Annotated in this window: 45 protein-coding genes, 1 tRNA gene and 1 other RNA gene; 21 read left to right on the top strand and 26 right to left on the bottom strand. The window is 46.7% G+C overall.

Annotated elements, in window-relative coordinates; genetic code table 11:
• Positions 1-1,784 (bottom strand): DUF4347 domain-containing protein (locus QUA27_RS23220; RefSeq protein WP_333070888.1); only part of this gene is annotated, 1,784 nt, incomplete at its 3' end.
• A gap of 718 nt (positions 1,785-2,502) precedes the next feature.
• Between QUA27_RS23220 and QUA27_RS27510 the strand changes: the two genes are divergently transcribed.
• On the top strand, positions 2,503-2,817 hold the full coding sequence (locus QUA27_RS27510; protein WP_445251536.1) for a helix-turn-helix domain-containing protein: 315 nt from the start codon (positions 2,503-2,505) through the stop codon (positions 2,815-2,817).
• A gap of 775 nt (positions 2,818-3,592) precedes the next feature.
• Here the strand turns inward: QUA27_RS27510 and QUA27_RS23215 are convergent.
• From QUA27_RS23215 to QUA27_RS23185, 7 genes are all read right to left on the bottom strand, one after another.
• Positions 3,593-3,666 (bottom strand) — tRNA-Val (locus tag QUA27_RS23215).
• Positions 3,667-3,753: 87 nt separating this feature from the next.
• Positions 3,754-5,814: a protein kinase domain-containing protein gene (locus QUA27_RS23210; protein WP_333070885.1), complete on the bottom strand. Its 2,061-nt coding sequence runs from the start codon at positions 5,812-5,814 to the stop codon at positions 3,754-3,756.
• 259 nt (positions 5,815-6,073) lie between these two features.
• Positions 6,074-6,520: an SRPBCC family protein gene (locus QUA27_RS23205; RefSeq protein ID WP_333070883.1), complete on the bottom strand. Its 447-nt coding sequence runs from the start codon at positions 6,518-6,520 to the stop codon at positions 6,074-6,076.
• 102 nt (positions 6,521-6,622) lie between these two features.
• Positions 6,623-8,059 (bottom strand): 9,9'-di-cis-zeta-carotene desaturase, encoded by a 1,437-nt coding sequence (zds, locus tag QUA27_RS23200; RefSeq protein WP_190662862.1) that lies wholly within the window; start codon positions 8,057-8,059, stop codon positions 6,623-6,625.
• A 60-nt stretch (positions 8,060-8,119) separates the two neighbouring features.
• Entirely contained in the window at positions 8,120-8,491 is a 372-nt protein-coding gene (locus QUA27_RS23195; RefSeq protein WP_333070881.1) for a type II toxin-antitoxin system PemK/MazF family toxin, read from the bottom strand.
• Positions 8,481-8,735 (bottom strand): hypothetical protein, encoded by a 255-nt coding sequence (locus QUA27_RS23190; RefSeq protein WP_333070880.1) that lies wholly within the window; start codon positions 8,733-8,735, stop codon positions 8,481-8,483. Before QUA27_RS23190 ends, QUA27_RS23195 begins: the two co-directional genes overlap by 11 nt.
• Positions 8,736-8,836: 101 nt before the next feature.
• Positions 8,837-10,486, bottom strand: coding sequence for a DUF6930 domain-containing protein (locus tag QUA27_RS23185; RefSeq protein ID WP_333070878.1), 1,650 nt, complete (start codon positions 10,484-10,486; stop codon positions 8,837-8,839).
• 245 nt (positions 10,487-10,731) lie between these two features.
• On the opposite strand from QUA27_RS23185, the gene QUA27_RS23180 reads away from it, so the two are divergent.
• The 3 genes from QUA27_RS23180 to QUA27_RS23170 all read left to right on the top strand — a co-directional run bounded on the left by QUA27_RS23180 (position 10,732) and on the right by QUA27_RS23170 (position 11,983).
• Positions 10,732-11,085, top strand: coding sequence for a HesB/IscA family protein (locus tag QUA27_RS23180; RefSeq protein WP_006632680.1), 354 nt, complete (start codon positions 10,732-10,734; stop codon positions 11,083-11,085).
• Between the two features lie 87 nt (positions 11,086-11,172).
• On the top strand, positions 11,173-11,589 hold the full coding sequence (locus QUA27_RS23175; RefSeq protein ID WP_333070877.1) for a tetratricopeptide repeat protein: 417 nt from the start codon (positions 11,173-11,175) through the stop codon (positions 11,587-11,589).
• A 196-nt stretch (positions 11,590-11,785) separates the two neighbouring features.
• Positions 11,786-11,983 carry a hypothetical protein gene (locus tag QUA27_RS23170; RefSeq protein WP_006632682.1) on the top strand — a complete coding sequence of 66 codons (198 nt, stop codon included), beginning with the start codon at positions 11,786-11,788 and terminating at the stop codon, positions 11,981-11,983.
• A gap of 172 nt (positions 11,984-12,155) precedes the next feature.
• Here QUA27_RS23170 and QUA27_RS23165 read toward each other — a convergent pair whose 3' ends face one another.
• On the bottom strand, positions 12,156-13,787 hold the full coding sequence (locus QUA27_RS23165; RefSeq protein ID WP_333070874.1) for a DUF3352 domain-containing protein: 1,632 nt from the start codon (positions 13,785-13,787) through the stop codon (positions 12,156-12,158).
• Positions 13,788-13,935: 148 nt separating this feature from the next.
• Between QUA27_RS23165 and thyD the strand changes: the two genes are divergently transcribed.
• Positions 13,936-14,862 (top strand): thylakoid membrane protein ThyD, encoded by a 927-nt coding sequence (thyD, locus tag QUA27_RS23160; protein WP_333070873.1) that lies wholly within the window; start codon positions 13,936-13,938, stop codon positions 14,860-14,862.
• A gap of 194 nt (positions 14,863-15,056) precedes the next feature.
• Here the strand turns inward: thyD and QUA27_RS23155 are convergent, their stop codons facing one another.
• Together QUA27_RS23155 and QUA27_RS23150 are read right to left on the bottom strand one after the other, a co-directional pair.
• Positions 15,057-15,998 carry a glutathione S-transferase family protein gene (locus QUA27_RS23155; RefSeq protein ID WP_333070889.1) on the bottom strand — a complete coding sequence of 314 codons (942 nt, stop codon included), beginning with the start codon at positions 15,996-15,998 and terminating at the stop codon, positions 15,057-15,059.
• Between the two features lie 219 nt (positions 15,999-16,217).
• A complete protein-coding gene (locus tag QUA27_RS23150; RefSeq protein ID WP_333070872.1) occupies positions 16,218-17,120 on the bottom strand; it encodes a hypothetical protein in 903 nt (300 codons plus the stop codon).
• 333 nt (positions 17,121-17,453) lie between these two features.
• Here QUA27_RS23150 and QUA27_RS23145 point away from each other — a divergent pair, with 333 nt between their 5' ends.
• Both QUA27_RS23145 and QUA27_RS23140 read left to right on the top strand, forming a co-directional pair.
• Positions 17,454-18,389 carry a class I SAM-dependent methyltransferase gene (locus QUA27_RS23145; RefSeq protein ID WP_333070869.1) on the top strand — a complete coding sequence of 312 codons (936 nt, stop codon included), beginning with the start codon at positions 17,454-17,456 and terminating at the stop codon, positions 18,387-18,389.
• Positions 18,390-18,692: 303 nt separating this feature from the next.
• Positions 18,693-19,016 carry a hypothetical protein gene (locus QUA27_RS23140; RefSeq protein ID WP_333070868.1) on the top strand — a complete coding sequence of 108 codons (324 nt, stop codon included), beginning with the start codon at positions 18,693-18,695 and terminating at the stop codon, positions 19,014-19,016.
• Positions 19,017-19,049: 33 nt separating this feature from the next.
• Here QUA27_RS23140 and QUA27_RS23135 read toward each other — a convergent pair whose 3' ends face one another.
• Entirely contained in the window at positions 19,050-20,402 is a 1,353-nt protein-coding gene (locus QUA27_RS23135; RefSeq protein ID WP_333070866.1) for a cytochrome P450, read from the bottom strand.
• 36 nt (positions 20,403-20,438) lie between these two features.
• On the opposite strand from QUA27_RS23135, the gene QUA27_RS23130 reads away from it, so the two are divergent.
• From QUA27_RS23130 to QUA27_RS27505, 3 genes are all read left to right on the top strand, one after another.
• Entirely contained in the window at positions 20,439-20,561 is a 123-nt protein-coding gene (locus QUA27_RS23130; RefSeq protein WP_333070864.1) for a hypothetical protein, read from the top strand.
• 140 nt (positions 20,562-20,701) lie between these two features.
• Positions 20,702-20,926, top strand: coding sequence for a DUF433 domain-containing protein (locus QUA27_RS23125; protein WP_333070863.1), 225 nt, complete (start codon positions 20,702-20,704; stop codon positions 20,924-20,926).
• 106 nt (positions 20,927-21,032) lie between these two features.
• A complete protein-coding gene (locus tag QUA27_RS27505) occupies positions 21,033-21,236 on the top strand; it encodes a hypothetical protein (RefSeq protein ID WP_445251535.1) in 204 nt (67 codons plus the stop codon).
• A gap of 54 nt (positions 21,237-21,290) precedes the next feature.
• Here QUA27_RS27505 and QUA27_RS23115 read toward each other — a convergent pair whose 3' ends face one another.
• The 6 genes from QUA27_RS23115 to QUA27_RS23090 all read right to left on the bottom strand — a co-directional run bounded on the left by QUA27_RS23115 (position 21,291) and on the right by QUA27_RS23090 (position 28,160).
• Positions 21,291-22,232, bottom strand: a complete 942-nt coding sequence (locus tag QUA27_RS23115) for a methylated-DNA--[protein]-cysteine S-methyltransferase (RefSeq protein WP_333070861.1) — start codon at positions 22,230-22,232, stop codon at positions 21,291-21,293.
• 297 nt (positions 22,233-22,529) lie between these two features.
• On the bottom strand, positions 22,530-23,036 hold the full coding sequence (locus QUA27_RS23110; protein WP_006632696.1) for a MogA/MoaB family molybdenum cofactor biosynthesis protein: 507 nt from the start codon (positions 23,034-23,036) through the stop codon (positions 22,530-22,532).
• A gap of 83 nt (positions 23,037-23,119) precedes the next feature.
• Positions 23,120-23,455, bottom strand: coding sequence for a photosystem II reaction center protein Psb28 (gene psb28, locus QUA27_RS23105; RefSeq protein WP_333070859.1), 336 nt, complete (start codon positions 23,453-23,455; stop codon positions 23,120-23,122).
• A gap of 199 nt (positions 23,456-23,654) precedes the next feature.
• Positions 23,655-25,115 (bottom strand): DUF1565 domain-containing protein, encoded by a 1,461-nt coding sequence (locus QUA27_RS23100; protein WP_333070855.1) that lies wholly within the window; start codon positions 25,113-25,115, stop codon positions 23,655-23,657.
• 326 nt (positions 25,116-25,441) lie between these two features.
• A complete protein-coding gene (locus QUA27_RS23095) occupies positions 25,442-27,169 on the bottom strand; it encodes a hypothetical protein (protein ID WP_333070853.1) in 1,728 nt (575 codons plus the stop codon).
• A gap of 124 nt (positions 27,170-27,293) precedes the next feature.
• Complete coding sequence (locus tag QUA27_RS23090; protein ID WP_333070851.1) at positions 27,294-28,160, bottom strand: SMP-30/gluconolactonase/LRE family protein; 867 nt, start codon at positions 28,158-28,160, stop codon at positions 27,294-27,296.
• 386 nt (positions 28,161-28,546) lie between these two features.
• On the opposite strand from QUA27_RS23090, the gene QUA27_RS23085 reads away from it, so the two are divergent.
• The 7 genes from QUA27_RS23085 to QUA27_RS23055 all read left to right on the top strand — a co-directional run bounded on the left by QUA27_RS23085 (position 28,547) and on the right by QUA27_RS23055 (position 36,720).
• Positions 28,547-31,657 (top strand): ATP-binding protein, encoded by a 3,111-nt coding sequence (locus QUA27_RS23085; protein ID WP_333070850.1) that lies wholly within the window; start codon positions 28,547-28,549, stop codon positions 31,655-31,657.
• A 201-nt stretch (positions 31,658-31,858) separates the two neighbouring features.
• On the top strand, positions 31,859-33,070 hold the full coding sequence (locus tag QUA27_RS23080) for a flavin monoamine oxidase family protein (RefSeq protein ID WP_333070849.1): 1,212 nt from the start codon (positions 31,859-31,861) through the stop codon (positions 33,068-33,070).
• A gap of 259 nt (positions 33,071-33,329) precedes the next feature.
• Positions 33,330-33,734, top strand: a complete 405-nt coding sequence (locus QUA27_RS23075; RefSeq protein ID WP_333070847.1) for a nickel-binding protein — start codon at positions 33,330-33,332, stop codon at positions 33,732-33,734.
• Between the two features lie 10 nt (positions 33,735-33,744).
• Complete coding sequence (locus QUA27_RS23070) at positions 33,745-33,849, top strand: nickel-binding protein (protein WP_333070846.1); 105 nt, start codon at positions 33,745-33,747, stop codon at positions 33,847-33,849.
• A 151-nt stretch (positions 33,850-34,000) separates the two neighbouring features.
• Positions 34,001-34,744 (top strand): hypothetical protein, encoded by a 744-nt coding sequence (locus tag QUA27_RS23065; protein WP_333070844.1) that lies wholly within the window; start codon positions 34,001-34,003, stop codon positions 34,742-34,744.
• A gap of 98 nt (positions 34,745-34,842) precedes the next feature.
• Positions 34,843-35,565, top strand: a complete 723-nt coding sequence (locus QUA27_RS23060; RefSeq protein WP_333070843.1) for a peptidylprolyl isomerase — start codon at positions 34,843-34,845, stop codon at positions 35,563-35,565.
• Between the two features lie 81 nt (positions 35,566-35,646).
• On the top strand, positions 35,647-36,720 hold the full coding sequence (locus QUA27_RS23055; protein ID WP_333070841.1) for a class I SAM-dependent methyltransferase: 1,074 nt from the start codon (positions 35,647-35,649) through the stop codon (positions 36,718-36,720).
• Between the two features lie 339 nt (positions 36,721-37,059).
• Here the strand turns inward: QUA27_RS23055 and QUA27_RS23050 are convergent, their stop codons facing one another.
• Positions 37,060-38,772: a zinc metalloprotease HtpX gene (locus tag QUA27_RS23050; RefSeq protein WP_333070840.1), complete on the bottom strand. Its 1,713-nt coding sequence runs from the start codon at positions 38,770-38,772 to the stop codon at positions 37,060-37,062.
• Between the two features lie 226 nt (positions 38,773-38,998).
• Here QUA27_RS23050 and QUA27_RS23045 point away from each other — a divergent pair, with 226 nt between their 5' ends.
• From QUA27_RS23045 to folB, 4 genes are all read left to right on the top strand, one after another.
• A complete protein-coding gene (locus QUA27_RS23045) occupies positions 38,999-40,282 on the top strand; it encodes a glutamate-5-semialdehyde dehydrogenase (protein WP_333070839.1) in 1,284 nt (427 codons plus the stop codon).
• A 130-nt stretch (positions 40,283-40,412) separates the two neighbouring features.
• Complete coding sequence (locus QUA27_RS23040) at positions 40,413-41,522, top strand: formylglycine-generating enzyme family protein (protein WP_333070837.1); 1,110 nt, start codon at positions 40,413-40,415, stop codon at positions 41,520-41,522.
• Positions 41,523-41,946: 424 nt separating this feature from the next.
• Complete coding sequence (locus QUA27_RS23035) at positions 41,947-43,314, top strand: protein kinase domain-containing protein (RefSeq protein WP_333070834.1); 1,368 nt, start codon at positions 41,947-41,949, stop codon at positions 43,312-43,314.
• 153 nt (positions 43,315-43,467) lie between these two features.
• Positions 43,468-43,824 (top strand): dihydroneopterin aldolase, encoded by a 357-nt coding sequence (folB, locus tag QUA27_RS23030; protein ID WP_333070833.1) that lies wholly within the window; start codon positions 43,468-43,470, stop codon positions 43,822-43,824.
• A gap of 91 nt (positions 43,825-43,915) precedes the next feature.
• On the opposite strand, the gene nuoK is transcribed toward folB, so the two are convergent.
• The 7 genes from nuoK to QUA27_RS22995 all read right to left on the bottom strand — a co-directional run bounded on the left by nuoK (position 43,916) and on the right by QUA27_RS22995 (position 50,729).
• Positions 43,916-44,221 carry an NADH-quinone oxidoreductase subunit NuoK gene (nuoK, locus tag QUA27_RS23025; protein WP_228042566.1) on the bottom strand — a complete coding sequence of 102 codons (306 nt, stop codon included), beginning with the start codon at positions 44,219-44,221 and terminating at the stop codon, positions 43,916-43,918.
• Positions 44,222-44,300: 79 nt separating this feature from the next.
• Positions 44,301-44,924 carry an NADH-quinone oxidoreductase subunit J gene (locus QUA27_RS23020; RefSeq protein ID WP_333070831.1) on the bottom strand — a complete coding sequence of 208 codons (624 nt, stop codon included), beginning with the start codon at positions 44,922-44,924 and terminating at the stop codon, positions 44,301-44,303.
• 116 nt (positions 44,925-45,040) lie between these two features.
• Positions 45,041-45,616 (bottom strand): NAD(P)H-quinone oxidoreductase subunit I, encoded by a 576-nt coding sequence (gene ndhI / locus QUA27_RS23015; RefSeq protein ID WP_333042046.1) that lies wholly within the window; start codon positions 45,614-45,616, stop codon positions 45,041-45,043.
• 103 nt (positions 45,617-45,719) lie between these two features.
• Positions 45,720-46,838 (bottom strand): NADH-quinone oxidoreductase subunit NuoH, encoded by a 1,119-nt coding sequence (gene nuoH / locus QUA27_RS23010; RefSeq protein WP_333070830.1) that lies wholly within the window; start codon positions 46,836-46,838, stop codon positions 45,720-45,722.
• Positions 46,839-47,187: 349 nt separating this feature from the next.
• Positions 47,188-47,578, bottom strand: a transfer-messenger RNA (tmRNA) gene (ssrA, locus tag QUA27_RS23005).
• 187 nt (positions 47,579-47,765) lie between these two features.
• The gene (locus tag QUA27_RS23000; protein ID WP_333070828.1) at positions 47,766-49,544 is read right to left on the bottom strand and encodes a serine/threonine protein kinase; all 1,779 of its coding nucleotides are present in this window, start codon (positions 49,542-49,544) and stop codon (positions 47,766-47,768) included.
• Positions 49,545-49,781: 237 nt separating this feature from the next.
• Positions 49,782-50,729: a hypothetical protein gene (locus QUA27_RS22995; protein ID WP_333070826.1), complete on the bottom strand. Its 948-nt coding sequence runs from the start codon at positions 50,727-50,729 to the stop codon at positions 49,782-49,784.
• Positions 50,730-50,785 lie beyond the last annotated feature (56 nt).

The following is a 50,785-nucleotide window of genomic DNA, read 5'->3' as shown; positions in this document are numbered from 1 at the left end:
GCTGTATTGTTGGAAAAAATCGTGTTTTTGAGAGTGACATTATTGGCAGCGGCGAAGATACCTCCACCAACCCAGCCTGCTGAATTATCGGCGATCGTCGTGTTGAGAATGGTTGTGGGTGCACCAAGAGTCATTGCACCGCCGAGTTTGTTGTAATCGCCAGCAGCAAACGCCGTGGAGTTGCCAGAAAACGTACTGTTAGTAATCGTAGCAGGGGCATTGCGTGTCCACAGCCCGCCACCTTGATTGCCGGCTTTGTTGCCCGCAAAGGTGGTGTTGGCAATGGTCAATCCCTGGTTGGTGCTGTCGCTCAAAATCGTTACCCCACCACCGTTTCCAGGATTTCCACCGTTGGGTAGCCCCAGAATTTCGTTATTTTGGAAGGTGCTCTTTTCCAAAATAACCTTGTCTTGGCTGCCGGTGAACAGATAAGCTGCGCCTCCTTCACCTCGACCTTTATTGTCTTGAAATACGCTATTGGTAATCTTAATTGTGCCGGAAGCTTCGCTGGGATTGCTGGCTCTGTCTGTGTAAACTGCGCCGCCAAAACCCCTTAAAAACGGATTATCTTGACCTGTTGCGTAAACGGCTGCGGTGGTATCGTTGCCGATGAATCGGGAGTTGTCAATTGTCAGCTTACCTTGAAGGCTGTTAATTGCCCCGCCGTTAATTCCTTTGTTGTTGGTGAAGTCGCTGTTGGTGACTGTAAAAGTTTTGAAACTCAAAAAGCCGATCGCACCTGCACCGCGTTCATCGTTAGCGGAGGTGGCTACGTTGCCGTTGAATTTACTGTTGGTAACAGTCAGGGTATTGTTGAAATTTCCAAAAATTGCGCCACCGCCTTTATCGGCGACGTTGTTGTTGAACTGAACGTTTTCTACTGTGAGGTTTACTTCGTCGGTTGTGCCGATCGCGCCGCCTCGAGCAACCGTTTTGCCGTTAGTAACAATCAGGTTTTTGACAACAAAATTAGTAGCAGTCGCAACGTTGGCATTGACAAAAAAGGCGCGGGATGCGTTGTTACCACTGATAGTTAAACCCGCTGCTGCTGCGCCGTCAATGGTGATGTTTTTGCCAGCGGGAATATTCAGTTGACCGCTAGTGAGAGTAATAGTTTGGTTGGCTAAACCTGGAGCGAAGGTAATGATATCGCCGGCAACAGCGGTGGCGATCGCAGCTCTTAATGAACCGGGCCCGCTATCGCTATTGTTGGCTACTACGATCGTAGCTAAATCACCTTGGTAACTTGCCATAGCCTCTGGCTGCAAGGCTAAGGGAGAATCAATTTTGCCCTTAGCAAATTCTAAATTCCAGTCGCCGCCACGGCCGGTTGTGTTGGTGGATGCCGCAACGTCAGCCCCGGTTAATTGACTGAAGCGATCGACGAAATTAGCACCTGTACCGCCTGCTACATCGCAGCCGTACAGAATGATGTCTGCTTGTGGGGCTAGTGAAGTTTGCCACTTTTCCAACTGGCTTTTGTATTGCTCTATGTTATCTGAACCCAGAGCAGTATTGCCTAATTGTATGCTGCCAGAACTGCCGTGAGAAATAAGGTGAACCGAGTCTATCGCCCCGTTAGTAGAGGCGTACTTTTCAATTTCCGAGGTGATTTGTTCGATGCCGTTTTTGGTGCGGTCGAGTATTACTACCTGCTGTCCCGGCAGCACTCCCGCTGTAATTGACTCGTAATCTTCCACGCCGGAGTCTATGAAGACTAAGGAGCGCGGTGGTCGTTTTTCAAAAGAAGATTGTGAGTTAACTTGAGCGAATGTAGAACTCATTTTGGAGACTCCATTAAGGGCATTATTTAGTAGATACACCCCGGAGTTATCTCATCAAGCTTATTTGATAACTCTGCAATTTCGGCAATTAACTTTTGTATGGATCGAGGTGATCTGAACTGAGGATAACAGAGCCTAATTGCAGTTAGCCCGATCTGCCGTCAGAAGTTGTGCGAACGAACTTTGTCAACCTCTATAAGAATAAAGACCGATTTTTGAAGTGCCGAGGTAATTTTCTCGATACAGTCAGATCCCCCAGCCAAAATTCGGGAAACAAAATATCCACCGTCATTGATGCTGGAGTCCTTGAATACAAAGCTTTTGGATGGGGAATTTGCGTATTCCGAAGATCGAGCCGTTTCCCTTAAAAAATGCAACATATTGCGCCCTCCAAAAGCGAGTTTAGGGGTAGATACAACCTTGGATTCAGAGCTTCTGAAACTGCCAGCGACCTTGTTTATTTGGCTCATTTTTATTTAACCTATCTATCAGTTTCCCCTATTTCTGCAGCGCTGCCATCCGCGATCTCACGGAATTTATATTATGCGTGTTTTCCATTACTTCCGACAAACGCGCAGTTACCGATAGATTCGATATCCTACTGGTGATAAGTAGATAGGCACGAAAAAACCAAAGTAGGTGAAAATAAATGAAGACAGAGAAGAAATCTACCTAGGTCATTAACATATGGAAGCTCGCTTAAGGGTATCCCTGACTCATGAATAAGAGAGAACCCTCTTCAATCTCAAAACAGCAAATGTACCACATAAAGTCAAAGACGCCCGCCGAAGTCATTGGGTTAAATGCACACGGTTGGTACGTCGAAAAAATAGCGGCTCATATAAATTGGACTTCACAGACAGTCAGAGAAGTTTTGCACAAATGGGAAAAATCTGGTCTAGAAGGTCTTCCGTTACATAGTTGTAAAGTTTCCCGCCCACTTACTTACAACGGCGAACTAATCTTGCAAACGAGGCAGCGGTGGACACGCCTTGCAACAGTTAGAGCTGCTGGATACGCACCCACTGTTTAACAGTTAGAGCTGCTGGATACGCACCCACTGTTTACTGGTCGGTGTCCCCAATGTGAGCTTCCGTTCCCCCAATATGAAACGCCGCCTGCTCATTGGGATTGTTCGGCTTGCGGATGGATGGATGATGCGGTGTGAGGCGACGGTTCTGTTTTGATAATGGCGATCGTTACGCTTTCTAGAGCATTTATGCAGCTAACTTCCTGGTTAAGATTGAATAAGCTAAATAAAGAATTATGGTTTTTTAAGTAAGCTAGGTAGTATTTAGGTAATTTGATTACTAAATGGGTTTTCCAGTCAAGTTGTTTACGATAAAAAGCAATTGAGTTTTTATGAAAAATCACTACCGCAAAATTGCAGTTTCCTCTGTTTGCACCGCTCTAGGTTTTGTTCTGGGAGCCAGCCCAGAAGCTAAAGCAGCTTCGTTTACATTGGCCCCTACTATCACTTTTAAAGTCATAGATTCTAGTACCTACTTCGGTACTAGCTTTGATGGGCGTTGCTGATTTACGGTATGAAAGACTAAATATGCAAATCATAGAAACCAGTATCTACAAAGCTTCTGGATTTTCAACTTATTTTTTTCATACCCTGATTAAGCAACGCCCCGTAGCCGTTCCTTAAAGTTTTCTACATTTACAGAGCCTTTGGGCATATCGCAGATTTATCGCATTGAAGGTCTGGGCTTGCCAGTTCTTGTCACCCCCTTTATTAAAAACCATAATCAGAGTTTTCTAGCATTTACAACAAAACCCGTTGTATGAACGGGTTTTTAATATGGACACAACTGGACTCGAACCAGTGACCCCTACGATGTCAACGTAGTGCTCTAACCAACTGAGCTATGCGTCCTCACGAATTCCTAATGTAGCAGAACATTCGATCGCCTGTCAAGCAGAAATATGAGATTTTTTTAAGCGGGCAGTCTTGACATCGCCCCTAATGCCCACTCCCCTGCCAAATCTTCACAGTTCGATCGCCCGCACCGCTAGCCAAACTCCCCCCATCAGGACTAAACGCCACCGACAAAACCTCCCCCCCGTGGTCCGTCAGAATTTCCAGCAAACCCCCCGTACCCGCATCCCACAAATAAATCGTGCCATCCCGACTCCCCGTCGCCAAAACTCGACCATCGGGACTGAACGCCACACACAAAACATCCCCAGAATTGTCCCTCATACTCCGCAACAGCGTCCCTCGCCCCTGTGCATCTACCCGCCACAACTTCGCCGTACCATCCCGACTCCCCGTCGCCAAAATCAATCCTTCTCCTACTCCCTCCCTTACCAAGGGGGGGCTGGGGGAGGTCTGACCGGCAGGGGACACAGAGGAAGTCAATCCTTCTCCTACTCCCCCCCTTAGCAAGGGGGGGGTCGCAGCAAAAACGATCGCCCGCACCCAATCCCCGTGCTCTGCTAAAGTACAAATCGATCGACCTTTTTGCCAATCCCACAACTGCACACTCATGTCCCGACTGCCACTAGCCAAAAACTCCCCGCCAGGACTAAAAGCCACAGCCTCCACCCCGCCAGCGTGACCCGTCAAAGCCGACATCCGCCTTCCCTTATTCAAATTCCACAACTGCACAGTTTTGTCCCGACTGCCACTAGCCAAAACCTGACCATCCCGGCTAAAACCCACAGCATAAACCCTATCCTCGTGACCCCGCAAAGCGTACCACCACTTACCCTTATTCAAATCCCAAATTTGAATTGTTTTATCACGGCCGCCACTAGCCAAAGTAGCGCCATCAGGACTAAACGCCACACAAGTCACCCAGTCAGAATGACCCGTGAGAGTGTACCACCGCTTACCGGTCTCCAACTTCCACATCTCAATCGTCTTGTCCTCACTTCCGCTAGCTAAAGTCGCCCCATCAGGACTGAAAGCTACTGACGTGACAGCATTAGAATGACCTACCAGAGTATGAACACATCTCCAAGTAGGCGCGCGTGCGGGTACAACCCGCTGCATCGGGGGCACAGGTATGATTGTGCCTGCAACCGTTGGCGGCACCGCATTCTGCACCGCAGGGGTTCTCTGCGGCACGGAAATTTTAGGCGCTGGTAGGGGCGGTGCCCCCGTGCCCGCCCCCGCTGACTGCAAATCTTTCAAGACTTCAGCTACAGATTTGTAGCGCCGACTGAGACTCGGTTCGATCATTTTGTCGAGGATGCGACTTAATTTCGGATCGATTGGAACCTTCAAAAAGTCTTGCCAAACCCAAGCATCTTGATTGATATCGAATAAATCAAAAGGAGATATTTGAGTCAGCAAATAAATGCAAGTTACTCCTAAACTGTACAAATCGCTGGCATAAACCGCTTGACCTCTAATTTGTTCCGGCGCCACGAATTCGGGAGAACCGATGACTGTACCGGTTTGTCTCAAACCCTCCACAACTTTTGCAGCGCCAAAATCAACTAAAACTAATTCCCCGGTTAATGTTGGGTAAGTATAAATGATGGGAGTTTGAGAAATGTGGCGGCGGATAATATTGGGCGGTTTAATATCTCGGTGAATTACACTGCGATCGTGCACGAACTGCAATACTGGCAATAAATCTTTCAGCAGACTGAGAATCTGACTTTCGCTAAAAGGCCCAGTCCGCGCCAACTCTTCCTGTAAATTCTGACCTTCTATAAATTCCTGTACCAAATACTGATAGCGTTCCTGCTGAAAGTGCGCCAACAGTTCGGGAATTTGCGGGTGTTTCCCCAACTCGTCCAGTCGCACTGCTTCTCGGTTGAATAATTCTGCTGCTTTTTCGCTGCTGCTGGTACCTTGGGATAGGGGGAAAAACTGTTTAATTGCACAGCGGGGTTTGGAGGGTTTGTCTTCGTCTATTGCTAAAAAAGTGCGACCGAAACCGCCGCGCCCCAGGGGTTTGATGGCGCGGTAACGCTCTCTCAGCAACAGTTTGGAGCCGCAATTCAGGCAGAATTGGGTACGATCGGCATTTTGCGGGTTTTGACAGGCGGGGTTTAGGCAGTAACTCATAACTGAACCGAGAAGGAATCAGCAGCATCTCTCTATGATACTGAGGCAAAAGGGCGATCGGCTCTCGCGTTACAATTATAGTCCTGGACGCACCGGCAACAATAAACCTGGTTTTTTACCAAAATATTTGCTTAAAACTTTCAATCTCGGTTCAAAAACCCGCTTTCTTTGTTCGGGTGCATAAGTCCTAAATTAGAAATAAAAAAACTAAAGTCATGACGACAAACTGGTTAGTAGTCATGACTTCCGTCATCATAATTTAAGATGTCGCCTTAACTTTCAGAGCATACTCTTTAAACCTTTCCAAGTCAGCCATAAGAGTCGATTCAACTACTCGCGCTAGAAATGAATTGTCCATCAATTTTGCCAGCCAGCCGGGAACTCCATAAGCTACTGTCAGTTTGACAATGCTGCTGTTTTTGCGATCGTAAAATCTTACCGCACCCCGATTTGGCAAACCGTCTACCGATTCCCACTGAATTATCTGATTCGGCACTACTTTGAGAATCCGAGAAAGCCAGCTAAATTCTAACCCGCCAGTTGCGAGTTTCCAACGCGATAATTCCGGGTTGTCTTCGAGAACGCGAACTGATTCGATCCACTTCATCCAGCGCGGCATTTGCTCTAAATCCGACCAGAGTTGCCACGCTAATTCGATGGGAATTGCCACTTCTACTTGGACGCTGTGTTCTAACCAATCAGTCATGCGATTTTAGATTTTAGATTTTAGATTTTAGATTGAAGAATTGTTTCTTTTTTGTTCCCAGGCATAGCCTGGGAACCAGAGAAAACGAGAGACGACTAATGACTAATGACTGTAAGCTTCGAGAATTGCCTTAGCCGCTTGATGGCCTGAAAGTGTCGCTCCTTCCATGCTATCAATGTAGTCTTGCTGAGTGTAACTTCCTGCTAGAAAGAAATTGGCTATCGGAGTTTTTTGAGCAGGGCGGAAAACATCCATTCCCGGTGCTTCGCGATACAAAGATTGAGCGAGTTTAACTACACTGTACCAAGTCATGTTTAATTCCCGCGCTGACGGGAATAAATCCTGAACTTGCTTAAGTACGTGTTGGGCGATCGCCTCATTGCTTTGTTTAATAAACGGATCTCCCGGTGTCAGCACCAACTGCAGCAGCGAACCTTGTCCTTCTTGATAATAATCTTTGGGACTTGTCAGTGCCAAATCTGCAAAACAAGAAAAATCTGCATCTGCTGAATATAGCAAATTATCGATTCCTACAGCGTGGCTCAACTGTTTGCGCTTGGCTTCATCTTCCAGTTCCGTTACCCAACCGTCGAACCGCAATTGTACTGTAGCAACTGGCACAGCATCTAATTTATAAATGTTGTCAAATTCTGACCATTTGCGCCAAGCTGGGGGCAATATTTTCTGAATTCCTGGCACGTCGCAGGCGAAAACGTAAGCGTCTGCGGTAATATTTTCTTCTGTTTCGCCGTTAGCTACTACCAAGCCTGTTACGCGGGTTTCTTCGCCTTCTTCAAACTGAATTTCTCTTACTCTGCGCCGCGTGTAAATTTTTGCTCCTTTCTTTTCTAAATATTCCACAATTGGCTTGTGCAAATATTCGTTGGGAGAACCAGCCAGCATCCGCATGACAGAGGCTTCGGTTTTTGATGCAAAGAATTGAAAGATTGTCAACATACACCGGGCAGAAATATTTTCAGTGTCGATAAAACCCAGTGCGTAGGCAATCGGATTCCACATTCTTTTGAGCGAGTTTTGGTTGCCACCTTGGCTGCGGAACCAGTCAGCGAAGCTAATTTTATCCAAATCGCGGATAGTTTTCATTGCTCCGTCAAAGTCTATCAAACCTCGGACGATCGGGCTAGTTCCCAGGGCGATCGCATTTTGAATTTTGTCTTGTACTGATAGCTGAGATGTCGTGAAAAATGCCTTCAATCCGTGCAAGGGAGCACCCACGGGAAAGCGAAAATCTAAAGAACCAGTTTCGCCGCCTCGATTGATAAAAGTGTGGACGTGTTCTTTGAGGAGCAAATCGTCAAACGCTCCCACTTTTTTCATCAGGGCAAATAAGTTATAATAACAGCCGAAGAAGACGTGCAAACCCATTTCAACGTGATTGCCGTCGGGATCTACCCAACTGCCGACTTTGCCGCCGACAAAGGGGCGGGATTCAAAAATTTCTACTTCGTGGCCGGCCTCCACTAAATCGACTGCTGTGGTCATTCCAGCCAGTCCCGCACCTGCGATCGCAACCCGCATTTTACCTATCCTTTCCCGTATTTTTACAGATTGTAACAAATTTTAGAATTTCCGAAACATTCAAAGTTCATAAATGCCGATCGACACTTGTACAGCCCTCTGAATTCTTGCTAGGACATCGCCACTAAGTTGACCGTAAGGGTCTTGTTCTAAAAATGTCTCTCGCAAAGCAGAAAGGTTTTCAGATACAGCTAGAGAATCAGCTTGCAATCCTCCCTCACCTGCAGGAATCAAGACGCGAGTAGGATTTTCTACTCCTGCAATGTTACTGGTGAAAGGAACAACAATGACAGAATCCGTAAATTCGTTGCGGATATCGGGAGAAACCACAACTACAGGTCTTTTTTTGGTATCTCCTAACTGACGCAAAGCCCTTGAAAGATAAATCTCACCTTGGCGGGGATAAGTTTTTCCTGTTGAGTTAGAGTCCATCGCTGCTCCATGTTTCTTCTATCTGTTCCTCTACCAAATTAAACCATTCTTTTTCATCCTCAATATCTTCTTGGCTGCGGTTTTGATAAAATTTCCGCAACTTATCTTCTATTTGCTTAGCGTACCAGAGACGGAGAGCTTGTTCGATCGCCTCCGTCCAATTATCAGTAAATTGGTCTATTTTCTCCGCGAATTCAGCATCAATGGCGATTAACACTTCTCGCTTTTGAGTAGAATTTGACATAATCATTCTTTTTAAGAATTCACTAAGTAGGGTGCGCCGAGGCGCACCTTACATATTACTTTTACACATTCCTTCTTCCTTCTTCCTTCTTCCTTCTTCCTTCAAAACATCGGCATCAACTGAAGTGGCCCAATTCCCAAGTCTTTAGCAGACACCCAGCGCACCTCAAGCAAAGCGATCATATCCTTAAACTGAGGCTGACCGCGAGAAGCACCCATCAACCCTTTAGCAATAATCAAACCGCACCAACCGTTGGTTAATTTACAGCGGCGATCCCACTTCTTGCGAGCTTCCTGATGCACCGGATCGTCTTCATTAAACTCTCCAAACAAATACAGCTCCCCATTTTTGGTTTGCAAAATACCCAAGTCATATTGCTCATCTTGAAAAGGATTTTCGCCCGGATTAAAACCAATCCCCTTCACGCCCCCAGCTTCTTTCAAATCCTGAATCATAGTTTTTGCCTTCGGATGAGAAGTTTGGATCATCACCACTGGCAAACCATCTCCGGCTGTATTAATATCAATTTCTGCACCTTGGTGAAACTGGACACTTTGGCGCAGGAACTCTACCGTTTCCCAAGGCACGGCGCCGAGACTCAAAAATGAATTTTGCGGCACCAAATCGTCCCGCAGCAGTGGCTTATCAAATTCATCATCATCGTCATCATCGTCATCATCGTCATCACCGAGCATCTGTAATAATTCGTCTGATACCTCGGGCATCGTGGAAACTTTAACGGATACCTGTTGAATTTCTCCGTCAGCCTGCGGAACTGGGATGCGGTAGCGGCTGCTAAGACTGGGAAAAGTGTCCGATCCCAATTTCCGGCGACCGTTGCGGAAAAAGCGATGAAATGCTTCGAGAGCCACTAACATCGTGAGGGCTTCTTCTTCGTAAAGAATCGATCGCAATCCTTCTAAAGGATGCAGGTTGCCGAAATTTGGTTCAATTTCCGATGGAGGCAAATCGGCTAAATCAATTTCTTCGTCGTCGTCCTCATCAATATCTGCTGCACTTTCAAAGGTAACAAACAAACAGTCTTGCCCTAAAAAAGCCTGTTCTAAATCTTCAAAAGATTCATCGTTGACGACTCGTTCTCGAAACCGTTTCAAGGATTCTAGAGAACGGTACAGTAAAACTCCGTAATCCATTCTGGCTTGGCCCAATACGGACACGTAGAGGCTGCCGACATCCCATTGATTGATTTCAATAGATATAATTTGGTGCTCGCTCAAAGTCCGCCACGGAGCGTCATGCCAAATTTGAGCAGCTTTTTCCATTAAAACTTCAGCATACTGAGGGGGTAACTCAGGAGGTCTGTTGATCGCCACCTCTTCCATGCCGCGAAATATTTCGTCAATTAAGGGCAATTCCGGCACGTAGTCAATGGAAATGCTTAAATCTTGAAGTACGCCGCGCAGATAAAATTGAATTTCTCGGTTTTTAACTACTATTTTTTGGGGGCGGACTGCGGGAGCCGGACTTTGGGGATGTTCCATTGCCCGTAGCAGGGCCCGGACGATCGCCTCTGGGCCGGCATCTGGGCCTACCATGTCCATAGCCCTCACGACTCCTTCGGAGCCATCGACCCAGAGAATGCACTCGCCACCAGCTTCTAGAACGTCATCGTCATCTAGCATCATGTGCGAGTCAGCATTAGATAAGGGTCGGCGATCGCCCTCCCACACGCTAGGAATTTGAGGTAAGTTTTGTAGCCGACGAAGAGTAGAGCGATTCAGCGCTGCCATAGAGTAAGCCCGTTGGGTGAAGCATTGTTGCGGTGCCGGTAGCCGGTCAACCGCTGCTTCTCAATCATAAACCCTATAGGGGGAGAGGGCATCAAGCTTGGGAACGAGGCCCCACGGGAATTAAAAGTTAGAAGCTAAAAATTCGGCCTTCAGCATTTAACCGACTGCCTTCTGGCGAATGCCTGTACAATGGAGCAATAAGATTAAACTCTTAGCATTAGACAGTCTCAGGAGTTCGGCAAATTATGACTCAAGCCATTTCTGAAAAGCGCGGCATTCAAATGACGGACTCTGCTGTCCGTCAAGTTTTAGCCCTGAGAGAAAAACAAGGTAAAGACCTCTGCTTGCGGGTAGGGGTGCGGCAGGGCGGATGCTCTGGAATGTCCTACGTGATGGATTTCGCAGATCCAAGCACTGTGAAATCCGACGATGAAGTGTTCGACTACGACGGTTTTCAGGTAGTTTGCGATCGCAAAAGCATTCTTTATCTCTACGGTTTGGTTCTCGACTTCAGCGATGCTATGATTGGGGGCGGCTTTCAGTTTACTAACCCCAACGCAACTCAAACTTGCGGTTGTGGCAGTTCTTTTTCTACATAAATCGGAAAAGAGGGCATGGGGCAGAAAGTTGTTAACTGCCCCATGCCCTTTTCCGTGCAACATCCCAAATCTAAAATCTAAAATCGAATGACCCCTGAAGAATTGTTTAAAGACGGTTTCGATCGCTACCAAGCTGGCGAAGCCCCGGCTAATCTGATCCCCGTGTTTAAAGAAGTGTGCGAAAAAGCTCCCAAAAATGGCAATGCCTGGGCTAGCCTCGCGTGGCTCTACCTGTTGGAAAATAAACCTGCACCGGCTCAAAAGGCAGCGAAAACAGCCGTTAAATTGAACCCTCACGACCCCCAAGCTCGCATCAACCTAGCAGTAGCGATCCTGGATCTCAAAGAAAAAGGAGTGCGCCCCCACGTAGAAGTGGCTCAGCAACTTCTAATGGCTTCCGAAGAGTTGCTCGACGAAGTTAAAAAAAATTTTGAAGAAGGATTAAAGAGAAAACCCGACTGGAAGAGTCTCGCCCGCGTTAAACAGTGGCTTCTGGAGCCGTAACCGCGCAAACAAGTCGATTTTTGGGCGGGGATCGAGGAAATCGGTTTTGCGGTTTATTACGACATCGTAATAAATCAATAAATAACTTTATGGAAAACTCAGAAAGTCAGTGCTAGTATTTGAAAACTTAGACGATTGACAAATCCGCTCAGCGGTTTTCAGATTTTTCTACCATAATACTAGGAGTTGTAAAAACATGAGCACTGACAGCCACGTTAACATCAAACCAGCAACCCGCAACCACAAAGGTTTCTTTATTCAGCCAGCTTCTTACAAGTTGATGAGCATCGATAAATCCGGCTGGGCCTTGATTTGCATGGACAAAGCAGTTTGTCACTATGTAGATCCTGATGACTTGCAATTGCCGAATAAATCCGGAATGTCTGAAGGTTAATTCTGAAGTTTTGAGAGACTTTAAGATGCTTTATTTGAGTAGCTGCCCTCTATGGAGGGCAGCATCTTTTTTTGGTCAGGAAAAAGTCAGGCAACAAAGCCGTGTACGGGATTTAACGGATAGAAAGAATTAAGGAAGAATTACCGATTACAAATTAGCGATTACAAATTCCCTAATTGTTAGATTTGAAGGCAAAAAGCATCTCCAACTCAGCAGTTGTCGGTTGTGTAGAAGCTGTGGATACGCTAACTCCTCGGAGAGAATTCAGCAATTCAGCGGCGGGCGGCGAAACTAAATTTGGCTGTACTGCGAGCAAATATTGGTTAGCCCAAGACATGGTTTTTTCCATATCTATGTAAAAGTAACCTTGGTTGGCCCGCGGTAAAGAAGTAGCGATCGCCTGAAAACTCGGACTGCTGCTTAGCGGTTGCGGTGGCGTCGAAGTAATCACATCAACTAAAGGCCCGCCGAAAGCTACAAACACAGAATTTTCATTCAGCCAACCGTGCCCGAATAAAGTGCCTTGCTGGGGTATTTGCCACTCCGTAACTTCTTTGCCTTGAACTTGTCTGGGGGCGACACTGACTGTAGGATTGCTTTTGGCGATCGCATCGAGTTTTTTCAGAGTTGCTTCCGCTGCAGGGCGATCGCTGGTTTCAAAAATCATAGCCGCCCCCATCCCCAACTGAGACAAAATCCCTTGATTGGAACCGATAGCCCCGATCGCAAATTCCCCATTCATCCAACCAAAAACCTCTCGATCCGCATCCAGATCCAACCGCTTAAAACTATCCCTCACCTGCTGAACTCCCCTGTCAACTTCCGGGCTATCTTTTGCCTCAGCGGTTGCTTGCGACCAAATTTTATCGATTCCCTTGCCGCCGACTAAAGCAATAGTTTCATCCGGAAATCTGGGCAACAATTTCGATGCGAATTGTGGATTTTGTGGCACGAATTTAGGGTCTAACTGAGCAATAGTTTTTACTCTCAATCCCGTACTATCCGCCCCAATTCCCGCAACCAAAGACTTGACTTGTTTGAACTGTAAAAACACTGTCCAAGGCAACTGGATATCTGCGGGCAAATTAGTTTTCAATTGCTTAATTGCAGCCGGATAGTCAGCAATATAAACAGTTGCGATCGGATTCTTGACACCAGCGCTCTCTGCAAAAAACTTAGTTGTGCTCTGCTGGGTGGCGAGGGAGGGTTCTCCTTTAAAAGTATCGATCGCCAATTCCACAGGCTTTCTCAAAGGAGCCATCACTAATTGGTCGTTCAGCAAAGCCACACTGTAGCGCTTGCCAGTTGGCTCTGCAATCTCAAAAATTTTAACTCCTTTATACTCGGTTTCTTGAGTAGTTGCACCGGGCTGAGATTTTAATTTATTGGCAAAATTCCAAGCGCTAATTTTATTTTTCACGCTGACTACTACCAGTAGTTTTGGAGGCTCTGTATTCGTCACAGCATCAGAGGGCAGGAAAGCGACCATGACCCCCCCTAACCAAGGCTTTAAGTCCCTGTCAAAGTCGATTTGAGTGCCTGCCAAGCTTTGTTCTTGAAAACCCTTCAAACCCTGACCGATCAACTTTTGAGCCCCTGGCGTGCCAAATCGCTGCAACTGGGCCAACGCTTGGGGATTGGGGGAGATAAACGCGGCCATCATTGCTTCGTCGGGTACAACTTTGGCGCTGTCTTGAGGGTTGGATACTTTTTGGCTCAAACCCTGGAAGTAAAAGTAGACCGCAGCGCTACCTGCTGCGGCGATGGAGGCAGCAATTAGAAGCTTTGATTTTTTTGCAGGCATGGTTTGTGTTCCTCGCGTCCTTTATCAGTTTAATGAAAATACACTTGGCTTGTGGGGAGGCGATCGAGGCTGCTGTTTATTTTTGTATAATTCAAAACAAGTTTGGACGATCGTCTAAACTGCTAGAACTGTGCATTATTGGTAAAAGATGAAAGTAGCGATCGCGGGAGCAACGGGATTTGTAGGTAGCCGGCTGGTGGAGAAGCTGCAAGCTGCGGGACATCAAGTGGTGGTTTTGAGCAGGGATGCGGCGAAGGCTGGCCGAGTTTTTCCCGCTTCAGCTTATCCGAATTTGGAAGTGGTCGCCTACACTCCAGCGGAGTCTGGTGATTGGCAAAAGTCGATCGCGGGCTGCGACGCTGTTGTCAATTTAGCAGGAGTTCCCATTGCAGAGGAAAGGTGGACGGAGGCGCGCCAGCAAGCAATTCTGGACAGTCGCAAACTGACGACGGCAAAATTGGTCGAGGCGATCGTCAATGCTAATCCTAGACCATCGGTGTTTGTTAGCGCATCGGCGATCGGCTATTACGGAACCAGCGAAACCGCTGAGTTTGACGAAACTAGCCCTGCGGGAAACGATTTTTTAGCAGCAGTTTGCAAAGACTGGGAAGCAGCGGCCCAACCTGCAAAAAATGCGGGAACGCGGCTAGCAATTTTGCGGTTGGGGATAGTTTTGGGAATGGGAGGCGCGCTGGCAAAAATGCTGCCACCTTTTAAACTATTTGCAGGCGGGCCACTCGGCACTGGGAAACAGTGGTTTTCTTGGGTTCACCGCGAGGATGTGGTTGATTTAATTTTGTACGCTTTGCAAAATCCGCAAGTTGAAGGCGTTTTGAATGCGACAGCACCGAATCCGGTGCGGATGAATGAATTGTGTCAAACTTTAGGGGAAGTTTTAAAGCGGCCTTCTTGGTTGCCGGTGCCAGGTTTTGCTTTAGAAATGCTATTGGGAGACGGGGCAAAACTTGTTTTGGAAGGGCAGAAAGTGTTGCCGAAACAAACTTTAGCTAGCGGTTTTCAATATCAATATCCGACGCTTAAATTAGCACTCGAAGAGATTTTATCGGGAAGTTAGAAACTTAGGGAATAGAATGCGCCGAATAGAATTCGGATGCTCCACAAACAAAGTCCGCCTGGGCGGACTCAAACAAAATTCCTCGTTACCAGGCAGAGCCTGGTAACGAGCTAAATGAGGTTTTTGACTCCCCACGCGACCATCCAAGAAACCGGGTTTCTGCGATAATTCTTGTATCCTCACGCCCGATTTTGTTAAGAAACCCGGTTTCTGAGCCCTGCGCGATCGTGAGGTTTGAGCAAACTCGCCGGATCGGGCCCAGCGGGGATAATGCAGCCGGGATTCAGCGGGAACAAATTGCCGTAATAATCGCGCTTGACAGCCTCCAAATCGCAAGTGCCAGCAACTCCCGGTAACTGGTACAAATCGCGCAGATAAGCTCCCAAATGCTCGTAATCCTGAATGCGGCGCACATTGCATTTGAACAAGCTGTAATAAACAGCATCAAAACGGAATAGAGTAGTAAAAAGCCGCAGGTCTGCTAAAGTCACCCGATCACCACAAAGGTAACGACTCCTCAAGAGCGAGCGATCGATCTCGTCTAAAACAGCAAACAATTCACTGCAAGCCGAGTCATAAGCAGCTTGAGATTGCGCGAAACCGCAGCGATAAACGCCGTTATTCACCGATTGGTAAATCTTCTCATTCCACTCGTCAATTTGCGATCGCAAATCCAGAGGATAAAGATCCATTTGAGGATTGCTAGCAAACTCGTTAAACTCCGAGTTTAGCATCACAATAATTTCCGAACTCTCGTTATTGACGATCGTCTTTTTCGAGTCATCCCACAGCACCGGCACAGTACACCGCCCCTGATAGCCCGGTAAAGCCAACTGGTAAAGTTCCGGCATCGTGTTGCAGCCAAAAGTCTCCGACTCCATCACCCACATTCCCCCTTCAGAGGGATAGACAATCGACACCGATATCGCATCTTCAAGCCCTTTGAGCGCCCTCGTCACCAGAGTGCGGTGCGCCCAAGGGCACCCTGTACCCACGAAGAGGCGATACCGTCCCGCAGCGGGCCCGTGAGGGTTGTCTGGTGCAGTGCTGACAAAGTTGCGGAAACTGCTGCTGGGGCGAATGTATGCTCCGGTGCGATCGGGCGGCGCTAGTTTTGACATCATTAATTGCCACATTGATGTCCAGACAAATTTGCCGAGCTTGACTGTTACTGATGAAGGAAGCGATTTGTTTTTCACAATGCGATTAAAAGAGGTTTGCTAAACATAATCTGCTTATTTTAACTCACATTGCGATCGAAGTTTGTTCCCTCCTTCCCAGGCTCAGCCTAGGAACGCCTATCCCGAGGCTCTGCCTCGCTGTTCGCTGTTTTCCCTCGCCTGGGAACGACTTTTCTAGTATCTGCCAGAAGCTATTTCAGCATAAGCTCGATCGATCAATCGGCGAGCAACCGTCTGAATTCCCGTGTGTTCGTAATAATTGGTAGTCATGTCTAAAAACGCCGCCACATAATCCAATTTGTCATCGGTAACATCAACGTATTGCTTGAGATGGCCCAAAACTATGGCGGGAGTTAAGCCGCGAGACTGTACTAAATTGTTCATCCAACCTTGCGCTGAAGCGAAAGTAGTTGTCACAAATCCGAACTTTTGTGAATTATTTGCGCCGGGAATTAGGTTACTGATATTTTGGAATGTTGAGTTTTGCTGCAAGGTTGAAGGATTCAATCCGCCTATGGTATTTTGTGCTACTCTAATGAAGTCCGGGCCAAGGGGAATTAAACCGTCAGCACACACTAAAGCAGCCATCCGCATCAGAGATTCGTCTTTGTAATGGGATAAATAATTACCAAAGCTTCCCACATTGTTAAGGGAAATATTGTTAAGTTTGCAGTAGGCTATTAGCTCGATCGCCACTTTGACGCACAAGTCGATCGTTTGAGTTGTGTCAGCTTTGGGAGTGAGGCGGTTGAGAAAGGAAAGAAAGCCGATATTTTCGCCGATTTTATTCGCCATAGCCGTTGCACCTAACGCAGTGTCAGCGCTGTCTGCTAACTGGTAAAGCCTGACTGCGCCTTGATATGGCTCGTTGGGGTTAGCGTAAAGCTCGATCGCGCGATCGCGAATTTTCCCAACTACTTTGCGCTTTGTTTCCCCTGTAACCGCTTCAATAGTATTATCAAAACCAGTCCGATTATTCCACTCCCCCGGAACCACAAAATCTAGAGATTTGAGCATCTTCACAGTGACACCACCAGACGACAAATTGTCAACCAATTCCACAATAGATTTGCTCATCCCAAACTCCTGAATAGCCAGATTTAAAGTGTTCTTCCAAATACTCCAACTTCGGCTAATCCGATTCCAGATTCCCGATGAATTCCCCAGAACCAAGTAGGTAAGCCCACATAAATAGTATACGATGAGAGCCAGTTTGGCCCTACTCTTGTCTTTTCTCTATTTTCACTCCTCTGCGTTCTCTGCGTCCTCTGCGGTTCCTTTAAAAAAAGTCTTGTTCACAAAACATTTGCATTTCACTCGCCTGCACAAAGTTAAGTTTCATTATATTGACCAACTCAAAAGCGCCCAAACGTGTTAAAATAAATGGCGCAAAATAGAAAAACATAAAATATGACGGTTGCAGTTAACAAAACTCCCGGATTAGCCTCGCGTTTAGTAAATGGCGTACTCTCCATCAAACCTTTGGCTAATCTAGCCAAGCACCAAGCGCGGGAAATGATGATAACAAGAGCAGAAAAAATCGGAGTGCATTGGCGACAAGAAGCCCAAGCACTTTTAGCTCGAAATTGGGATGCAGAATTGCTCAGCGTCCAAAATCCCGATCTTGTTTACCCGAAATATTATCTAACTTCATTCCACGCTTATGAAAAAGGTAATATGAGTTGGGAAGCTGCTACAGAAGTTGAAGTTGCCGCCCGTACAGTTCACGCGGGAATTTGGCCCGAAGCGGGTGCAGAAGGCGATGCTAAACTCCGCGCCAGCTATCACGAAGTCATCAAATCTCAAATTGCTTCTTCGCCGCAAGATATTGTTGATTTGGGATGCAGTGTGGGAATGAGTACCTTTGCTCTTGGGGAGATTTACCCGGAAGCGAAGATGACTGGGGTGGAGTTGTCGCCTTATTTTTTAGCAGTTGCTAAATACCGTTCCCAACAGCGAGAATCTGAATTTTCCAATCAAAAGTCTCCGACTTGGGTTCACGCTGCTGCTGAATCTACTGGTTTGCCGGCGGCTGCTTTTGATTTAGTTTCTATTTGTCTAGTTTGTCACGAATTGCCGCAGAAAGCTACTAGAGAAGTGTTCCGGGAAGCGAGGCGTTTGCTGCGTGTTGGCGGACACTTGACAATTATGGATATGAATCCTCAGTCGGAAATTTATGCAAAAATGCCCCCTTATATTTTGACTTTGCTCAAGAGTACGGAGCCTTATTTGGATCAGTATTTTGGGTTGGATATTGAGCAAGCTTTAGTTGATTCTGGTTTTGCCCAGCCCACAATCACTTGCAATACAGTCCGACACCGCACTATTGTTGCTGAGGCAATCTAGCGCTTTTCAGTATAGTGCACTACAGATATCGGGTAGGACACGGCACTGCCGTGTCTAAAGCTGTCTTTATTTAATTCGATTGAAAACTGCTATAAATAGTAAAGTTGCATCGATATTATTCAGTTCTTGGGGTGGTGCGTGAGTGTAAATAGTCTAATCTGTGGATTTTAAAATTTCTGCGATCGCGCCCCCTACTGATAAATAATTCCCATGCAACCGGATTTGATATTAGACCGACGTAGGAACTATTAACAGCGCCATTTTTTACTAATTTTGCTCAAACCCTAACTAAAGGACATCATCATGAACCCGACAGCCCCCTCTCAAAACGTCCTCGATTGTTTGCAGGTTATCTTGGATGCCACTGCATCGAAAAATTACGAGCTTTTTACCACAGTGGGCGATGCAGGCTACAAAGCGGGCATTACACAACAAATGTTTGACGATGTTAGCGAGCAGCTCGCTTCACGCCTGCAAAAGGGATATTCAATTACTTATTTTGGCGATCTAAAACAAGGTAATAGTCAGATTTATTTGTGGAAGCTGAGTTTTGAAGATGGTGGAGATGAATTCGTGGCACACATGACTATGAATGGAGACAAAGTTGCTGGAATTTTCATCGAATAACATATCTTTCTTGACAGGGCGTTTCACTCTCATCTAACGCCGATCGCCCACAACCGTTAATCGAAACCGATCGGGCGGCACAAAGGTGATTCCCCGGCGCGCCGGACGAATTGGCCGATCGAGATTCGATACAAACTCACGGGAAGACAAAACCGTTGCTAAAACCAGCTTCATTTCAAACATCGATAACGCCATCCCGATGCAGCTTCGACTCCCGCCTCCAAAGGGTAAAAATTCAGAGGCGGAAAACTTGCGATCTAAAAAGCGATCGGGATTGAATTGACCGGGATTTTCGTAGGTTTCAGGCCGACGGTGCGCCAAATAGACACAGGGGATTAAAATCGTTCCCGGTTGATATGTATAGCCTTCGAGTTCGATCGCCCGTTTCACCTTGCGCGGCTGCGAAATTAAGGCAATTGGATAAACCCGCAGCGCTTCCTTGCAGACTGCTGTTAAGTAGGGCGACTGCGAAAGCGCGATCGGATCGGGATTCTCGCCTAATTCATCCAATTCCTTCCGCAACCTAGCAAGGCATTCGGGAAACTGATGCAGCCAGTAAAACGCCCAAGTCAACGCCGATCCAGTCGTTTCATGTCCCAACAACAACAGCGTCATCAACTGATCGCGCAATTCTCGATCGCCGAGGGATTCGCCCGTGTCGTCGCGGGCCATCATCAACACCGACAGAATATCCGTGCGAGACGAATCGAGAGAATGCGATCGCCTCTCGGCAATTTCCGCATAAATCAGCGAGTCAATCTGCGCCATCTGCTGCAAAAACTGCCCCCACGGGCTCCAAGGCCCCAAATTTTGCTGCAACGGTTCAAAGAAAAATTGCATCGAGTAAAGTTCAGAGGTAATCGCCTCTAAAAGGTTGCTGAGCAATTGTTTCAGGCGTTCGTAGCGCTCTCCCGGCACTAATCCAAACACGACTTGCAAGATTACTTGCAGCGAAATTTCTGACATTTCTTCGCGGACTGCGATCGCATCTGGGGCTTTCCAGTCGATCGTCTGCTTTTTGGTCAAATCAACAATCAAATGCCCTTGACTGTGCAACTGTTCCCGATGCAGCGCGGGCATTAATAGCTGTCGCTGTCGCAGATGTCGCGGCCCTTCATTCATAATGAGGGATTCATTTCCCACCAGCGGGCGAAATACGTTGGTCACTTTGCCAAACTCAAAGGCATCGGCTAACGTCGTAAACACCGCCTGAATCGCTTCTGGACGGCCCAGAAACACCACGGGGGGCGAAGAGGGCCCCAACACGCGGGCGGTAAATGTATCGCCGTATTTGGCAGAGTAGCGATCGAAAAATGCGATCGGGTCAGCTACCAGCGAAAGCGTTTGGAACAAAGCAGGAGAACGAGATCCGGTAGGCAGCGTCATTGCAAAACTGGCGATACACAATATTTCTAGTGTATTTTGACATACTGCGAAGTTTTCGATCGACCGACCTTGCAGCCTGAAATTTATCTGCGATCGATTGCGAAGGCCAGTAGCAAAAATAGTAATGCTATCGGGATCGATCGCAGATTGTACGGCTAGCTTCCCAGCCTAAACTGCTAACAGTTGTAGGTTTAGATGAAATGGATGGTAGCGATCGTTTGGGCATTCTGCTCACGAAAATCAAATGACTTTGGGATACAATTGTTGTAAAAGCTGATAGCCCGTTGGCTAAATTTGTTATGACATTAACATCCCGTGTTGTTCATAGCGACCCCGATATTCTGGGGGGAACCCCTGTTTTTGTTGGGACTCGTGTACCAATGAGAACCCTACTTGATTATCTTGAGGCTGGTGATTCATTAGAGGTATTTCTAGACCATTTCCCTAGTGTCAGTCGGGAACAGGCAATTGCAGCTCTTGAATTAGCAAAGGAAATGCTGACAGCCTATGCGAATCCTGCTTGATGAATGTGCCCCACGACCTTTAAAGCGTGAACTTGCTGATTACGAGATACGCACAGTTGTTGAGATGGGATGGTCAGGAAAAAAGAACGGTGAATTACTGCTGCTTATGAGTCAAGAGGGCTTCACGATTCTGCTTACCACAGATCAAAATTTGCGCTATCAGCAAAACTTGCAGCAAGCTGGAGTTGCAGTCGTTGTTCTTGTAGCATCGAGCAACAGGCTTCCTGATTTACTTCCTCTGCTACCAGATGCTCGTAACGTTTTGAATACCATTACTCCGGGGGAAGTGATTGAAGTCGGAGGTTCTTAACCGTTCTCTAGGCGACGCAGCAAACCAACGCCCATGCACCCGATCGCACAGAGGTTATGTGTTGGGAGCAGAGGTAGTCTGCTGCGGGTGATTGACACCGTTAGATGGCTCTATTTCTGTGAGGGTGGGTCGGCAGATTGTACGGCTAGCTTCCCAACCTAACATGACTGTTTTACGCTCTACTCCCCAGCAATAGCCACCGAGTTCTCCAGATTCTCGAATCACACGGTGACACGGAATTAGATAGCCGATAGGATTGTTACCGATCGCATTTCCTACAGCTCTAGCAGCAGTTGGGCGTGCTACCATTTGAGCTATAGTCTGATAAGTTGCGATCGCACCAAATGGCAATTTCAAAAGTGCTCGCCAAACTTGAATCTGAAAGTTAGTGCCTTTTACCAAGAGCGTTAGTGGTTTTTGCTCGCTGAGAGTTTCTGAATTGAAAATCAGGTCACGCAATGATTGAGTGGCTTTCTGATCGCGAATGATTTCAGCATTTTTCCATGCCAATCGCAGTCTTTGTGCGGCGGTTTGTTCGTCTGTTGTATCCAAGAAATAAAGATTACAAATACCGCGGGTAGTTGTAGCGATTAGAGATGTGCCAAACGGGGTATCATGAATGCCATAGCGAATTAGCAGACCTGCTCCGCCTGCTTTGAACTCCCCTGGTGACATTGCTTCCAAGGTGACAAATAAATCGTGTAATCGTCCGGGACTCGATAGTCTCACGTCCAATGTTAAGTCTAGAAGGCTTTTAGTCTGAGTGATTTTTGACTTGGCATATTCAACTGTCAGATATTGCAAAAACCGCTTGGGGCTAATGCCGGCCCATTGAGTAAATAGCCGTTGAAAATGATATTCACTCAGTCCTATGTGTTGGGCCACAGTTGCCAGATTGGGCTGGTTTAGGTGGTGTTGTCGCATAAAGGCGATCGCCCGAGCAATCCGGTGATAATCTTCGCTAGCATAGACACTCGCATTCTGCATCGAAATCATCTAGTGTAAGTCAAGGGAATTTTGATGTTTCCTCACTTTAGCCATAGACTAGGCTCAAAGCCACCCGTTTCTTGCGGTGAATGCAATCAGTCGATTTTAGATTTTAGATTTTAGATTGAAGAGATTGAAGAGATTAAAGAGATTGAAGAGATTGAAGAGATTGAAGAAAGCTACCTCACCGATCGACCCGGAGGCTGGCGATGAGGATGAGCGAGCTTTTTTCTCGATCTGCAGATGAATCGGGGGGGCTTGTAACCAAATTGCTTGATTGTCAATCAATTAACCAAACTTTCGTCCTCACCCACCGCGCAACTGAGTCACCAAGTGAACTAATTCAGGTAAAATTAGCTTTTCCACAGCTAGTTTCACGCCATTGCTAGAGCCCGGAAGAGAAAAGACTAACTTGCCTTGATACACGCCTGCAACTGCACGAGAGGCGATCGCCCTCGAACCAATTTCTTGATAGCTCAAAAACCGAAATATCTCACCAAATCCTGGTAAAATCCTGTCTAGCAAACTCTCCATCACATCATAAGTCGTATCTCGCGGAGCGATGCCCGTGCCGCCGTTAAAAATGATTGCATCCACATCTTCACGCTGGGAAAAAGCCTGCATTTGCAATACAATTTTGGCCGCATCATCTTTAACAACAGTGTAAGCTACCACCGAGTGACCCGCATCTTTTAGCAGCTTCTTAGTTAACAAGCCACTATTGTCAGTTTCAGCGGAGCGCGTGTCGCTAACAGTAATGATAGCGCAGTTTACGGTTATTTTAGATAAGTCGGGGTGAGGAATTTGCGTCATAGTTTCTTCTTCTAAGCAATCGGCAACCGGCAACCAGCGATCGGCTAATTACCAATTACCAATTACCAATTACCAACTACCCATTATGCCTTGCTAAATCCTAAACCGTTAGCTTCCGAGTAGCGTTCCATGAAACGCATAAATCGATCCCATTCGGCGGAACTTTTCATTATATAAAGAGCTTCCAAACCCGCAGGCTGACCGTTAATGAACTTAGCCTTAACCTCGCGAGTGAGGAGTTCGCCTTCGTCGTCGATCAGGTACATTCCAGTAATGTCTTCGGTACTGGTGCTGCTGAGAGCTTTGGGATTTTCAAAGAGAAACGTGGCAGTGCCTTGCTCTCCGCTTTTAGAACGGGTTAGGCGCACTTCGGGCACAACATCTTCGTCTATACCCCGAGAAAATTGAATTTTAGCCATAATCTGACACTCGAACCTTAAGGATTGCTTAATTTCTTAATGTTTAATCATAAAACGATTAGGGTACTCGCAAATCAAGACTTGGGAGAGTGGGAGTGGGTGAGAGTGGGTAAGAGTGAGGCAATCGGTGACAAGGGCGAGGGGATATGGGTTGGTTCTTTGTACCCCAAGTTATCCTCTCCCTTGTCTCATAATTCCCTCAGACGATGTAGGGAGAGTTAATGGGCTCGGTTCGGTTTGTGGCTACCAGAGTTTGGTAGATGAGGGCGGATATCTCGCCACGGGTGATGTCGTGGGCGGGGGAAAGCTTTTCGCGCGCGGGATAGTTGACCACGATTTTGCGCTCTGTGGCGGTTGCTATCTCGTCGGTGGCAAAACTGGGAATCTGAGATCGATCGACATAAACGCTCAAAGAATTGGGGTTGCCCCCCGCCAACTGCAAGCCGCTTACCAAAGAAACGATCGCCTGAACTCTAGTCAAATTCTGCTCCGGGCGAAACGTGCTGTCTGGATATCCAGCCAAAAAGCCAGCTCGATTAGCTTGGTCGATCGCTCCCTTGGCCCAAAAATCCGCCGCCACATCCTTAAAAACCGTCGCCTCGCGGCGCGGCACCAATTCAAACGCCTTCGCCAGCATAGCCGCATACTGAGCTCTAGTTACAATCTCGTAAGGTTGAAAAGTGCCGTTGGGAAACCCACTAACAATATTCATCTTTGTCAAGCGATCGATAAAATCCTTAGCCCAATGCGTGCTGATGTCGCTAAACTGTAGCTTGCCAGGAGCCGAAGTTGGCGTCACATTGCCCAAATCAAATAAACCTTTCACCCGCGAAGAATTGAGCTGATTTCCCACTGCAGAAATCTTAACCCCAGTCGCGTTTTGCAAGTCTAATTCACCGTTATTCTGAAAAATATTGCCGCCCAAATCTTGAGCAGTACCAATATCTGGCAGCGACTTCCCCACCGCAGTCAAACCGTCTTCGGTATTTTTTTCAATGCGATTATTGCGTAAAACAGGCTGAGATTCCCCCGCTAAAACGATACCGGAGCGATTTTCCAAAACTTGGTTATCAACAATCAAAGGAGCCGACTGAGCTTGCAGAGAGATGCCGAAACCCGTCTTTTGAAAAACATTGCGCCGTATTGCTCCTTTAGCAGTTCCCGCCACAATCACCCCAGCGGATGAGTTTTCCACAAATATGTTGTCTAGAATCGCAGGATTAGCAGTGCCCGCGGCAAAAACGCCTTCGCCCTTACAAAGTGTGAAAGTGCAGTTAGCCACAGTCGGAGAAGTTGACTCAATCCAGACTCCCGTGCCGCCACTATCGAGATTAGTAACAGTTACTCCGCGCAATTCCGAATTAGTTGCTAGCAGTATCGTGATATTTTGACCAGCAGCGGTGGGACTGACAAATTTGCCGCTGCCTTGAATCAGAATGCCTCTACCTTTGTTAGCTTCATTGCCCATAACTTTTACTCCAGAGGGAATTTCCAAGGGGAATTTTTCGCCACTAGCAGCGCTGTAAATTCCCGGTGCTAACTCAATAGTGCTTCCCGATGCAGCGCGGGCGATCGCGCGGGCTATAGTTTTGAATGGGGCCGATTGGGTTCCCGCTGCGGCATCACTGCCTGTTTGCGGGTTGACGTAAAGTGTTGCCATGTTTTTGTTAAAGAGATAATTGGCGATCGAGCTTTTGTGCAATTTTCATTGTCTGCGAACTTGACCCCGGATCTATATTCACCTGTGATTGCGGAGATTATTTAATTGCCCGATATCCGCAACATCACTCATCAGGAGTGGCAACCGCAAGGGGATTGCCACTACAAATCGCTAAACTATTAATTCTTGGGTCATAAACTGGGTTTCTTGCCTCCGGTTTAACCTAAAAATCAATATTTTTAGTCAATAAAGTCGATTTTTTTCTCGTTCTCAGTTCGGGGATGGTATGGTATTTTTTTCTGGGTGTGAGCCGTCCTAACTCCAGTTTATTTCACAATACAAGACGCATCCAAAACCACAACAATTTCATTTTGAAAAACAGCACAGCTTGTGATTGCTGAAGCTAAGGCGGGAATTTTTCCTTGTTCGAGATAAAGCCTCGCCTCCGGTGTTGAATCAAATTGATTTAGCCAGCCATCATCCTTTATATACTGAAGAGTCAAAGCATTGCGATCGAGCATCCAAAAATCAACTCCATAGCTATTAATAAAACTTTGCAATACAGCTCGATCGGGAGTGTATTGAGCGCGAATTAAATCGTTAAGTCGCTGTCTATATTTGCTGTAGTAGCCTTTCTGATACGGCACTGCATATTCTTTTGCCACCAGAACCGAACGCTGACTAAATGTTGGCAAATGATCCGTATCGGTCGCGATCGAAGCAATCAGGATATCTTTAGGTTGTTGCTTAAAAAATTTGTACAAAGTCGGCATTTTACCTTCTACATACCCGACTGTAGGGAATTTTTTGGCAAAGCAGGGATAAAGCACGACTGCGACAGCGATGGTCGCTGTCGTAATTAGTGCAACTAGGTTTTTTACATGAAATCTTGTTGCGCTTGTTGCTGCCCAATGACCGACTCCATCGATAATTAAAGTGAGGGCGATCGCAGTTATCAACACAACAATAAATCGCAAGCTGTAGGCAGTATAGCGACCTGGTTGATACAACTTAAAAATGGTAGCGTGAGCCGCAAAAAACATCGCCGAGGATGCTAAAAATAGCTGAAGCAAAAGCCAGATTTTGCTTTGAATCTGATTTGCTAAGGGAAAAGCCGATCGCAAAAACAGCAGCAGCGGAAATAACAGCCCGACACAGTGAGTTACAGGCGTAAACAGCGACTTGGGAAACATCCCGCTGCCCCGCCCTGTCAACCAATAATCTTTAGGATTTGAATGAAAAAAAGCATTTCTGCCGCGGGGGACAAATTCGGCCATTTGCTTCGCTTCCGCTGCGGTATAAGTGGGGCCAAATTCAGAGTTATCTAAGGCGTAGGGCAGCATTACTAAAAAGATTACTCCCAAACCTCTACTACAAAATAGGTAATTAGTTCGATCGCCCGACAAGCGCAAACCGCCGTTTTTCCAGCATAGCAGCCGCAAAACTAAAATTCCAGCAGCAACCAAGGCGTAAGGAGGATAGAATAGTCCGATGAGGGCGATCGCTCCCAAACAAGGCAGCAACGAACTGCGCGACAAATAATATAAAAAAGCCAGAAATATCGGATAAATAAAAGCTCTTGGCGTTGTTGAAGCCAAATCATCTGTCATCCACATATGCTGATTTAACAGCAAAGATGCAATAAATCCAGTCATCGGCACTGGCAGCATTTCTAGGCAAAGACCAAAACAGTAATAAGTCGAGATTAAGCCGAGAAATAGCGGCAATATTTTGTGAAGAAATAGCGGATGAATGCCAACTGTTGCCGCTAATTTGTAGAGCGTGCTGTATCCGGCGGGGGCGACTGATTGAAAGTAATTAGCAATGAAATCGTTGGGGAATAATTCAGGATCGACAAACCGCATCATCCAGAAAACGTGCTGCCTCGCATCGTCTTGCACCATATACTCGGCACTGAAGGCTTGCTTGAGTCCTAACAAACCATAAAGTGCAGCAAATGTCAAGCTCAAAGTCAACCAAAATATTGTGTGCGATCGGGATTTGCGATCGACTGTAGCAGTTAGAAATTTGTGCAACCGAGCTATTAATACCATTAGAGATTTGAGATTCGAGATTAAAGAATCGGGAATGACTGATTCTCAAACATACGATTATATCATGCCCGGTCAATTACCCCTAATAAAAACCGCTTTACTTTCAACTTCGCCCGATTTTAGATCATTTTCCAGGCCGCACACCCGCAATTTTAAGGCGAATCCGGTACAGACTTGTATTTGCCGTAATATAAAGCGTTTTGCGATCGCTTTCTCCCCAAGCCAAATTAGTCGCCGTCTCAGGTACAGAAATCCTCCCCAAAAGTTTGCCATCTGGCGATAAAATCCACACTCCCCCCGGTCCGGTGCTGTAAACATTTCCCTCTAAATCAACTTTTAAACCGTCGGGAACTCCGCCTTTAGTAGCGGCATCTTTTAACTCCGCAAAAAGCCGCTGGTTGCTAACAGTTCCGTCCGGCTTTACATCAAAAACAGCAATGTATCCCGCTTCCGAATTGTTGACATAAAGTTTTTGCTCGTCTGGTGAAAAAGCGATGCCGTTCGGCAGCACCAAATCCTTAACCAGCAGAGTTAATTTCCCGTCGGAGGCCAGCCTGTAAACACCGTAAAAACCCAATTCTTCCTGCTCTTTACTAACACCGTAGGACGGATCGGTAAAATAAATGCTGCCGTCGGATTTAACAACCAAATCGTTCGGACTGTTGAGCCGCTTGCCCTCGTATCTATCCGCCAATGCGATAACTTTGCCGTCCTTTTCTGTGCGGGATACGCGGCGATTTTCGTGTTCGGCAGTAATTAAGCGGTTTTCTTTGTCTAAAGTATTCCCGTTGGCTTTTCCCGAAGGGCGGCGAAATACATCAACTTGCTGATTTGAAGCGAATTTATAGATAATATTGGCGGGAATATCGCTGAACAGCAAAAAGCCGTCTGGATGCCAAATTGGACCTTCTACAAATTGGAAGTCGCCAGCTAGTTTTTCTAATTTTGCGCTGTCATCGATAATATCTTGCACGGTGTTTCTTTTCTCCATATTTTCCGTTTGGGCGGTCAAGATTGTAGATTTAGATGTTAATTTATTATTGGACAATTTACTGTCAGGGAAAAGTTTTAAAAAATGTTTTTTGGAAAGCGCGTTGCTGAATGCTAGAATCAAAAGTATAAACGAGAGGATGATAGTAGCAATTTTTGCGGTCATGTTTGCCTTGTTAATTGCATTGATTGAGAGCCGTAGTGAAATCGATCGTACCGCATCTATCTTACATTTATATTAAGAATACAAAAGTGTAGCTTCAAACAGACCGCCGCGCGGATAACATAGTATAGCAATGTCATTTCAATTAGCGATCGCCACCTGCTGACATTCCTGAAGTTGACACGCCGGAGCATGGATTAAAACCACAAATAAGATCTAGCTATATGCTTTCTACCTTAGATATCAAACTACTAGGCGGATTCTGCCTTTCCTGTGCAGACAAGCCGGTTGTCGGTGTCACCGCAGAGCGCCCGCAAGCTTTGTTGGCTTACCTGGTACTGCACCGCGATATCCCGCAAACCCGTCAGCGGCTTGCCTTTCAATTCTGGGCAGATTCAACGGAGGCCCAAGCTCGCACCAACTTGCGCCGGGAATTGCATCACCTGCGTCAGGGACTCCCCGATGCCGATCGCTACCTGCTGACGGATGCCAAAACCCTGCAATGGAATCCCCATGCGCCTTTCGTGCTGGACGTGGCTGAGTTTGAACGGGCATTCGCCGCAGCAGAAGCAGCGGAACGAGCCGCAGATGTTAACGGTGCCAGAACAGCCTGGGAGCAAGCGATCGCACTTTACGGCGGTGATTTGCTGCCGAGTTGTGAGGATGAGTGGATTTTTCCAGAGCGCGAACACCTGCGACAGAAATTGCTCCATGCGCTCGAATCTCTGACTCGCCTGTCGGAAGCTCAGGGTGATTATCGGGCTGCAATCCGCTCTGCACAGCGCTTACTGGAGATCGATCCGTTGCACGAAACCAGCTACGCAGCTTTGATGCGATCGCACCATTTGAACGGCGATCGCGCCAATGCACTGCAAGTCTACCATCGCTGCATGACTTTGCTGCGCGAGGAACTAGGAGTTGACCCTAGTGCGAGCACTCGCAAGCTCTACGAGCAACTGTTGCTGGAAGACGCAGCGCCCGACATTCAACCATCCTCTCAGTCCGCCGGGCCGCCCCAAACGACTTTGTTTCCCTCGCCTTTGGCTTTGTCGCCTCTAGTGGGGCGCGATCGCGAATGGGCATCGATTCAGCAGTGGGCAAACCCCATACTGCTTGGGAACTGCGGCGCGATCGCTCACGCTGAGGCATCGCCAGTGCTCTTGCTCGCGGACGAACCCGGAATCGGCAAAACTCGCTTGTTGGAGGAGCTGCGATCGACGGCACAGGCGGTGCAAGTGCTGTGGGGACGCGGGTTTGCCGCCGAGATGGTGCGACCCTACGGTATCTGGATTGATGCTTTGCGATCGATCGTGATTCCCCCCGCCCTCAACATTCCGCCGGAGCTAGGTTTCTTGCTCCCAGAGCTCGCTCAAGCTGGAAAAGCTCCGCCCGATCGCAGTCATTTGTTTGATGCGGTGGTACAATTGCTGGCTCAATCTGCCAGTGAGGCTGCGTTAATCGTCATTCTCGATGACATTCAGTGGATCGATGAAGCTTCATCGGCATTGCTGCACTACGCCATCCGCTTGCTGAGTCACAAGCCGGTTTTATTCGCCTGCACCGGGCGTTCCAGGGAACTAGAGGAGAATGCGGGCATCGCGCGGGTGATGCAGGCACTCAGACGAGAGCGACGGCTGCTAACGCTGGAATTGCATCCTTTCGATCGACAACAAACGGCTGAATTGATTCGCAGACAGCAAGCGGTTAATCCGTTAGAACTATCTCCAGAAGCGGTCGATCGCGTATTTATCGATAGTGGCGGGAATCCCCTGTTTGCGCTGGAAGTTGCCCGGGCATTGTCCCAGGATCGGTCTACTCATGCTGATAATTTAGAGGCTTTGATCCGCGATCGCCTCAACCAATTGGATGACATGGCTCGCGAATTTTTGCCTTGGGCTGCTGCATTGGGGCGGAGCTTCAAACCGACAGCGGTGGCTCATGTGGCAGACTATCCGCTGCCGAAATTGCTGATGGCGATCGAACAGCTCGAACAACAAACCATTATCCGTCCCAGCGCCTCTCTCGGTGACGAAATGGGCTATGACTTTGCTCACGATATTGTGCGTCAGACTGTCTACCGGCAGTTGTCACAACCGCGTCGCCATTTGATACATTTGCAAATTGCCCATAAATTGAATCAACTCTCCACACCAGACGGCGCATGGGCTGGCGATATTGCCCGTCACGCAGCGCTGGGGGGCGATCGCGGATTAGCCGCGTCTAGCGCCTTGTTGGCAGCAGAACGTTGCTTGAAATTGTTTGCTTACGCGGAAGCATCAGAATTAGCTCAACTTGGGATTGAGCAGTGTCAAGGACTTGACGATCGCACTCGCATTCAATTGCATTTAAAATTGCTGCGGGTTAGCGCGATCGCAGGCGTTACGGGCGATCGAGTTTCTCAACTCGACAGCGAGGTGCACCGCTTAATCGATGAAGCCAATGCTCTAGGTTTAGAAGAAGCAGAAGCCACGGGACTTGAGGCATTGGTGATCCTGCATTTCGATCGCAGCAACTTCGCCAACGTTCACCAACACTCGCTGCGGGCAGCAGAGGCAAGTCGGGCATCCAGTCCAGCTACTGCCGTGCGATTGCTGGCATATAGCGGGTCTTGCTTGGCTGAAATTGGACGGGAAATGACGCGGGCAGAAGCATTGTTGCTAGAGGCAGAGTCTCTGGCGGCGAGAGTTGGCTTGAATAACATCGGAATTGGCCAAGGGTTGGGGGCTGTACAGCGCCATCACGGGAACTATGCCCAAGCGCGAATTTTGTGGCAACAGGCGTGGCGATTAGCTGCGGCCCAGCAGGATCGGTGGTGCGAGTGTTATAACCTCAGCTATTTGGCGATGACGGAACTGGAAGCGGGCGATCCGGCGGCGGCATTGCCTTATTGTCAGGAAATGGCGATCGTCTCCGCCAAAATTAAAGGCGAAGGCAGTGAAGGTGCGATCGCCCAGGCACTTTTAGCTTTAGCAAACTATCAGCTTCAGCAAATTGGAGCCGATGCTGGTTTGGATCGGGCGATCGCGACTTTGCAGCAGGTGGATGCCAAACGGATGCTGTCTTACGTGCTGATTGGGGCCGCCCAAGTCGATCTAGAGTGCGATCGACCTCTTTTGGCAACAGCCCGCGCTGAAACTGCTTTAGAAGCTGCTCAGACGGTCGATCATCCCAGCGAGATTGCTCTGGCTTGGGCAATTTTGATTCAGGGTGCTTTAGCTTTGGGCGATCGAGAAGGGGCGATCGCGCTGTTTGAATCGCACCGCGATCGGATCGATCGAACCGCGCTGAGTTTCCGCGCTTGCACCGAGGTTGATCGGGCGATCGAACAGATTTAGTCATTAGTTATTAGTCATTAGTCATTAGTTGTAGCGAACTGCAATTAGAGATCGTTTTCATCACAGGAAACTTTACTTTTATTCATATCGCTCATCTAATTTTTTAAACTCTTCAGCTTGTTTGATAATTGCTTCATATTCCTCTTTTTTGCTAAATTATGCAAAACCTTTAGTATTACTGTAATTATTGGCTAGACCGCTATGTTTAAAATGAATCGCCGTCAATTTCTATTAAGTAGCGCTGTAACGTTTGGTGCCGCAATAGCCCATGCTCAAGTTAAAGCTCAAAACTCTCGAACTCCAGGAGCATTAGAGAAAGGACTATCCTCTCAGAAAGCGATCGTCGTCGTTGGAGCCGGGTTGTCTGGTTTGGTTGCCGCTTACGAGTTAGCAGCAGCAGGACATACAGTAACAGTTTTAGAAGCCCGCGAGCGAGTAGGAGGGAGAGTTTTGACCTTGCGAGGCAATTTTAGTGATAATCATTTTGTAGAAGCAGGAGCAGCAAGAATTCCATCCGATCACAATTTAACACTTGGCTATGCTCAACATTTTGGTTTGACTCTGAAGCGTTTTTTACCACCAGATGGGCTTTACATTTCCGTGAAAAATGGGCAACGTCTTCTGATTCCTGCTGATGATTTAGCTAAAATTATACCGGGTGGAGACCTATCAAAAGTTGCTAAAATTGCTCAAGGTTCAGATCGATTGCCACAAGCATTTGCTACCGCTCTAGTTGATAAAATTCATCTAGGATCTGCGGTTACTCGCATTGAACAAACTTCTTCAGGGGTTCAAGTCTTGTGCCAATCAGGACAGCAATACACTGGAGACTGCGTAGTATGTACTGTTCCCTTGCCAGTCTTGGGACAGATCAACTTTCAGCCTCCACTATCACCTCAAAAACAGCTTGCTATCGCTGGGGGTTATAACTATCGCGCAGCGACACGAATGTTTGTTGAATTCTCCGAACGATTCTGGGAAAAAGAAGGATTGAATGGTTGGGGTTTGTTTGAAGATCGTCCTGAAGAACTGTGGCAACCCAGTTGGGATTTTCCTGGAAAAACAGGTATTTTGGAAGTTTATCTGAAAGGGGAAAATGCCCTGGCTATGGATGCCATCGCCCCAGAGCAACAATTGCCTCAATTATTACAGCGATGGGAAAAGATTCTCCCTGGTGTAAGTGCTTATCAGGGCAAGATGACCAGTTATTCTTGGGCTAAAGATCCTTGGTCGAGGTCAGGTTGGGCATACCCGACTGAAGAGCAAGAAAAAAGGTTTTTTGATGAACTTGGAAAGTCGGAAGGTAAAGTATATTTTGCTGGAGAACACACTTCTACTACGAGGGGATGGATGCAGGGCGCATTAGCATCTGGATTGAGGACTGCTAAAGAGATCCATCAGGCAAGAACTTAATTTTCTGATATCTTTGTGCGCTCGCACTATCATTTACAGATGGGCTGAGAATGCGATCGTAGAGCAGACTTTACCCACGTTTATGCTAGGGGGGTGACAACTCGCTCACTTTGTCCACTGCGAGGCGCTGAAAAAATTGCGGTGAGAATGGGGAAAATCATCAATCGCTACAATTAGTCATGAGTCATTAGTTAACAGTCAACAGTTAATAGTCAACAGTTAATAGTCAACAGTCCTTACTAATTAAGAGGAAGTAATTATGTCTCTCATCAAAGTTGAAACCGTTACCGATCAACCAATAACGGCAGAAATGTTAGCTGATACGCGAGTTTTGGACTGTCTTGGGGCAAGAAATGCCACGTGGCGCTACTCTTTACTATCAGCCGATCGCGATCGCATGATTTGCACCTTTGAGGCACCAGATGCAGAGTCTGTGCGACAAGCTTATCGCCAAGCCGATGTTGGATTTAGCAAGGTTTGGACGGCCCAAGTTATTGAACCTGAAGGTGTGCCACCCCTATGGAACGAACCAATCCTCAAGGTGTGGGAGGGAAGCTATCCGAACTGCTTTACCGATGAAGAGTGGAACGAAGCCAATCGATTAATTTTAGCGTGCTATCAGGAACGGGGTATTGAATGGGTGTTCCTATGCGTCGCTGGATAAAACTCGTGTGGTGTGCGAACTGAATGCACCCGATGCGGAAGTGATTCGAGAAGCCCACGGTAAAGCTGGAATTCCCTTCGATCGCGTTTGGTGTGCGGAAGTTCTCAAACCTTAAATTCGTGCGGACGATCGCGCTTGGATGCTTTGGGAACGCTTCGAAAACGCTTTCGGAACGCTTTCGGAACGATCGCCTCGTTAGATTGATATCAAGTTAAGCAAACAACCAGCAAATTAACTCATCCCTTTACACTTTAAGGAGAAATAAAATGGCTGAATTTAACCTTGGTACCTTGCCATCTAATAGTGCCGTAGTAGTTCCGCGCCGGACTATCAGTAATCTCAACAGCAAAGACACCTACAGTTTCCGTCTGGATAGCGATAAAAATATCAACCTTGGGCTGGTTGGTATGACCGACGATCTGAATGTTCAACTATTTCGCGATTTCAATGGCAATGGCTTAGTTGATGGTAACGATAAGCAAATTGCTATTTCCGATCGATTGCGTTTGGATGAAGTAATCAACTTGTCCTCAGCAGTTCCTGACGTTGATGCAGGCAATTACGTGGTGCAAGTCAATCGGAACCGTGCGTTCAACGATACTCCCTACAATTTGAGAGTATCGGCTGACGCGATCGGAACACCCAGCAAAGTCCTCGCCGTAGAAGATGATTTCGGTGCCGTCTTTTCCAACGACAAACCAAGAACTCATCAAGGTTCTGTGGGTAACACCGACACCACCGATACTATCCATCTCGCTGTCAATACCCAGGGATTTTATCACTTTGGTCTCAATAATCTCAGCGCTGATGCCGATCTCCGATTGATTCAAGACAAAAACAACAATCGCGCCGTCGATGCAGGTGAGGTAATTGGAAGTGTGGTTAAGCGAGGCACTATTTCCGAAGGATTTGTCCAAAACTTGGCTCCTGCAACTAACTACTATCTTCAAGCCTCTCAATTCACAGGTAACACTAATTACTCTGTTACCTTGACTCCGATTCCCAACTAGAAAATCCTGGATGTAAAAACTCTATCTGTAGGGTGTACAGGGTGCACCTTACCCTATCAGTTGTTCGTTCAAATGGCTTTAATTGAAGCCAGACAGTTATGACCGCAGTTTTATTACAAATCCGCAATCGCACCATCTCTGAGGAGGAGATAGTTCCTCGACTTGCCAGCTACCAAATGCTGCCCCAATTATACCGCGAGAGCATCATTGATGAAGCGATCGCCCCCATCGATTGCACCGCTGAAGAAATCGTGAATGCCAGCCAGCAGTTCTACGAACAAAATCAACTGCTGAACGAAACCACACAACAAATTTGGCTAAAACAGCACGGGATGAGTCGGGAATTTTTAGAGACTGTTTTCATTCTGCGACTGCTCAAAATTGAGAAATTCAAACACCAAAATTGGCATCACAAACTAGAGTCCTATTTTCTGCAGCGCAAGCGATCGCTAGATCGAGTCATCTATTCTTTGATTCGGGTTAAAGACGCAGAAATTGCGCGAGAACTGTATTTTCGGATTCAAGAAAAAGAGCAATCCTTTGCCGAACTGGCGCGCGAGTATTCCCAAGGCCCAGAAGCTCAAGTCAATGGAATCGTTGGCCCGGCCGAACTCGACACAATCCACCCGAATTTGGCGCATCTTTTGGCGATAAGCCGGCCCGCTCAGCTTTGGCATCCTATCCCTATAGAAGGATGGCTGGCGATCGTCAGATTAGAAACATTGATTCCGGCTCAGTTCGATTTAGCGATGCGTCAACGTTTGCTGCGAGAATTGTTTGAAATTTGGGTGCAAGAACAGATAGGTGAAATGTTGAATTGACGGGCAGGAATCTGACGCTCGTACCCCTGGCAACATCCAATCTTCCAAAGAGAAACTTTTGAATACCATCACGCTTAAATTATGATGACACAAACATTCGATCAAACCAAAGCAGAAGCATTCGCCGGACGGATGCTGGACATTCTCAACAGTGGCGCACTCTCCGTCATGATTTCGATCGGGCATCGCACCGAACTGTTTGACACAATGGCAGAATTGCCGCCCTCTACCAGTCAACAAATTGCCGATGCTGCCGGATTGAACGAACGCTACGTGAGGGAATGGCTCGGTGCAATGGTAACGGGTCGGTTAGTGGATTATAATTCGATCGACAAAACCTACACTTTGCCGACAGAATATGCAGCATTCCTGACACGGGCTGCGGCTTCTGACAACATTGCCCCCTTTGCTCAATTCATTCCGGTGTTGGCATCGGTGGAAGATCGGATTATCGATTGTTTCTACAAAGGCGGCGGTGTACCCTACTCCGAGTTCAAACGTTTTCATGCCGTGATGGCAGAAGATAGCGGTCAAACCGTTGTATCTGCTCTATTTGACCACATTCTGCCGCTAATTCCCGGGCTTACCGAAGCGTTGGAAAAGGGTATTGAGGTGCTAGATGTCGGCTGCGGCAGCGGGCGAGCACTCAACAAGCTGGCTGAAGCCTTTCCGAATAGCCGATTCACAGGCTACGATTTTTCGGGAGAAGCCATCGCCACAGCCAACACCGAAGCGCAATTGCGGAAGTTGAATAATATCCAGTTTGAGGTGAAGGATGCCGCGACATTGGATGAGTGCGATCGCTACAATTTGATTACCACATTCGATGCCATTCACGATCAAGCCAGACCAGATGTTGTGCTGCAAAACATCTACAATGCGCTGCGATCCGATGGCGTTTACCTGATGCAAGATATCCGCGGCACCACGGATGTAGGCGGCAACATGGAACATCCCATTGCACCCTTGATGTACACGATTTCTTGTATGCACTGCATGACTGTTTCTTTAGCCTACGGCGGCATGGGATTGGGCGCGATGTGGGGTCAAGAAAAAGCGCTGCAAATGTTGAGCGAAGCTGCGTTTAGCAGCGTTGAACTCAAGCAACTAGCCCATGATTTCCAGAACAACTATTATATCATCAAAAAGAGCTAAAATCATGTGCAATATTTGTGCTGTATGCCAACAAATGCCGAAGAAAAAACAGCCTAATTCTGGGTTGTTAGATACCAGCCAATTTTCGGTATTCATCGACCTGAAGCAATTGTTTTCCACACGGGAATTCAAGTCAGCTAAACCACCTAACAATCCTCAGTCATCAGTTAAGCCCCTGGTTTAACACTCAGGGATTCTAATCAGGAAGAGGTTAATCTCTCAACTGCTTATGTTGGCACGAATGCTTTCCTGCTTAACCCTGACTTAAGGCGAATAAAGTCTTTACTATGAACCTGTTGGTAGTAAGGACTTTATTCGTTTCAACTTTTAAGCAGGAAATTATATAAATAGCGAGACAATACCGATCGCGATCGCTCCTACACCCATCACAACAGACCAGAAGCGGTGATAACTCTTAACCGTCGTACCGCTATCGCTTTCAAGCTGAATCAAATCCATCCAAGGTGCAACACCCCGACGGAACCAACCCAAAGCGGTAACATCCATTCCAATCAAACTTTCAACCCGTTTCATGCCAAACAGAAAATTACCAATTGGCCCAAAACGAGAAGCATAGCGCAGATAAATCATTCCCGTTCTGTCTTGCAGTTTCAAATCAGAACCGAAGGTATAACCCGCATCGCCGCGACCAATTAATTCGCCTTGGAGTTGCGCGGGTTGACCCCGCAAAGGACTTGCATAAGGGTCAGACATTAAGGTTAAAATATCCAAGTGTTCTGCTTCTTCGTAATTGGGGAACATCACCAAAGTCTTCAGCAAAATTCCTGCACCCAAAGCGATTAAAGGACAAGCAACCATCATCATCGGGTTTACAGCATACAGGGAAATGCCGATCGCAAAACCCACCGCTAACCCCAGAGTTTCTGCACTGTACAGCAGTAAATCGAACACAAAATTGCCGTACAATCTCCGCTTGCTCAAATCGTTGCCTTCGCCGACAATCCGGCCCATGTCAAACTCAACATCCAAGCCTAATTGTTCGGCATAAGTGCTCAAAGCGCGAACTCGTTTACCAGTCAGCGGGTGAGTAGAGTTTAACTCCATCCACCAACCCCAGGGATTAAACATATCCCACAAAAACACTCGCCCAATTTTTTCCGGTTCCGAAGTAATCCTGTAAGCAGTGCCGGTAGATGTGGCCGCTTTGGCATCGTAAATGCCTAAAGCGCGAGTTCCTTCTAATAAGCGGCTGGGTTCGGTTGCTCTTTGTCCTTCTTCCAGAATACCGTAAGCAATTTTTACCAAAGCGCGAGATAAAGCGTTGGGGTTGCCAGTAGTTTCGGCAGCAAAATGGTCTGCAAAATATTCTCGCGTCCGCGACAAATACAGTAATAAATAAGTGCCGGCGATGTAAAACAAATAAGCAACAGCAGCTACCGTGCCGACCGCATCTTTAGCTTTTTCGCCACCACTTCGACCCATTCTTTGAGCTGTTGTGTAAATTAAATAAGTAATCTGCACCAAAGTCGAAGCTAAAGTCATTACTGCAAAGTCCCAGTGGACGATGTGACCGAGTTCGTGGGCGTAAACAGTGGCAATTTCCTCGTTGTCTAAATAGGTGAAAAGACCTTGACTGACGACTAAGCGAGCCCTGTTGGGAAATGAACCGTAAGTAAAAGCAGTAGGGTTTTGGTCGTCGATAATTCCTAAACGTGGCTGCTGGAGTTTTTTCTGCTTGCAAACCTTTTTAATAACTTTCGCTGTTTCGGGACTGAGGCTTTCAATTTCTGCTAGGGAAACCCAGCGAGTATTGTACAGCCAATTTTGGCTTAAGTCCATCAAGTAAGGCGATAGGAAAAAAGCAGCGATGTTAAAAATCAGAGTTATGGGAAGTGCGATCGCCAATCCGAGGACTGGATCGGGACTGTTGATAATCAAAACTGAGGCTAAGGATAGCGCTAACACCATACCAAAGAGCATGGTGATGGTAACGCCGGAAGCTAAAACGAGATTTCCGCCAGTTTTCTGTATCAGTTTAATGCCTGCTTTGGGCGATCGCCCTGCCTTGCGTAAAGGGGCGTGAGATGACATAATAATCTCCAAAGGTTATTGACAAATGGAAATGATCGTGAGATTTTATCTATACTTCACTGTTTTAACCTGTAAATGCGAATCCCTGTAAGGGATCTCAACAAAAATATAGAATTTCCTTGAGGATTGTTAAAACTGAAAACCGCCCCTAAATTTATTTCGGGGGATTCAATTCAAAACTCAAAATTCAAAACCCAACAATCAAAACTATTTAAAAGTTACTGCCATGTCTATTATTGAAATTGCCCAAAAAACGCGCGTATCTGCTAGAAAGTTGGCAGTTTTGTCCGCTGAGGCAAAAAATCAAGCTATTGAAGCTATTGCGAAAGCTTTAGAAGCTGCTGCGCCGGATATTTTGGCGGCGAATGCGGCTGACTGCAAGGCGGCTGAGGTGGATGGAATTGCGAAACCGCTGTACGATCGCCTAAAGTTGGATGAGAGCAAGTTGAAAAGTGCGATCGCGGGCGTGCGCGACGTTGCGAAACTTCCTGAGCCGATCGGTGTCGTGCAAATTCACCGTGAATTGGATACAGGATTAATTCTGAAGCGCGTCACCTGTCCTTTGGGCGTTTTAGGCATTATTTTTGAAGCGCGCCCCGAAGCTTTAATTCAGATAGTATCCTTGGCAATTAAATCGGGAAATGGCGTCATTCTCAAAGGCGGCAAAGAAGCAGTACGTTCCTGCGAAGTATTGACACAAGTGATACATCAAGCATTAGCAGAAACTGCGGTTAATCCAGAAGTCGTGCAGTTGCTCACCACGCGGGAAGAAACAATCGAACTGCTAAAAATGGATGAATATGTAGATTTGATTATTCCCAGAGGTTCTAATTCATTCGTGCGGTTTGTGCAAGAAAATACGCGAATTCCCGTCTTGGGACACGCCGACGGAATTTGTCATTTGTACGCAGACAAAGCGGCGGATATTCAGAAAGCAGTAGAGATTTCTGTAGACGCAAAAACCCAGTATCCAGCCGCCTGCAATGCCATTGAAACCTTGTTAGTTCACAGTGCGATCGCCCCCAAATTCCTGCCCGCTGTAGCCGAAGCTTTGCAGCAGAAAAAAGTTGAATTGCGGGGAGACGAAAAAACTCGCGCCATCCTCGAAAATATTGCCGAAGCAAATGAAGCGGATTGGTCTACAGAATACAGCGATTTGATTTTGTCAATCAAAATAGTAGATTCTGTGGAAGAGGCAATTAACCATATCAATACTTACGGTTCGAGACACACAGATGTCATTGTTACCGAAGACACCGAAGCCGCCGAAACTTTTTTAAATGGAGTCGATGCGGCCGGAGTTTATCACAATTGTTCGACTCGATTTGCCGACGGTTTCCGCTACGGCTTCGGTGCAGAAGTGGGGATTAGCACGCAGCAAATGCCACCTCGCGGGCCTGTTGGTTTAGAGGGGTTGATTACCTATAAGTATCGAGTTGTTGGAGATGGTCATGTGGCCGCTAGTTATGTAGGGAAGGATGCGAAGGAATTTACGCATCGAGATTTGTAATACAAGATTTACGCAACTGGCATAATTAGTATGGTGAGTCAGAATTCTATGCCCTGAATAATCACCCTAGAACTGAGTTTGACCCACCCTACAACTGGATAGAAGGGTGACACTTACCTAAGTCCCGATTATGACAGAAAATCCAAATCAACCCAGAAAATACGATGCCGTAAAGGGCGGTGAATCTCAAGCACCATTCGGTGCCGCCGTTTTAGGTGGGATTTCCGGCGTTAAAAGTCGTTTGGCATCACCCGCTGTGGAAGTCAGAATCACCGCACTTTCAGAAGCGATTAAATATGGAGAAACTGGCTTAGATTTAATAATTGGCGCACTGCAAGATGAATCAATAGAGGTCAAATTTGCAGCCTATTCGCTGCTGAAGCATAAAAATCAACTAAATATAAAAGGGCACTTCCACCACTACTTGCCGACTTTTGACTTTGATGTCATAACAGTTGATGCTGAAGGAAAAGAAAACAATCGCCACCATCATTATGCTCACTTTTTACCCGAAGACTTAGGGAACTCAGTTGTGCTGGAAATGGTATATATTCCCGGTGGCACATTTATGATGGGTTCGCCAGAAACAGAGAGATTTAGAAGTGATAATGAAAGTCCGCAGCATCAAGTAAAAGTACCCGCTTTTTATGCCGGAAAATACCCGATCACTCAAGCACAGTGGCAAGCAGTGATAGGAAACAACCCATCACATTTCAAAGGTGAACAACTTCCTGTTGAATGTGTATCCTGGTATGATGCTGTTGAATTCTGTGGAAAACTTTCCCAACAAACCAAGAAAAAATATCGTCTCCTGAGTGAAGCAGAATGGGAATACGCCTGTCGTGCTGGTACAACAACCCCATTCCATTTTGGGGAAACTACCTCCGCTTTAGTCAATTGTGAGCTAGGATTGCCCGAACACTCAACCAGAGCAATACTGGGTACATTCGGACGAACAACTGATGTCGGGAGCTTTCCCCCCAATGCCTTTGGGCTGTACGATATGCACGGCAATGTTTGGGAGTGGTGCAGCGATAGGTGGTACGAAAACTATCAGGGCGCACCAACTGACGGCAGTTTCTGGGAAACTGGCTGGGAAACTGGCACAAATCATGTGCGGGTGGCGCGTGGTGGCGACTGGTGCTCCTATTTGGATGAATGCCGCAGTGCCATGCGTAATTGCGCTTGGGCGGACGGACCCGTACACTACGGTTTTCGTGTTGCTCTAGTTTCTGCGTAGTCTCGGGTTTTCGGTTATGTGCTTTAGTCTTCCCGCGAGAACTCTTCTCTACCCTTGAATTCTCTGCACTTTTTCTTTTTCCATGAAGGCCGGAGGGCGATCGAAATCGAATTGTACCTAAATTTTAAAATAGAAAGCTGTTAGAAGCTTTCAAAGAGCATAAGTTAGCAGAAAAAGTAGGTGAATAAGCGCGATCGCAGTGGGGATGATTTTAAGAGTGCGCTGTTATATTATTGTTTCTTTCCGACATACATGGCTGGTAAAACCCACCCAATATCCTGTAGATACTGCATCTTAAGCAAAGTGTCCCTTCTCCTTCATCCATCCCAAAAAAAAGCGATCGCCCTCGCATTCAAACAAACTTAGCTACAATGAGCTATACTGTGCTCCGCGACTCCCCAACTCGAACAATTTGCCGTGGTTTATGTCTAACTCCTCCCTCCTCGCCCCAGGTTCGACTCTCGAAAAACGCTACCGCATTCTCCGCGAATTAGGCCGCGGTGGCTTCGGGCGCACTTACCTCGCCGAAGATATCAATCGCTACAACGAATCTTGCGTACTCAAAGAGTTTTCTCCGGTGGTTCACAGCCCGAAAGCGGCCGAATTGTTCGATCGCGAAGCGAGTATGCTTTACCACCTCCAACACCCGCAAATTCCAAGGTTTCGAGAACTCCTGCGAACGGATTTGGGGGGGAATCCATCTTTATTTTTAGTACAAGATTATATCGAGGGTCAAACCTACGAAGAAATATTGAGATCGCGCCAGCAGGAAGGTAAAAATTTTACCGAAGCCGAAGTTACTCAACTGCTATTTCAGCTTTTACCAGTTTTAGAATACATCCACTCAAAAAATTTAATTCACCGCGATATTTCCCCGGATAATATTATTCAGCATGAGGCTGACAAATTACCCTTTTTAATTGATTTCGGTTCTGTTAAGCAAATCGCAGCAAATGCCGTAGTTCAGTTTAACGGACAATCTGATACGGCGATCGGCAAACAGGGTTATTCGCCGGCCGAACAAATGCGGCTGGGTAAAGTTTCTGCCGCTAGCGATTTGTATGCTTTAGCCGTCACGGCTTTGGTACTGTTAAGCGGCAAAAAGCCTCAAAAATTGTACGATATCAATAATAAAACTTGGGATTGGCGATCGCACGTCAGTGTCAGCTCAAATTTAGCCACGGTATTGGATCGGATGTTAGCAGAGCAACCGGGCGATCGCTACCAATCTGCAAAAGCAGTCCGCGAAGCACTCAAAGATCCAAAACTCTCTCAAATTGGCAGTATAATTTCCCAAATGGTGACAATGAACTTTGTCGGCCGCCCGTTCAAAAATAGCACTCAAACTGCTACCAGCAATCATACTCCTGTTCACCAAAATCCTCCAATTGTTAATAACAACAGCACATTCAAGTTAATTCCTTGGAAAACCCTAGGGAGTTTAAGTGTGATTTTGGTGCCCGGAATTTTAGCTTTTAGTGTAGTCAAATCTGGTTTCACGTTGCCAAAGTTGCCGGATTTACCTAAATTTACTTCGCGCCAGCAACCTCTCGATACGTCCTTAGAGGAAGCCGAAATAATTCGTCAAGAAAATATTGGCAAACGACGCAAAAATCTCAACATTGAGCAAGATATATTCTATCAAAAAGTTGATGAATTATATTACAATAAATATCCCGAATTACAAGGGCGCAGCTTGACAGAAAAGCCAGAAGATGCTGAAATTAGGCGGAAATGGTATGAAGTTGCTGAGGATTTACTGGACAAGTTGGAGAAAGGAGGACGGTTGTGAAATTTAAGATAAAATAAGACTGATTTAACCGCAGAGGGCGCAGAGGGCGCAGAGAGAGAAGGAACAGGGCACAAAAAGAGAGGGAAGAGAAAGAGAACTTTATCTGGTTTAATACAAATTGGTATAGACAACGCACTTTTAGTTTATTGCAAAATGGATTCTATTCAACTTACAGGAATTCGCTGCTACGGATATACGGGCTATCTGCCGGAAGAGCAAGTTTTGGGGCAGTGGTTTGAAGTGGATGTTACTCTCTGGCTGGATTTATCGCAAGCTGGAAAAAGTGATGATATTCAACATACTCTTGATTACCGCAGCGCAATTACTCTGATTCAAAAGCTAGTCCAAGAGTCCAAATTTTTATTAATCGAACGCCTAGCAGATACTATTGCTCAAGCGCTTTTACAACTACCCTTAGTCGAAAAAGTTAAACTACAACTCTCGAAACCTGCTGCCCCCATCCCTGATTTCGGGGGTAGAATTACTCTAGAAATTACTAGAAGTCATTAGTTATTAGTTCTTAGTCCTTAGTCATCAGTCTTTAATCTGCATTAGTTGGTCGCTAATGACTGATGACTGATGACTGATGACTATTGATTAATTACCACTTCAGCAAGTTAAATTCTTCCATGTCTACGGTATTGCGGTTGCGATAAATCGCCAAAACAATTGCCAAACCCACCGCAGCTTCAGCCGCCGCTACCGTAACTACAAACACGGTAAATACTTGCCCCTTAATTTGTACAGGGTCGAGATAATTGGAGAAACCCATCAAATTGAGATTGACAGCATTCAGCATCAACTCGATCGACATCAACACGCGCACTGCATTTCTGCTGGTAATCAAACCGTAAATACCAATACAGAAAAGTGCGGCGGCTAATAACAGGAAATACTGGAGTTGCAGTTGCATAAATTTTGCGATTTTGTCTCAATCTAAAGTTACTACAAAACTAAGACTATGGTGCGCTTAGCGCACCATAATATTACTTAGATTCTGGCGAAGACACATCTCCGGCAGAAACTAATTCGCGAGGTCTTTCCGGCAAACTCAAAGCAGGTGTTTCTGATAGCTTCTTTGACAGTTCATCCGGGAAGAAATCGCGGCGCGCCAACACAATGGCTCCCACCATTGCCATCAACAAAAACACTGATGCTAACTCGAAAGGCAGCAAAAAGTCGGTGAAAAAATGTTTGGCGATAGTGACGATCGAACTTTCGGCAGGTGCTCCTGTCGTCGCGACAATAGCCCAAGGAGTAGAAACCACCATCGTACCCAACAGCGCAAACAAGCCTACGCAAACTACTGCTGTTGCTACTTGACGCACCCAAGCGTTGGGAATTGTGCGGAAATCTTCTCGCTTGTTTACCAACATAATCGCAAACAAAATCAAGACGTTAACAGCGCCAACATAAATCAATACCTGCGCTGCTGCTACAAAGTCGGCATTCAGCAACAGGTACAAGCCGGCAATGCTGGTAAATACGCCGCACAGCAAAAATGCTGAGTAAACGATATTTGAGAACAGCACTACTCCTAGTGCTCCTGCAATCATCATTACCGACAGTATGCCAAATGAAACAATTTGAACCCCTTCAGCTAGATTCACAATTTTTTATCCTCAATTATTAGTTTTCTATTGTTCGTTTTTACTCATTAGTTAGCAGTCATTAATAATTGGTTATTTCACTAATGACTGATGACTGCTGACTAATGACTAATTACTTACTTTTCGATAATTTCCTCTGGACGCAGACCGGCGCGGCGATCGGTGTAGGAAACTTCATGAGGGTCGATCGCACCTTTCGGCAAATAAGCGAATTCCCGCATCGGTGTCACCATCGGATCGTCTGTAACCTTGTAGGGTAAACGTCCGAGGGCCACGTTGTCAAAATTCAATTCATGACGTTCGTAGGTTGCCAACTCATACTCTTCTGTCATCGACAAACAATTAGTCGGACAATATTCTACGCAGTTGCCGCAGAAGATACACACTCCGAAATCGATACTGTAGTGCTTGAGCTGCTTCTTCTTAGTTTCTTTGTTAAATTCCCAATCCACTACAGGCAAATTGATCGGACACACCCGAACGCAGACTTCGCAGGAGATGCACTTGTCAAATTCAAAGTGAATTCGACCCCGGAAACGTTCCGAAGGAATTAGTTTCTCGTAAGGATACTGCACCGTAATCGGCCGGCGTCTCATGTGGTCAAAAGTAACAGATAGCCCTTGACCGATATACTTAGCAGCTTGAAGAGTCTCTTTGGCGTATTCGCCTACTTGATTGAGGAATTTTAGCATGGTGTTCTCTCTCTGTACTTGAGTTTTTGGTAATTGATAATTAATAATAGGTAATTGGTTAACAGCTATTTTGGTTTAGCTGTTGCCCTTTACCTATTATTAATTAACCGCCAAAAGCAAAGGGAAAGGCAAGTTTCAAAGCTGCGGTCAATAGCAAATTAACTAGAGCAACGGGAAGTAAAAACTTCCATCCCAAATCTAGCAATTGGTCGATCCGAACTCGCGGCAGAGTCCAGCGGAGCAGAACTGCCAGAAACAGGAAAAAGTAGGCTTTCAACATGGTCATCGTAATGCCCACCAAGCCGGTAATTACCTGCAACCAAGGAGTCGTCTCGCTCACTCCCAGGGCATTTGTCAGCACTTCGACAGGAATCGGGCATTCCCAGCCGCCGAGGTACAAAACTGCTACTAGCAGGCAAGAAAGGACGAGGTTAACGTAGGAAGCGATATAGTACAAAGCAAATTTCATGCCTGTGTACTCAGTCTGATATCCTGCTACCAATTCTTCTTCTGCTTCCGGGAGGTCAAAGGGCAAGCGTTCGCATTCTGCTAGTGCTGCGATCCAGAAAATCAGGAAACCTGCAGGTTGCCGCCAGATATTCCAGCCGAGAATGCCGTAGCCGGCTTGCTGGTGTACGATGTCGATCGTACTGAGGCTGTTGGACATCATCACGACTGCCAATACTGCCAAAGCTAGGGGAATTTCGTAGCTGAGGGATTGAGCCGCGGCTCTGAGTCCGCCGAGGAGGGCGTATTTGTTGTTTGAAGCATAGCCGGACATCAGCAAGCCGATCGGCTGAATGCTAGAAAGAGCAATCCACAGAAATATCGCTGTCCCCATATCGGCGATCAGCATATGCTCTCCGAAGGGAACGATTAAGTAGGAGAGAAAAACTGGAATCACCACAATTACCGGGCCTAGGGTAAATAGCAGCGCGTCAGCTTTTGCAGGTACGATGTCTTCTTTGAATACCAACTTCAGACCGTCAGCAACGGGTGCTAAAACTCCCAGAGGGCCGATGAATTCCGGGCCTACCCGCTGTTGAGCGGCGGCGGAAATTTTCCGTTCCAGCCAGACGCTAGTGAGTACCCCGAAAACGGCAGCGACAATCATCAGCAACATTGGCAGCGGTAGCCAAAGCACTTGGGCGATGTCCGCCGGTAAGCCCAAATTCATGAGGGCTTCTACGAAACTTCCTTGTAAGTCAATTCCTGGGTTCATTTGTCCAGCTTTTGAGCGATCAGCATATAATTTTTCACCCGTCCTTCGTAGGAGTAGGCTTAGAAATCGGGGTCTTTGTAAAGATTTTTAATGCTTTACCGCCTAATAGTATATCGCCCGACAGGCTCCAAGAACGCACAGACAGGGTGAAGTTCTAATTATAGGAGCCTGCAGCGTAGCTAATGGATGGGTAATTTATGTATTTTTACTTAGCCGAGCCATTTTAGATTTTAGGTTTTAGGTTTTAGATTGAATGCCAAACAAAAGGGCCCAGAGTTAACTCTGGGCCCTTTTAATGCTGTAAAGTGGCTTTCAAATGGCTTAAACCATTGATTTTACGTCACTTTTTTTATGGAACTGGGCAGAATCGAACTGCCGTCCAAAGCGGGTATTTACCTTCCGATCGTTCACAGGTTTATCCCTTCTAATCCTCAGGGCGGGAACCATCTTTATCCCAAATGGGGGGATTTTCTAGTGATTGCTTTCCTAGCTAGCCGACTAGAAACGTTTAGCTAGGGCATCCGTTGGGGGTTGTTATGCTACCGTTAACGGAGTGAGGTGGCATACACTCTAAACCGAGCTCAAGAAGTTTTTAGGCTACAGCTACGGCTTTGCGAGCGAAAGGAACGATGTTGTTCGCATTTACTATTTTTTTTGAGCCGATATTAACGAGAGTAGACTCCCTCTCGACCTGCATCACGGAGCAGCTTTCGCCACCCTGTCGAAACCATTACAGCCCCTCGTGCATTCTTTAATCATAGACAATATTTCGTGTTGCGTCAAGTCAAGGGATTTTAGATTTTGGATTTTGGATTTTGGATTTTGGATTGGGGATTAAAGAAACCGGGTTTTTTGCGGTTGATGCGGGCTGTAACGAAGTATCTAGGAAAAAAAACCTGCTTCTGACCACCCGTGCGTCATCCCTAATTAATGCAAGTTGTCGTCCCAGACGCCGATGTAAATCCGATCGCGCTCATTGCGTTCGATCATCCCTTCGAGCGAACCCTTCCTAAACGTAAACCGATTACTCCGGCGTTGCTGCACGTCGCCCAAGCCTTGCAAAATTTCCCTGCTGGCGCCGCCCACCATCCCGTTTAACGCGGTTCGCACCACCAAATCGTCCACTGACTGGGCAAAAGAACCCTCTGTTTGTACTAGCTGGCCCGAATCGCGATCGTAAATGTAGCCGAGAGTAATCCGATTTGGCAATATTTCGTAAAGTGCGGTGCGAGTATTTGGCCAATAGCCCCGCGCTTGAGAGTCAGTGGGTTCTCCCAATTCAGATAAAATCTGACTTTCCGCCGTACCAACCGCAAACCCAGGGATTGTGGGAGTCTTCCGATCATTGGTTCCCGGTTGTTCGCTGGGTGCGGGCGATCGATCTGGGGGCAACTCTTTGTCAACAAGTTTTTCCGTTGGTGTGGGTTCGACAGCTTCCGGAGAAGGCGCTGGTGTTGGCGCTGGGGCTGGTGTTGGAGTTTCAGCATCCGGCGCTGGAGTTTCAACAGCAGGCGCTGGAGTTTCAGCAGCGGGTGCTGGAGTTTCAGCAGCGGGTGCTGGAGTTTCTCTGCGAGTCGGGGCTGGCGTTGGTGTCGGCACGGGAATTGGTGCGGGGCTCGAGCGCGCGTCTGGATCTGCAGGGGCCGAAGTGCGATCGTCCTGGGCCACCGGTGCGGGTTCTGAAGACGGCCGGTTGAGGAAAACCCTAGCAATACCGACCAAACCTGCAACAATAAGTGCGATCGCCACGAACCCCAAAATCCACCAAACCTTGCGGTGGCCTCCCCCAGAAGACACCACAGCAGGCGCTGTTCTGGAACCCGCAGGCGACTGAGGCCCGTGTCCCGGAATCACTGCCACCGTCGGCCCGGTGCTCGGCGACGCTGCACCAACAGGCTGCCCCTGCAGCAGCGACAGCCACTCATCGACGCTAGCAGGGCGATTTTGAGCTTCTACCGTCATCCCGCGCATCACGGCTTGGCTGACTGTCGTACTTAGCTGAGGCTGCAAGTCGCGGGGCGAAGGCATCGGCTGACTGGTACGCAAAATTGCAGCCACCGGCACCTGTGCTGTCAGCAGAGTGTAAAGCGTCGCCGCCATACCGTAAACATCTGTGGCGGGCGTATATTTTCCTTGGGCGAAATACTGTTCTGGGGGCGCGTAGCCGTCGGACACCATATTAGTGTGACTTTGGGTTGCACCGGGAGTAAACTCGCGGGCTATGCCAAAATCAATCAGCACGACTTCCTGAGTACCTTGGCGCAAAAGAATGTTTTGCGGCTTGACATCTCGGTGCAGCAAACCCTTTTGATGAACAACTTTTAAAGCAGCCCCAATTTGAGTGATGTAGAGAATTGCAAGATTTTCTGGCAGCGGATGATTTGAACCGACTACATCTGCCAAATTCTGACCGGCAATGTAGTCCATCACCATGTAAGGCTGGCCGTCTTCGACAAAGAAATCGCTGACGCGGACAATATTCGGATGAACGCAGGAAGCCAACCGCCTCGCTTCGTCTTGAAACTTGCGATCGAACTCAGCAAAATTGGGTTGCTGCCGCAGAGATTCGTTGAGGGTTTTAATGACTACAGGCTGTCCTAAATAGCGGTGATTTGCCCGGAAAGTTATTCCAAAGCCGCCTCTTCCCAATTCTTGTTCTAGGGTGTATTTTCCACCCTGTAAAGTTTTGCCGATTAGCGCATCCATAGGTTCAGGCGATCGCGTACCAGATAATATCGCTGATTATGACACGTATGGTCTGCCAAGTTACCAGTCTAAATGGCGATCGCAATCCTCGATCGGCTCTAAGTAGCAGGTTGGCTTCTAGCTGACGTTGATACTTGTCTCCGGCCTCAGACCAGACGTGAGTTTATCCGATGATCTTCTCCGATCTCTGAAATATCTGGATTTTTTCTGGAATCAGAATTCAAATTCAGCCTTGTTTCAATTTTCAATTAATACTTGTGCTACTTTTTGTAACAATGACGATTGACTGTTTTCCCCGATTTTTAAAACATTGTGAGTTAGCGTACTAAGATGTAAAGCTGTGATGGGATGCTCGATCAGCTCAGATGTGGGAATTGACTCTCCTGAATATTTCTTCCCAATCAAATGATAGACTTTAAACCCTTTCTTAATCACTCCTACGATATTTTGCGCGGGAGGAACATAATACTGAATAAATATTTCGTTCTTTAAATCCAAAGATATCATCTTTTGGATTCTGTTAATAGGTTTAATCTCGCTGTTGTAATGGGATACCAAAGGTAAAAATCTACTACTATTTTCACTTTTGTTTTTTCGATCTATTGTTAGTTCTCCGCTTTCCAAGTCTTCAATAATACCAGTCCGTCCAATTAACGTTGGTGTATAAAAATCATCTGTATAACAACTAATATACAGATCCTCTGATTGATCTACAAAATATTTTTGGTCGTTAATTAATTTTTCGGACTGATTTTTTTTCCTTCTTAAGAATCGAAATTTAGATTCTATTTGTTTCAAATCGTGCATTACATTTTTTATATATATGCAACCATCTTTGTACAGAAATTCTACCGCAACCGCTTTAGCTTCCTTGTTTTTGGGGCTGCGGACATAAATACTAAAAAATTGTTTTTCAGTAAATAATTGAGGAGTAGTAATAGGCAAGCCCAAGTTCGGATTTGAAAAACTCTGCGCGATCCAGTTCTTAATTCCCAACTCTATCAAGACTTTCTGAAATTCAGGTGAAATATTTATCTTGTATTTATCGCAGAAACTCTCCCATTGTTGGCTATCTTCTTGTGCTTTTAGATAACAAAAAATAGAATCTTCTACATCCAATAATTTCCCTTCTGTAAAAGCTTGCGTCTCCTTGTGGAGACTATCTATAGCGTTTACTATAGTCATGAGGTACAGTAACAACAATGAGCAAACCAGTTATGAATATCTTTTTTAGTAACTTG

Source organism: Microcoleus harperi Pol14_C6, from assembly GCF_036701295.1.
Lineage (GTDB): Bacteria > Cyanobacteriota > Cyanobacteriia > Cyanobacteriales > Microcoleaceae > Microcoleus.
Note: the sequence above shows the minus strand (reverse complement) of the source record. Positions and strands in the feature narration are given on the sequence as shown.

Excerpts from the sequence above, each read along its gene's own strand:
- QUA27_RS23125 (WP_333070863.1), top strand. The coding sequence starts at position 20,702 with ATGACATTAACATCCCGTGTTGTTCATAGCGACCCCGATATTCTGGGG.
- QUA27_RS23175 (WP_333070877.1), top strand. The coding sequence starts at position 11,173 with ATGACCCCTGAAGAATTGTTTAAAGACGGTTTCGATCGCTACCAAGCT.
- QUA27_RS23000 (WP_333070828.1), bottom strand. The coding sequence starts at position 49,544 with ATGGATGCGCTAATCGGCAAAACTTTACAGGGTGGAAAATACACCCTA.
- QUA27_RS23075 (WP_333070847.1), top strand. The coding sequence starts at position 33,330 with ATGTCTCTCATCAAAGTTGAAACCGTTACCGATCAACCAATAACGGCA.
- QUA27_RS23050 (WP_333070840.1), bottom strand. The coding sequence starts at position 38,772 with ATGTCATCTCACGCCCCTTTACGCAAGGCAGGGCGATCGCCCAAAGCA.
- QUA27_RS23085 (WP_333070850.1), top strand. The coding sequence starts at position 28,547 with ATGCTTTCTACCTTAGATATCAAACTACTAGGCGGATTCTGCCTTTCC.
- QUA27_RS23170 (WP_006632682.1), top strand. The coding sequence starts at position 11,786 with ATGAGCACTGACAGCCACGTTAACATCAAACCAGCAACCCGCAACCAC.
- folB (WP_333070833.1), top strand. The coding sequence starts at position 43,468 with ATGGATTCTATTCAACTTACAGGAATTCGCTGCTACGGATATACGGGC.
- psb28 (WP_333070859.1), bottom strand. The coding sequence starts at position 23,455 with ATGGCTAAAATTCAATTTTCTCGGGGTATAGACGAAGATGTTGTGCCC.
- QUA27_RS23185 (WP_333070878.1), bottom strand. The coding sequence starts at position 10,486 with ATGGCAGCGCTGAATCGCTCTACTCTTCGTCGGCTACAAAACTTACCT.
- QUA27_RS27510 (WP_445251536.1), top strand. The coding sequence starts at position 2,503 with ATGAATAAGAGAGAACCCTCTTCAATCTCAAAACAGCAAATGTACCAC.
- QUA27_RS23155 (WP_333070889.1), bottom strand. The coding sequence starts at position 15,998 with ATGTGGCAATTAATGATGTCAAAACTAGCGCCGCCCGATCGCACCGGA.
- QUA27_RS23205 (WP_333070883.1), bottom strand. The coding sequence starts at position 6,520 with ATGACTGATTGGTTAGAACACAGCGTCCAAGTAGAAGTGGCAATTCCC.
- QUA27_RS23065 (WP_333070844.1), top strand. The coding sequence starts at position 34,001 with ATGGCTGAATTTAACCTTGGTACCTTGCCATCTAATAGTGCCGTAGTA.
- QUA27_RS23135 (WP_333070866.1), bottom strand. The coding sequence starts at position 20,402 with ATGACGCTGCCTACCGGATCTCGTTCTCCTGCTTTGTTCCAAACGCTT.
- thyD (WP_333070873.1), top strand. The coding sequence starts at position 13,936 with ATGAAAGTAGCGATCGCGGGAGCAACGGGATTTGTAGGTAGCCGGCTG.
- QUA27_RS23210 (WP_333070885.1), bottom strand. The coding sequence starts at position 5,814 with ATGAGTTACTGCCTAAACCCCGCCTGTCAAAACCCGCAAAATGCCGAT.
- QUA27_RS23145 (WP_333070869.1), top strand. The coding sequence starts at position 17,454 with ATGACGGTTGCAGTTAACAAAACTCCCGGATTAGCCTCGCGTTTAGTA.
- nuoH (WP_333070830.1), bottom strand. The coding sequence starts at position 46,838 with ATGAACCCAGGAATTGACTTACAAGGAAGTTTCGTAGAAGCCCTCATG.
- QUA27_RS23080 (WP_333070849.1), top strand. The coding sequence starts at position 31,859 with ATGTTTAAAATGAATCGCCGTCAATTTCTATTAAGTAGCGCTGTAACG.
- QUA27_RS23190 (WP_333070880.1), bottom strand. The coding sequence starts at position 8,735 with ATGTCAAATTCTACTCAAAAGCGAGAAGTGTTAATCGCCATTGATGCT.
- QUA27_RS23115 (WP_333070861.1), bottom strand. The coding sequence starts at position 22,232 with ATGATTTCGATGCAGAATGCGAGTGTCTATGCTAGCGAAGATTATCAC.
- QUA27_RS23110 (WP_006632696.1), bottom strand. The coding sequence starts at position 23,036 with ATGACGCAAATTCCTCACCCCGACTTATCTAAAATAACCGTAAACTGC.
- QUA27_RS23035 (WP_333070834.1), top strand. The coding sequence starts at position 41,947 with ATGTCTAACTCCTCCCTCCTCGCCCCAGGTTCGACTCTCGAAAAACGC.
- zds (WP_190662862.1), bottom strand. The coding sequence starts at position 8,059 with ATGCGGGTTGCGATCGCAGGTGCGGGACTGGCTGGAATGACCACAGCA.
- QUA27_RS23090 (WP_333070851.1), bottom strand. The coding sequence starts at position 28,160 with ATGGAGAAAAGAAACACCGTGCAAGATATTATCGATGACAGCGCAAAA.
- QUA27_RS23040 (WP_333070837.1), top strand. The coding sequence starts at position 40,413 with ATGACAGAAAATCCAAATCAACCCAGAAAATACGATGCCGTAAAGGGC.
- QUA27_RS23150 (WP_333070872.1), bottom strand. The coding sequence starts at position 17,120 with ATGAGCAAATCTATTGTGGAATTGGTTGACAATTTGTCGTCTGGTGGT.
- QUA27_RS23180 (WP_006632680.1), top strand. The coding sequence starts at position 10,732 with ATGACTCAAGCCATTTCTGAAAAGCGCGGCATTCAAATGACGGACTCT.
- QUA27_RS23045 (WP_333070839.1), top strand. The coding sequence starts at position 38,999 with ATGTCTATTATTGAAATTGCCCAAAAAACGCGCGTATCTGCTAGAAAG.
- QUA27_RS23140 (WP_333070868.1), top strand. The coding sequence starts at position 18,693 with ATGAACCCGACAGCCCCCTCTCAAAACGTCCTCGATTGTTTGCAGGTT.
- QUA27_RS27505 (WP_445251535.1), top strand. The coding sequence starts at position 21,033 with ATGAGTCAAGAGGGCTTCACGATTCTGCTTACCACAGATCAAAATTTG.
- QUA27_RS23195 (WP_333070881.1), bottom strand. The coding sequence starts at position 8,491 with ATGGACTCTAACTCAACAGGAAAAACTTATCCCCGCCAAGGTGAGATT.
- QUA27_RS23100 (WP_333070855.1), bottom strand. The coding sequence starts at position 25,115 with ATGGCAACACTTTACGTCAACCCGCAAACAGGCAGTGATGCCGCAGCG.
- ndhI (WP_333042046.1), bottom strand. The coding sequence starts at position 45,616 with ATGCTAAAATTCCTCAATCAAGTAGGCGAATACGCCAAAGAGACTCTT.
- QUA27_RS23055 (WP_333070841.1), top strand. The coding sequence starts at position 35,647 with ATGATGACACAAACATTCGATCAAACCAAAGCAGAAGCATTCGCCGGA.
- QUA27_RS23165 (WP_333070874.1), bottom strand. The coding sequence starts at position 13,787 with ATGCCTGCAAAAAAATCAAAGCTTCTAATTGCTGCCTCCATCGCCGCA.
- QUA27_RS23095 (WP_333070853.1), bottom strand. The coding sequence starts at position 27,169 with ATGGTATTAATAGCTCGGTTGCACAAATTTCTAACTGCTACAGTCGAT.
- QUA27_RS22995 (WP_333070826.1), bottom strand. The coding sequence starts at position 50,729 with ATGACTATAGTAAACGCTATAGATAGTCTCCACAAGGAGACGCAAGCT.
- QUA27_RS23060 (WP_333070843.1), top strand. The coding sequence starts at position 34,843 with ATGACCGCAGTTTTATTACAAATCCGCAATCGCACCATCTCTGAGGAG.